This window comes from Gemmatimonas sp., from assembly GCF_036405635.1.
Classification (GTDB): domain Bacteria; phylum Gemmatimonadota; class Gemmatimonadetes; order Gemmatimonadales; family Gemmatimonadaceae; genus Gemmatimonas.
Genome location: NZ_DASWXE010000086.1, coordinates 57672 through 115342 on the forward strand (window position 1 = coordinate 57672; position 57671 = coordinate 115342).

The 57671-nt window shown below is 65.8% G+C and carries 52 protein-coding genes (1 of these 52 only partly in view); 24 read left to right on the forward strand and 28 right to left on the reverse strand.

The genetic code is table 11. The features are described from left to right. The 4 genes in view from VGE27_RS07040 to VGE27_RS07055 are tightly spaced (at most 26 nt apart) and all read left to right on the forward strand, a layout consistent with a single transcriptional unit that may run on beyond the window. Positions 1-1516, forward strand: partial view of an LptF/LptG family permease gene (locus VGE27_RS07040; protein WP_331048933.1) — the 3' portion only. 188 nt of this gene lie to the left of the window's left edge; only the last 1516 of its 1704 coding nucleotides appear in the window; the start codon falls outside the window, past its left edge; the stop codon is at positions 1514-1516. Next, positions 1513-2604: an LptF/LptG family permease gene (locus VGE27_RS07045; RefSeq protein WP_331048934.1), complete on the forward strand. Its 1092-nt coding sequence runs from the start codon at positions 1513-1515 to the stop codon at positions 2602-2604. The genes VGE27_RS07040 and VGE27_RS07045 overlap by 4 nt, the downstream gene beginning before the upstream one ends. A gap of 16 nt (positions 2605-2620) precedes the next feature. Further along, positions 2621-3403, forward strand: coding sequence for an ABC transporter permease (locus VGE27_RS07050; protein ID WP_331048935.1), 783 nt, complete (start codon positions 2621-2623; stop codon positions 3401-3403). A 26-nt stretch (positions 3404-3429) separates the two neighbouring features. Further along, positions 3430-4317 carry an MlaD family protein gene (locus VGE27_RS07055; protein ID WP_331048936.1) on the forward strand — a complete coding sequence of 296 codons (888 nt, stop codon included), beginning with the start codon at positions 3430-3432 and terminating at the stop codon, positions 4315-4317. 113 nt (positions 4318-4430) lie between these two features. Here VGE27_RS07055 and VGE27_RS07060 read toward each other — a convergent pair whose 3' ends face one another. The 3 genes from VGE27_RS07060 to VGE27_RS07070 all read right to left on the reverse strand — a co-directional run bounded on the left by VGE27_RS07060 (position 4431) and on the right by VGE27_RS07070 (position 9857). Continuing rightward, positions 4431-4823 carry a four helix bundle protein gene (locus VGE27_RS07060; protein ID WP_331048937.1) on the reverse strand — a complete coding sequence of 131 codons (393 nt, stop codon included), beginning with the start codon at positions 4821-4823 and terminating at the stop codon, positions 4431-4433. A 142-nt stretch (positions 4824-4965) separates the two neighbouring features. Further along, complete coding sequence (locus tag VGE27_RS07065; RefSeq protein WP_331048938.1) at positions 4966-8289, reverse strand: TonB-dependent receptor; 3324 nt, start codon at positions 8287-8289, stop codon at positions 4966-4968. A 140-nt stretch (positions 8290-8429) separates the two neighbouring features. Next, the gene (locus tag VGE27_RS07070) at positions 8430-9857 is read right to left on the reverse strand and encodes an amino acid permease (protein ID WP_331048939.1); all 1428 of its coding nucleotides are present in this window, start codon (positions 9855-9857) and stop codon (positions 8430-8432) included. Between the two features lie 116 nt (positions 9858-9973). On the opposite strand from VGE27_RS07070, the gene VGE27_RS07075 reads away from it, so the two are divergent. The 4 genes from VGE27_RS07075 (at position 9974) to VGE27_RS07090 (ending at position 13884) form a co-directional block, all read left to right on the forward strand. After that, entirely contained in the window at positions 9974-10216 is a 243-nt protein-coding gene (locus VGE27_RS07075; RefSeq protein WP_331048940.1) for a hypothetical protein, read from the forward strand. 25 nt (positions 10217-10241) lie between these two features. Beyond that, positions 10242-11192, forward strand: coding sequence for a COX15/CtaA family protein (locus tag VGE27_RS07080; RefSeq protein ID WP_331048941.1), 951 nt, complete (start codon positions 10242-10244; stop codon positions 11190-11192). 5 nt (positions 11193-11197) lie between these two features. Next, positions 11198-12124, forward strand: coding sequence for a heme o synthase (locus VGE27_RS07085; RefSeq protein WP_331048985.1), 927 nt, complete (start codon positions 11198-11200; stop codon positions 12122-12124). A 92-nt stretch (positions 12125-12216) separates the two neighbouring features. After that, entirely contained in the window at positions 12217-13884 is a 1668-nt protein-coding gene (locus VGE27_RS07090) for an ABC transporter ATP-binding protein (RefSeq protein WP_331048942.1), read from the forward strand. A 181-nt stretch (positions 13885-14065) separates the two neighbouring features. Here VGE27_RS07090 and VGE27_RS07095 read toward each other — a convergent pair whose 3' ends face one another. The 3 genes from VGE27_RS07095 to VGE27_RS07105 form a co-directional block, all read right to left on the reverse strand. Further along, positions 14066-14860 carry a carboxypeptidase-like regulatory domain-containing protein gene (locus tag VGE27_RS07095; protein WP_331048943.1) on the reverse strand — a complete coding sequence of 265 codons (795 nt, stop codon included), beginning with the start codon at positions 14858-14860 and terminating at the stop codon, positions 14066-14068. Positions 14861-14910: 50 nt separating this feature from the next. Then, on the reverse strand, positions 14911-16077 hold the full coding sequence (locus tag VGE27_RS07100; RefSeq protein WP_331048944.1) for a M24 family metallopeptidase: 1167 nt from the start codon (positions 16075-16077) through the stop codon (positions 14911-14913). 130 nt (positions 16078-16207) lie between these two features. After that, entirely contained in the window at positions 16208-16900 is a 693-nt protein-coding gene (locus VGE27_RS07105) for a hypothetical protein (RefSeq protein ID WP_331048945.1), read from the reverse strand. Positions 16901-16975: 75 nt separating this feature from the next. Here VGE27_RS07105 and VGE27_RS07110 point away from each other — a divergent pair, with 75 nt between their 5' ends. The 6 genes from VGE27_RS07110 to fabF are packed head-to-tail and all read left to right on the forward strand — an operon-like array spanning position 16976 to position 22166. Next, the gene (locus tag VGE27_RS07110) at positions 16976-17812 is read left to right on the forward strand and encodes a DUF92 domain-containing protein (RefSeq protein ID WP_331048946.1); all 837 of its coding nucleotides are present in this window, start codon (positions 16976-16978) and stop codon (positions 17810-17812) included. Between the two features lie 39 nt (positions 17813-17851). Further along, positions 17852-19093, forward strand: a complete 1242-nt coding sequence (locus VGE27_RS07115) for an NAD(P)/FAD-dependent oxidoreductase (RefSeq protein WP_331048947.1) — start codon at positions 17852-17854, stop codon at positions 19091-19093. A gap of 39 nt (positions 19094-19132) precedes the next feature. Then, positions 19133-19603, forward strand: a complete 471-nt coding sequence (locus VGE27_RS07120) for a flavin reductase family protein (protein ID WP_331048948.1) — start codon at positions 19133-19135, stop codon at positions 19601-19603. A 30-nt stretch (positions 19604-19633) separates the two neighbouring features. Continuing rightward, positions 19634-20350: a methyltransferase domain-containing protein gene (locus VGE27_RS07125; RefSeq protein ID WP_331048949.1), complete on the forward strand. Its 717-nt coding sequence runs from the start codon at positions 19634-19636 to the stop codon at positions 20348-20350. Beyond that, complete coding sequence (locus VGE27_RS07130) at positions 20347-20910, forward strand: SRPBCC family protein (RefSeq protein WP_331048950.1); 564 nt, start codon at positions 20347-20349, stop codon at positions 20908-20910. The genes VGE27_RS07125 and VGE27_RS07130 overlap by 4 nt, the downstream gene beginning before the upstream one ends. Beyond that, positions 20910-22166 carry a beta-ketoacyl-ACP synthase II gene (fabF, locus tag VGE27_RS07135; protein ID WP_331048951.1) on the forward strand — a complete coding sequence of 419 codons (1257 nt, stop codon included), beginning with the start codon at positions 20910-20912 and terminating at the stop codon, positions 22164-22166. Before VGE27_RS07130 ends, fabF begins: the two co-directional genes overlap by 1 nt. 18 nt (positions 22167-22184) lie before the next feature. On the opposite strand, the gene VGE27_RS07140 is transcribed toward fabF, so the two are convergent. From VGE27_RS07140 to VGE27_RS07175, 8 genes are all read right to left on the reverse strand, one after another. Further along, positions 22185-22721, reverse strand: a complete 537-nt coding sequence (locus tag VGE27_RS07140; protein WP_331048952.1) for an inorganic diphosphatase — start codon at positions 22719-22721, stop codon at positions 22185-22187. Between the two features lie 17 nt (positions 22722-22738). Then, on the reverse strand, positions 22739-23734 hold the full coding sequence (gene hemB, locus VGE27_RS07145; RefSeq protein ID WP_331048953.1) for a porphobilinogen synthase: 996 nt from the start codon (positions 23732-23734) through the stop codon (positions 22739-22741). Further along, positions 23731-24657: a hydroxymethylbilane synthase gene (gene hemC / locus VGE27_RS07150; RefSeq protein WP_331048954.1), complete on the reverse strand. Its 927-nt coding sequence runs from the start codon at positions 24655-24657 to the stop codon at positions 23731-23733. Before hemC ends, hemB begins: the two co-directional genes overlap by 4 nt. Positions 24658-24720: 63 nt before the next feature. Further along, a complete protein-coding gene (locus VGE27_RS07155; protein ID WP_331048955.1) occupies positions 24721-25539 on the reverse strand; it encodes a uroporphyrinogen-III synthase in 819 nt (272 codons plus the stop codon). Continuing rightward, a complete protein-coding gene (locus VGE27_RS07160) occupies positions 25536-25802 on the reverse strand; it encodes a hypothetical protein (protein ID WP_331048956.1) in 267 nt (88 codons plus the stop codon). The genes VGE27_RS07155 and VGE27_RS07160 overlap by 4 nt, the downstream gene beginning before the upstream one ends. Further along, positions 25802-26530: a cytochrome c biogenesis protein CcsA gene (gene ccsA / locus VGE27_RS07165; protein WP_331048957.1), complete on the reverse strand. Its 729-nt coding sequence runs from the start codon at positions 26528-26530 to the stop codon at positions 25802-25804. Before ccsA ends, VGE27_RS07160 begins: the two co-directional genes overlap by 1 nt. An 11-nt stretch (positions 26531-26541) precedes the next feature. Then, positions 26542-27252, reverse strand: a complete 711-nt coding sequence (locus VGE27_RS07170; RefSeq protein WP_331048958.1) for a heme exporter protein CcmB — start codon at positions 27250-27252, stop codon at positions 26542-26544. Next, positions 27249-27962, reverse strand: a complete 714-nt coding sequence (locus VGE27_RS07175) for an ABC transporter ATP-binding protein (protein ID WP_331048959.1) — start codon at positions 27960-27962, stop codon at positions 27249-27251. Before VGE27_RS07175 ends, VGE27_RS07170 begins: the two co-directional genes overlap by 4 nt. A gap of 220 nt (positions 27963-28182) precedes the next feature. Between VGE27_RS07175 and acs the strand changes: the two genes are divergently transcribed. Further along, entirely contained in the window at positions 28183-30147 is a 1965-nt protein-coding gene (gene acs / locus VGE27_RS07180; RefSeq protein WP_331048960.1) for an acetate--CoA ligase, read from the forward strand. Between the two features lie 140 nt (positions 30148-30287). Then, on the forward strand, positions 30288-30698 hold the full coding sequence (locus VGE27_RS07185) for a hypothetical protein (protein ID WP_331048961.1): 411 nt from the start codon (positions 30288-30290) through the stop codon (positions 30696-30698). Positions 30699-30709: 11 nt separating this feature from the next. Here VGE27_RS07185 and VGE27_RS07190 read toward each other — a convergent pair whose 3' ends face one another. Further along, positions 30710-31438 carry a thioredoxin domain-containing protein gene (locus VGE27_RS07190; RefSeq protein WP_331048962.1) on the reverse strand — a complete coding sequence of 243 codons (729 nt, stop codon included), beginning with the start codon at positions 31436-31438 and terminating at the stop codon, positions 30710-30712. Between the two features lie 104 nt (positions 31439-31542). Between VGE27_RS07190 and VGE27_RS07195 the strand changes: the two genes are divergently transcribed. Both VGE27_RS07195 and VGE27_RS07200 read left to right on the forward strand, forming a co-directional pair. After that, the gene (locus VGE27_RS07195; protein WP_331048963.1) at positions 31543-32478 is read left to right on the forward strand and encodes an alpha/beta fold hydrolase; all 936 of its coding nucleotides are present in this window, start codon (positions 31543-31545) and stop codon (positions 32476-32478) included. Positions 32479-32590: 112 nt separating this feature from the next. After that, entirely contained in the window at positions 32591-32860 is a 270-nt protein-coding gene (locus VGE27_RS07200) for a hypothetical protein (RefSeq protein ID WP_331048964.1), read from the forward strand. Between the two features lie 117 nt (positions 32861-32977). On the opposite strand, the gene VGE27_RS07205 is transcribed toward VGE27_RS07200, so the two are convergent. After that, the gene (locus VGE27_RS07205) at positions 32978-33538 is read right to left on the reverse strand and encodes a CDP-alcohol phosphatidyltransferase family protein (RefSeq protein WP_331048965.1); all 561 of its coding nucleotides are present in this window, start codon (positions 33536-33538) and stop codon (positions 32978-32980) included. Between the two features lie 158 nt (positions 33539-33696). Here VGE27_RS07205 and VGE27_RS07210 point away from each other — a divergent pair, with 158 nt between their 5' ends. Then, the gene (locus tag VGE27_RS07210; RefSeq protein ID WP_331048966.1) at positions 33697-35226 is read left to right on the forward strand and encodes a hypothetical protein; all 1530 of its coding nucleotides are present in this window, start codon (positions 33697-33699) and stop codon (positions 35224-35226) included. 27 nt (positions 35227-35253) lie between these two features. On the opposite strand, the gene VGE27_RS07215 is transcribed toward VGE27_RS07210, so the two are convergent. The 5 genes from VGE27_RS07215 to VGE27_RS07235 all read right to left on the reverse strand — a co-directional run bounded on the left by VGE27_RS07215 (position 35254) and on the right by VGE27_RS07235 (position 41384). Then, positions 35254-37914: a pitrilysin family protein gene (locus VGE27_RS07215; RefSeq protein WP_331048967.1), complete on the reverse strand. Its 2661-nt coding sequence runs from the start codon at positions 37912-37914 to the stop codon at positions 35254-35256. After that, entirely contained in the window at positions 37911-38966 is a 1056-nt protein-coding gene (locus tag VGE27_RS07220; RefSeq protein ID WP_331048968.1) for a tetratricopeptide repeat protein, read from the reverse strand. Before VGE27_RS07220 ends, VGE27_RS07215 begins: the two co-directional genes overlap by 4 nt. A gap of 8 nt (positions 38967-38974) precedes the next feature. Continuing rightward, a complete protein-coding gene (locus VGE27_RS07225) occupies positions 38975-40159 on the reverse strand; it encodes a tetratricopeptide repeat protein (RefSeq protein ID WP_331048969.1) in 1185 nt (394 codons plus the stop codon). Between the two features lie 61 nt (positions 40160-40220). Further along, the gene (locus VGE27_RS07230) at positions 40221-41126 is read right to left on the reverse strand and encodes a pseudouridine-5'-phosphate glycosidase (protein ID WP_345787992.1); all 906 of its coding nucleotides are present in this window, start codon (positions 41124-41126) and stop codon (positions 40221-40223) included. 21 nt (positions 41127-41147) lie between these two features. After that, complete coding sequence (locus VGE27_RS07235) at positions 41148-41384, reverse strand: hypothetical protein (protein ID WP_331048971.1); 237 nt, start codon at positions 41382-41384, stop codon at positions 41148-41150. Between the two features lie 213 nt (positions 41385-41597). Here VGE27_RS07235 and VGE27_RS07240 point away from each other — a divergent pair, with 213 nt between their 5' ends. After that, positions 41598-42086 carry a hypothetical protein gene (locus VGE27_RS07240; protein ID WP_331048972.1) on the forward strand — a complete coding sequence of 163 codons (489 nt, stop codon included), beginning with the start codon at positions 41598-41600 and terminating at the stop codon, positions 42084-42086. An 80-nt stretch (positions 42087-42166) separates the two neighbouring features. On the opposite strand, the gene VGE27_RS07245 is transcribed toward VGE27_RS07240, so the two are convergent. Genes VGE27_RS07245 through VGE27_RS07255 form a run of 3 tightly spaced genes read right to left on the reverse strand, consistent with a single transcriptional unit; the run spans position 42167 to position 47845 of the window. Then, a complete protein-coding gene (locus tag VGE27_RS07245; RefSeq protein ID WP_331048973.1) occupies positions 42167-45280 on the reverse strand; it encodes a CusA/CzcA family heavy metal efflux RND transporter in 3114 nt (1037 codons plus the stop codon). Position 45281: 1 nt separating this feature from the next. Next, complete coding sequence (locus VGE27_RS07250) at positions 45282-46493, reverse strand: efflux RND transporter periplasmic adaptor subunit (protein WP_331048974.1); 1212 nt, start codon at positions 46491-46493, stop codon at positions 45282-45284. After that, a complete protein-coding gene (locus VGE27_RS07255; protein ID WP_331048975.1) occupies positions 46490-47845 on the reverse strand; it encodes a TolC family protein in 1356 nt (451 codons plus the stop codon). Before VGE27_RS07255 ends, VGE27_RS07250 begins: the two co-directional genes overlap by 4 nt. 232 nt (positions 47846-48077) lie before the next feature. Between VGE27_RS07255 and VGE27_RS07260 the strand changes: the two genes are divergently transcribed. After that, the gene (locus tag VGE27_RS07260) at positions 48078-48467 is read left to right on the forward strand and encodes a hypothetical protein (protein ID WP_331048976.1); all 390 of its coding nucleotides are present in this window, start codon (positions 48078-48080) and stop codon (positions 48465-48467) included. 27 nt (positions 48468-48494) lie between these two features. Here the strand turns inward: VGE27_RS07260 and VGE27_RS07265 are convergent, their stop codons facing one another. Together VGE27_RS07265 and VGE27_RS07270 are read right to left on the reverse strand one after the other, a co-directional pair. Further along, positions 48495-49895, reverse strand: a complete 1401-nt coding sequence (locus VGE27_RS07265; protein ID WP_331048977.1) for a HAMP domain-containing sensor histidine kinase — start codon at positions 49893-49895, stop codon at positions 48495-48497. 2 nt (positions 49896-49897) lie between these two features. Beyond that, positions 49898-50578 (reverse strand): response regulator transcription factor, encoded by a 681-nt coding sequence (locus VGE27_RS07270; protein WP_331048978.1) that lies wholly within the window; start codon positions 50576-50578, stop codon positions 49898-49900. Positions 50579-50611: 33 nt separating this feature from the next. Between VGE27_RS07270 and VGE27_RS07275 the strand changes: the two genes are divergently transcribed. Continuing rightward, positions 50612-51751: a patatin-like phospholipase family protein gene (locus tag VGE27_RS07275; RefSeq protein ID WP_331048979.1), complete on the forward strand. Its 1140-nt coding sequence runs from the start codon at positions 50612-50614 to the stop codon at positions 51749-51751. A gap of 177 nt (positions 51752-51928) precedes the next feature. Continuing rightward, positions 51929-54682: an aconitate hydratase AcnA gene (gene acnA, locus VGE27_RS07280; RefSeq protein ID WP_331048980.1), complete on the forward strand. Its 2754-nt coding sequence runs from the start codon at positions 51929-51931 to the stop codon at positions 54680-54682. Positions 54683-54833: 151 nt separating this feature from the next. On the opposite strand, the gene VGE27_RS07285 is transcribed toward acnA, so the two are convergent. Beyond that, the gene (locus VGE27_RS07285; protein WP_331048981.1) at positions 54834-55631 is read right to left on the reverse strand and encodes a hypothetical protein; all 798 of its coding nucleotides are present in this window, start codon (positions 55629-55631) and stop codon (positions 54834-54836) included. 151 nt (positions 55632-55782) lie between these two features. On the opposite strand from VGE27_RS07285, the gene VGE27_RS07290 reads away from it, so the two are divergent. Further along, positions 55783-56766, forward strand: coding sequence for a diacylglycerol kinase family protein (locus VGE27_RS07290; RefSeq protein ID WP_331048986.1), 984 nt, complete (start codon positions 55783-55785; stop codon positions 56764-56766). A gap of 281 nt (positions 56767-57047) precedes the next feature. Here the strand turns inward: VGE27_RS07290 and VGE27_RS07295 are convergent, their stop codons facing one another. Further along, a complete protein-coding gene (locus VGE27_RS07295) occupies positions 57048-57632 on the reverse strand; it encodes a glycine zipper domain-containing protein (protein ID WP_331048982.1) in 585 nt (194 codons plus the stop codon). Between the last annotated feature and the right edge of the window lie 39 nt (positions 57633-57671).

The following is a 57671-nucleotide window of genomic DNA, read 5'->3' on the forward strand; positions in this document are numbered from 1 at the left end:
GACACTGCCGATGGCGGTGCTCGTGGCGACGCTGTATGCCTTCGGCCGCATGGCGGCAGAACACGAGATCACCGCTTTCAAGGCCAGCGGCGTTCGGGTGCGCGCGCTGATGCTGCCGGTGCTCTTCTGTGCCCTGCTGCTGTCGCTGTTCATGGTCTGGTTCAACGACCAGGTGCTGCCGGCCGCGAACCACCGTCTCAGCATGCTGCAGCGCGACATCGCGCGCACCAGGCCCACGCTGGCGTTGCGGGAGCAGGCGCTCAATGCCATCACCGACCAGTTCTTCATGCGGGTGGCGCGCACGAACGCCGAAACCAACCGCATGTACGATGTCGTCATCTATGACTTGAGTGGTGGCCAGGAGCGCAAGACGATCTATGCCGACAGCGGGGTGTTCGCTCCCGCCGGCAACAATCGCGACCTGGAGCTCACGCTGTACGACGGATTCGCACAGGAGTTCGTGCGCGGCGATCCACGGAGCCTGCAGCGCAGCTTCTTCAAGTCGCAGGTCATTCGCAAGGCGGGAGTGGCCCAGGGGTTCGAGGCGTCCAACTCCGATGGGTACAAGGGTGACCGCGAGATGACCGTGTGCGAGTTGCACCGGAAGTACATCGCGGATGCGATCGAGGTGGAGCGTGTGCGCCAGGAGTACGTGAGCAACACGCGGCAGCTCCGGAAGATGGGGGGGCCGTCGATCCGTGACCCCAAGCAGCGTCCCCGCTCGGAGGTGCTGGGCACCTTCTATTGCCAGCGACTCGTGCCGGCGCTCACGGGGCTCTTTCTGCCCAAGAAGGCGAAGGCCCAGCCACCCGCGAAGCCGGACTCACAGACTCCGGTGCGGCCCGACTCGCAGCCGGTAGTCAAGTCCGGGCTGCAGCCAGCGGTGATCGATTCGCCATCTGTCGGGCAGCCGGTCCAACCGGCGGTGGTTCCTGCTGGCACCCCGGCCCCCATCCAGCCAGCGCCGGGTCTCACGGCGCAACAGGATTCCGCCCTTCGCGCCTCCGGCATCGACCCCAACGCGCTGCCCGCCGCTCCGGTGGCCGCGCCCATGGACTCACTGCAGGTCTATCAGGGGGCGGTCAACGCCACGGGCGTGCAGCTCATCGCACAGCGTGAAGGGCTCGACAGCCTCGCCGTCGAGATACACAAGAAGTTCGCTCTGTCCTTCGCCTGTTTTGTGTTCGTACTGTTCGGCCCCCCCATTGCCCTGCGTTTCCCGCGCGGTGGTGTGGGCGTGACGATCGGCGTCTCCATCGTCGTGTTTGGCCTGTACTACGTGTGCCTGATGGGCGGCGAGGCGCTTGCCGACAAGGGGCGTCTGCCAGCCTACGTGGCCATGTGGATCGCCAACGTGATTTTCACACTGGTGGCGCTGGTGATGCTGTGGCGCGTGGAGTCCACCACGGATACCTCGCGTGGTGGTGGCTTCCGCGATTGGATGGCGGACCGCAAGGCGCGGAAGAAGGCCAAGGCGCAAATGCGTAGACCCGTCGCCGCGGGAGCCACCGCGTGAGCCGTCGCCTCATTACACCGCTCGACCGGTACATCGCGACCGAGTTCACCCGCATCTTCGGCGTGACGATCATGGGCTTCCCCGTGCTCGTCTTCGTCATCGACCTTGTCGACAACCTGCGCAAGTACACCGAGCGCAAGTTGCCCGCGCAGGCCGTCGCACTCAGCTACTTTTACTGGATCCCCGACACACTCTTCATGGTGCTGCCGGCGGCGGTGCTGTTCGCCACGGTATTCTCCATCGGCACGTTCACGCGCTACTCGGAGATCACGGCGGCCAAGGCCTCGGGGATCAGTTTCTACCGGTTCATCGCGCCCATTCTGGTGATGGCCACGCTGGCCATGGGACTCGACCTCGCCTTCGGTGAGATCGCCCCGCCGGCCAACGAGAAGCGCCTGGACCTGCTGGCGACCACGTCGTCGATCAACCGCACCAACGATCGCTACAACTTTGCGTTCGCCAGCGACCGCGGTCGCATCTACCGGATCTACACGCTGAACGTACGCGACAAGGCCGTCGACAACATCGAGATCGAAGCCCGAGGCTCCGACAAGAAGCCGGGCATGATCGTCGCCGCTCGACGGGCCAAGTGGAACGATGCGCAACGCCACTGGCGCCTCGATTCGGGTGTCGTGCACATCATTCCCGATCGCACGCGCGATATCGCCTTCTCCTTCGACTCGCTCATCGACCGCGACTTCCACGAGACGCCGGCCGAGCTGCGCACCACGGAGCGCGACCCGAGTGAGATGCGTTTCGCCGAACTGACGCGCTTCATCAAAGTGCTCGAACGATCGGGGGCTGACGTGAACACGCTCAAGGTCGAGCGCATGCTCAAACTGGCGATTCCCGTCACCTGTCTCATCATCGCACTGTTCGGCGCGCCGCTGGCCACCAGCAGCCAGCGCGGTGGCGCCGCCTATGGCATCGCGGTCAGCCTCGCCACCACGGTACTGTTTCTGCTGCTCATCCAGCTGACCAAAGCCATCGGGGGCAAGGGCATTGTGCAGCCCGAGATGGCTGCCTGGATTCCGAATGCAGTGGTCGGCCTGTTCGCGATCGTCATGATGTCCCGCGTCCGTACCTGATCACATGAGCTTCGGCATGGGTCCACTGACCCTCGCATCCACCCGCACCGCGGGACTGCTGCACGCCCTCGGCCGCCGTGCGTATTTCGCGCGCGACATCGCCCGCGGTCTGCGGGATCCCGGTACCTGGATTCCCGAAACGATCCGCCAGATGCAGCGGATCGGCGTCGAATCGGTTCCCCTCACCGTCATCGTCGCGGCCTTCCTGGGAGGCGTGACAGCCTTCCAGACGCGCTATCAGCTCTTCCCCGGCGTCCAGCTCTCCGTGGTCGGTCTCATCGCCCGCCAGAGTATCGTGCTGGAGCTTGGCCCGCTGCTCACCGCGCTGGTGCTCACCGGTCGGGTGGGTGCCCGCATGACGGCCGAGATCGGCACGATGCGGGTGACCGAGCAGATAGACGCCTTGGAGACGTTGGCCTTCGATCCGGTGGCCTATCTCGCCACCCCCCGGTTCATCGCCGGAGTGGTGATGCTGCCCACGCTGGTGATGCTCGCCAATGCCACGGCCATCTTCAGTGCGTGGGCCACGCTGGTGCTCGCCACCGACGTCCGCACGTCCGATTTCATGGGCGGGCTACGACTGGCGTTCACGGCTTTCCAGGTTGTGTATTCCCTGATCAAGGCCACGTGCTTCGGCGCGGCCATCGCCTTCGTTTGCTCGTACGAGGGCTACGTCACCGAAGCGGGCGCTGAAGGCGTCGGCAAGTCGACGGCGCTCGCGGTCGTTATCGCGTCCGTGTCCATTCTCGTGCTGGACGCCATCGTGGCGGCCGTACTGGCGCCATTCATTCAGGCCTGATTTCCGATCTTTCTCTCCGTGCAGTCATGACTTCCAAACGACGTGATGAAGTACTGGTTGGCCTGCTGCTGCTGACAGCCATTGTCATCGGACTCGGCGGCACCATCTGGATTGCCCGCGGCGGCTTGTCGAAGGGCTACCCGATGTACGCCCGCTTCCCGTGGGGCGCCGGCCTCAAACAGGGTCAGCCGGTGCTGCTGGCCGGTGTGCAGGTGGGCTTTGTTGATGAAGTGAAGCTGATTCCCGACGGCACCATCACCGTGCGCCTGCAGGTGCAGAAAGAGCATCAGGTGCCCGCCGGTACCACAGCCTCGGTGAAGGCCAACGGTATCTTCGGCGATCAGCTCATCGCACTGCAGCCGGTGAAGGGCGCGCAGGGTTACCTGCCCGCGGGTGACACCATTCCCGTGGGTCCCGGCTCGCCCACCACCGACCAGCTACTGACCAAGGGCGATTCGATCGCAGCCAATGTGCAGGCGCTGACCGACGAGGCGCGGGCGCAGTTTGTGGTTGATGGCGGCGTGAAGGATATCCGCCGCACGGTGGCCGACCTCACCAAGCTGGTGGCGCAACTCAGCGCGGTCGCGGCCGCGCAGTCGGCGCAGCTGACCAAGACGCAGGAGCAGTTGCGCCGGACGCTGTCGAGCATCGATTCAGTGAAGGTCGATTCGAGCGTGAAGAACGTGCAGGCCATGACGGCGAGCTTCGAGCAGCTGTCGCGGGAGCTGCGCGAGACCAACACCAAGGTTCAGGGTGTCGTGGACAAGGTGTCCAACGGCAACGGGACCGCGGGCAAGCTGATGAACGATCCGGCGGTGTATGCGCGGATGGATTCGCTGCTGGCGCATATCGATGCGTTGGTGCTCGATATCAACAAGAATCCTCGCAAATACATCAATCTGAAGATTTTTTGATGGGATGATCGGATGAAGGCGGGCGCTTACAGCGCCCGCCTTTTTTGTTTCTGGAGGTGAACAGGGGGAAAGTTGGAAAGGGGGCGGGGAGCAGGACTGCTTGCCGCGGCGGGCTACGGAGTGCGATCAGACAATGACTTGCGTTGGTAGTGGGTACGCAGGGCATAGAGCATGCGGCGGAGCTGACGGAGTTCGTCGAGGGATGCGTCGCAGGTACCGAGCTTGGGGCACAGTCGTATCGCCAATAGCAGGTGAGTCTCGGCCTCAAAGTTCGACGCGATGGCGATGGCCAGGTGCTTCGCGACGAGGCCCGGCGATTCCTGGCCGACGCCCTCTGCGATGTTTGCGGGGATGGAAGCAACCGCGCGCCTGAGCTGCGTCGAAAGCCCGGGGGCACTCCGTCCGGGAATGCTCCGGGCGAGGCGGTGCAACTCAACGGCCAGGTCCATCGACCGTCGCCAAACCTCCAGATTCGCTGGATTCTGCATGGCCAGAATCTGGAGCACGCGGTACCACCCACTGTCATCCAATCATCGCCCGTTGGTGCATTTCCCTGCTCCCCGCCTCCTCTCCAACTCCCTCCTGTTCACCTCCAGAAACAAAGACGGGGGCGGCGCCAAAGGCGCCGCCCCGTCTTCCTTACTCTTCTTAGAACGAATACCGCAGCGTCAACTGCAACTGATAGAAATCACGCGTCTGATTCGGATTCTGCTGCATGATCTTGCCGGTGCGCAGGCGCGAGTCGAACTCGTAACCGTTGGCCTTCTCATCGACGACCGCCGCGCCCGTCGGACGCTGACGCAGCGTGAGGATGTTCTGCTGCGGGAAGTTCGGCGACAGGTTCGGCAGCGCGATGCGACCCCAGTTGCGATTCACGAGATTCGCAAAATTGATCACGTCGAGCTGAAGCGTCAGGTTCTGGCCGCGGACACGCGGCAACGACTGGCGCAGCGAGAGATCGAAGCGGTTCTGCCACGGCGACCGGCAGCTGTTGCGCTGCATGATCTGACCGCGCTGGCTGACGAGGCATTCCTGTGCGGCGATGAAGCGCTCGTAGTCGGCGCCGGCCGTGGCGTTCACGGCAAACGCGCTACCCGACCCCGTTCCGATCCGCACTTCGGAGGCGTCGGCCGCGTTGCGCGGCACGTAGATCGGATCGTTGCCGACCACACCGTCGCCGTTCACGTCGCTGTTGACCGTGTAGGTCACCGGCGTGCCCGACATGCCTTCGAAATAGAACGTCACGTCCGTCTGGTTGTTCTTCCAGGGCGCCGTGTACGTGCCGTAGGCCACGATACGATGCGGACGCTCGAAGTACGACGTCTGCACGTCGTTCTTGTCGGAGATCAGGCCAGCATGCTGACGGCCATTGCGATAGTTGGAGATCGCGCGATCCGACGTCAGCGACTGCACGTCCTTGGCCTGCATGTAGGTGTAGGCCGTGGTGACTTCAAAGGCTGAGCTGAAACGCTTCTTGAGCTGACCGGACAGCGAGTAGCTGTAGTCCTTCGACTGGTTCGTGAGGTAGATCGCGCCCTCGCTGAAGGCCACGTTGTTGCTGCCCGTGGTGATCACACGACGACGTGCCGCGTTGTCCACCGTCACCGTGCCGGTGGCGTTGGTGGTGATGGCGGTGGCGTACTGCACGCGACCCAGATCCGTGCGCGTCGGCGCACCATCGAACTCACGGAAGTTGATGTCCTCGATGAACATGCCGTTCACCGCGCGACGATACAGGCCTTCGAACGTGAAGGTCGTTCCCCACGGCAGCTTGCGGTCGAGACCGAACGAGCCCGTGAAGTTCTGCGGCATCTTGAAGTTCGGATCGGTCACATTCACGCCGATCGTGCCAGCCGCGCCCGGAACGGGTTCGGGCGATCCCGCACATGACCGCGGGAGGCTCGCGATATCCGTCACGAACGCCGGCACTCCAGTGCCCGTGCAGGAGACGTTCACACCGCCAAGGCCGGTGTTCGAGTAGGCGTTGCCGACCATGATGAGCGGCACCGGCGCCGTGTAAAGACCCACGTTACCACGCACCTGCGTGTTGGACGTGCCATCCACATTCCAGTTGAAGCCGACGCGCGGCGACCACAGCACCTGTGCCTTGGGCTTCCAGTCCGTGCGAATCGCCCGACCTGCCGCCGTCGACCGCGTGAGCAGATCGTTGTTGAGCACCGGCGTGTCGATGAACGAAGGCAGATCCGCACGGATGCCGTACGTCAGCGTGAAGTTCTGCGTCATCGTCCACTGATCCTGCAGGTATGCGCTGGCCTGCTGCGCATTGAACTCCGCGGCGATGTCACCGCCGTTCGCGTACGAGAACAGGAAGCCCGAGGGGCGACCCGCCGCGAGGTCCGCAATGTTCGCGAAGTTGTAGGCCCCGTTCGCCGCACCCGACAGGAAGTAGTTGTAGGTGTACGAACGCTCGAAGCGTCCGCCGGCCGTCAGCGTGTGCGCCCCGAACGGCATCGTCAGGTTGTCACTGATCTCGAAGATCCGCTGCTTGAGCATGTTGCCCGGCGAGAAGCGCTCGGATCCGAACGTCACCGCGCGATTGGCCGACGTCCCACCGATGGGCGTGACAGCCACCGCGATTTCCGGAGTGTTCACCGGCAGGATACGCTCGTCTTCGACCGTGTTGAAACCGACCGAGAGCTCATTGTTGAAGCCGCGCGACGAGTTCGTATAGAGCTGCAACGCCGACGAGATGTTCGTGTTCTTCCGGCTGAACGCATTGGACGTCAGACGAATGCCCGAGTTCTGTTGCGCGATATTGGTGTTGAACGCATTGGTGTTACGCGAGAACTCATCCTGCTCGGCCGTGTTGTACAGCTGACGGAATGCCAGACGGTTGGCCGGGTTGATCTGGTAGTCGAGACGACCGAACAGATTCATCAGCGGGTTGCCGCGGCGATAGAAGCCCGCGCTGCCCACATCAACGCCGCGGCCCTGCATGATCTGCGCGATACGCGCAATGCTGTCGAGCGAGACGTCGCCAACCTGGTTGCCTGCAGCGGCCGGACCACTCGACGGATCGGAGCGCTCCTGGAACTCAGGTGCCACGAAGAAGTGCAGCTTGTCCTTGATGATCGGACCGCCGAGCGAGAAGCCGTACTGCTTCACGTCGAAGTCGGCGTTGCGGATGAACGGCTGGTCGGCCGCCATGTACGGCGTGCGGAACGTGTACGTCGCACCACCCGTCCACGTGTTCGTGCCCGAGCGCGTGACGGCGTTGACGAGCATGCCGGCAAAGTTGCCGTAACGCACGTCGGTCGGGCTCATGAGCACCTGGAATTCCTTCACCGCTTCGATCGACATGATGCGGCCGCCCGTGGCGCCACCAGGCTGACCACCCGACGAGGCGAGATTGAACCGGTCGTTCTGGTTCACGCCGTCGACGGTGTAGTTGTTGTAGCGGTTGTAGACGCCACCGGCCGACGCGCCACCACCATCAGCGGGGCGCACGACCTGCGGGGTCAGCTTGACCAGGTCCGTATAGTCGCGCTGCAGGGTGGGCAGGCGGCGGAGCAACGTGTCGCCGACCACCGTCGCCACACCCTGTCGCGACGGAGAGAAGTCGGCACCGGACGCATCGGCGGAAATCGTCACGCCCTGCAACTGCGTCGCGGCCTGCTTGAGCTGGAAGTTGATGACAATGTTCCCGCCAAGGCTCACCGAGACGTTTTCACTGGTCTGCGGGGCAAATCCAAGCTGGCGGGCAACCACCGTATACCGGCCGATGGCCAGGCCCTGCGCGTTATAGCGGCCGTTGGCTCGCGTAACGATTCCCAGTCGGTAACCGGTTTCGACGTTCCGAATCTCGATCTGCACCCCTTCGAGGGGTTTCGACGTCTCGTCGGTTACAAGACCGGAGACAGCTCCGGTCGTCAGGCCCTGCGCGTCGATGGTCCGTGTGGCTCCGGAGAGGAGAGCCACGACGGCGGCGGCGACGCTGAGCCAACGCTGCATGCGCATAATTGTTGGTCCGATGTGGAGAGGTACACGCCGCTCCTGAACGTCATCCCGACGGGTTGACCCGACAGGAGCGACTGCGCGGGAAAGCTAGGCCGGCCTGTTCGAACCTTCAAGAAACGCGTGTAACTGAACGGTCACGCCCCCCGAGTGCGCCGCCGTCCCACCGTCAGGAAATAGACAGGAATTCCGAGCAGAATGACGCCGAATACGCCCAAGGTCCCCCATCGTTGCGCGGGATCCATCAAGGCATTCACGAGCAGGAACAGTGTGGCCAGACAGAACAGCGCTGGCACAAACGGATACAGCGGCGTGCGCACCGGTGGGTTCCAATCGGGACGCCGCCGTAGCTTGAAAATCGCACCAATGCTGAGCACGTAGAACACCAACGACGCCGTCACAAAAATGTCCGCCAACTGCTCGAAGGTTCGGAGCAGAACGAATGCAACACCCAGCGATCCGGTCATGATGATCGCGACATACGGCGTCTTGAACTTCGGGTGCACCGCCGCAACCTGACGGAAAAACAATCCGTCGTCGGCCAGCGCGAAAAAGATGCGCGGACCGGTCAGCAGCGACCCGTTCACCGACCCGAATGTCGACAGCAGCACCGTCAGCGACACCAGCGTGACGCCGATCGGGCCCACCAGGCGCAGCGCCACATCGGCGGCGACCAGACGCGCGCTGCGGATTTCCTCCACCGACAACACCGACAGGTACGCGAGATTGGCCAGCAGGTAGATGGCGATGATGCTCAGCGTGCCGAGTATGATGGCGCGCGGCAAGGTGCGCCTGGGGTCGGACACTTCACCGGCGACCTTGGACAAATCGCCCCACCCGTCGAAGGCCCACAGCACCGACACGAGGGCCAGGCCAAATGCCGACACCGAGAAGCTGCCCGGCGGCGCAGCCGGTGTGAAATGTCCGCCGGTCTTCGGCAGCCCCAGCGCGAACGCCAGCAACACGATGATGACGAGGCCTCCGTACTTCGCGATGGTGGTGATGTTCTGGACCAGCGCACCCCAGCGCAGACCGATCACGTTGATGATCGCCATCAGCGACAGCGCACCCGCCGCCAGATAGTGTGCGTAGCTGTCGTACGGTGCGAGCGACGGGTCGTAGCCCAGCGCGCGGATGAAGTACTCGCCAAACGTGAGCGAGATACCGCCAAGAGCGGCCGCGCGGATGAGGGTCAGTTCAGACCACCCATACAGGAAAGCCGGCAACCGTCCCCAGGCTTCGCGGATGTACACGAAGTAGCCGCCGGTGCGCGGCATGGCCCCGGCCAGCTCGGCCAGCGTCAGCGCGCCGCAGAGCGCAAAGAGGCCGCCCGTCGCCCAGACGGCGAGCAGCGGCAGCGGCCCCGGCAACTTGTCGGCGATACCGGCTGGCGACCGGAAAATCCCGGAACCGATGGTCGTGCCGACGAGAACGGCAATGGCGCTCCACAGGCCAAGCTGGCGCGGGAGTTCGGCGGGTGCGGCCGAGGAATCGGAGCTGCCGGAGCCCGAAGCGGAACCCGACCCGGTGCCGGAGGCACGACTGCTGGAGGAAGAGGAGGCCATAGTTCGCTATGGTAGTGCGCGGCGCGCCTCGGCGGAACGGCCAGTCGCAACACACCCGGAACACCGGGCCGGAAAGGGATGCCTCGCACTGGTCGACCGTCTACCTTTCTCGGGATATGTCTTCCGTCGCCTCCTGGTCGCTGGCCCCCGGGGTCAGCACCGCCATGTTCTGGCTGTTCGTCGCGGCCTGTGTGATCGCCCAACTCTTCATCGTCCGGGCGGTCTTCCGGGCCCTGCAGGCGACGCCGGCCTCGAGCGCCGTCCCCGCACCGCGCCGCGCCGCCGAAATCTTCTGGGCGATCATCCCGGTGTTCGGCCTGATTGCCGCTTTCTGGGGCGCCTGGCGCGCCCTGCCCTGATACGGTTCCCGCTACAGTCTCCGTCATGTCTTCCGCTTCCACCCTGGCGCCGGCCTCTGTTCGCCGCGCGGCCTATGCAGCGTTTGTCGTCTCGCTGATCCACGTCGTCTTCGGCGCGATTGTCCGCATCACCGGCTCCGGCATGGGCTGCGGTGACTACTGGCCCAAGTGTTACGGCCACTGGATTCCGCCGTTCGAGCGCATCGATCTCATCATCGAGGTCACGCACCGGTATCTCGCACTGGCCCTGCTGCTCAGCATCGCGGCGCTGGTGATCACGGCCTGGCAGCATCGTTCGCATGTGGCGGTCGCGGGCCGCGGTGGTGTATGGAACTCCGCCCGTCTGTCGGTGCTGCTGTGGATTGCGCCGGCCCTGTTTGGTGCGGTGACGGTGTTTGCCGGCAACCCGGCATGGGCCACCGTGGTGCACAAGCTGCTGGCCGTGTCGCTGCTCGCTGTGCTGGCCACGGCCGTTGTGCGCGCGGGTGGCCTCGGCGGGGACAGCATTCGTTCGGCGACGGGTACAGCCAAGGCCATCGGCGGCACGACGGCTGCTGCCGGCATGGCGCTGGTGGTGGTGCTGTTGGGTGGGCTCACGGCCAAGCTGCCTGGCGCGGCGGTGGCCTGCGCAGGTTTCCCGCTCTGTGGCGAGGGTTCGCTGGGCGGTGGTGGCCAGCATGTGCAACTCACGCACCGCATTCTCGCCTACCTGCTGGTGCTGCATCTCATCTCGCTGCCCATGATCTTCCGCAAGCGTGGTGAGCCTAAGGCGGTGATCACGGCGGCGTGGTTCGGCCTCGTGCTGGGTGTGCTGCAGATCGTATGGGCCGGCTGGATGGTGACCGGCGGATTCCCAGCGGTGGTGCGGTCGCTGCACCAGGCAACGGGCATGTTCATCTGGGCCACGGCCTTCGTGATGGCCTACCTCGCACGCATCGCGGCCGGTCGATCGGTGATCGCGTCGCGAGCCTCGTGAGCAACATGGCCGCCAACGAACTCCAGAACCACGCAGACCCGGTGGTGGAAGCCAAGGCGACACCGCTGTCCCGTGACCTGGTGTCGCTGACCAAGCCGCGCATCATCTCACTGCTGCTGGTGACGACGGTGATGCCCATGTACGCCGCCGGCTCACCATCGTGGCTCACCGTGCTGCTGGTGATGGTGGGCGGATATCTGATGGCCGGCGGTGCAAACGCGGTCAACATGTACATCGACCGCGACATCGACGATGTCATGGCCCGCACGCGCCTTCGCCCGATTCCGAGCGGCCGCATGGCGCCCATTCAGGTGCTGGCGTTCGGTGTGGCCTGTGCGACCCTCGCCACGTGGATGCTGGCGTATTTCGTGAACGTGCTCACGGCCATGCTCGCGCTGGCCGGGTTCTACTTCTACGTGTTCATCTACACACGCTGGCTCAAGCGTTCATCACCGCAGAACATCGTGATCGGTGGTGCGGCCGGCGCGTTCCCACCGCTGGTGGGCTGGGCTGCCGTGACGGGCACGCTCGATGTCACCGCTCTGCTGCTGTTCCTCATCGTGTTCTACTGGACACCGCCGCACTTCTGGGCGCTCGCGTTGCTCAAGCAGGTCGACTACGGCCGTGCGCGCGTCCCGATGGCGCCCCTGGTGTGGGGTGAACGCGAGACGATGCATCAGATGGTGTGGTACACCATCATCCTGCTCGCGCTGACCCTGCTGCCCGTGCTGTACGGCGCGTTCGGCCTGTTCTATGCGCTGTCCGCCATCATCCTGGGCGCGCTGCTCATGGGCGGTGTGTGGCGTGTGCTGCAGGCCGCGCGAAAGGGCGAGCCATGGACCGGCCCGGCGTGGTGGGTCTACAAGTACTCCCTGCTCTACCTCGCACTGCTCTTCCTCGCGATGGCGATCGACCGGGCCATCACCCGGTGAGTTCGGCCACCCCAAGTCGCCGCGGCTTCGTTTCGCCGCGGCCGCTGGCGCGCATGGGGCCTCTGCTGCGCCCCTATGCCGGCCGGTTGGCCGTGGCTTTCGTCTTCTTGCTCATTGCCGCCGCAGCGGGACTCGTCTTCCCCGGCGTGCTGCGGTATCTGCTCGATGCCGCCTTCGAACAAGGTGACCGCGCGGCGCTTGATCGCATCGCGCTGGGATTGCTGGCGGTCTTCGGCGTGCAGGCGCTCGCCAACTACATCCAGGTGCGCCTGCTCTCGTCAAGCACGGAACGCATCATCGCCACGCTGCGTGAGCAGACATTCGCGCATCTCATTCGCCTCTCGGCCGCCTTCTTCACCGAACGCCGCACCGGTGAGCTCACCAGTCGCCTGAGCAGTGACCTGGCCCTGCTGCAGTCCTTGCTCGGCACGTGGTTGTCCGAGTTCTCGCGGCAGACACTGTTCCTGCTGGGTGGTGTGGGCATGATGGTGTTCACCAACCCGCGCCTGGCCCTCACCACGCTCGCCGTGGTGCCGCTGGTGGTGGGCGCCGCACTCACGTTCGGCCGCGCGCTGCGCCGAGCGAGCGCGGGGGTGCAGGATCGCGTGGCCGAAGCGATGGGCATGGCCGACGAAGCCTTCGGTGCCATTCGCACCGTGCAGAGCTTCACGCGGGAAGGCGAGGAGACGCGGCGATTCCAGCGTCTGCTGCAAGACCTGGTCGTAGTGGCGGTGCAGCGGGCACGCACACGCGCACTGTTCTTCAGCGTGGTGGGCTTCGTCGCCTTCGGTTCGGTGGCAGCGGTGCTGTGGCAGGGCGGTGTGCAGGTGCTGCGCGGTCAGCTCACCGCCGGTGCGCTGGTCGCCTTCCTGTTCTATGCGTTGTTCGTGGCCGCCGCTGTGGGCTCCATTGCCACGTTGTTTGGCAACTTCCAGGAGGCCATTGGCGCGGCCAGCCGTGTGTTCGAGTTGCTCGACACGCAGCCATCGGTGGAGGAAGCGCCTAGTACGACGCGCCTGCCATCGCCGGTGCGTGGCGCGGTGGCGCTGGAGTCGGTGTCGTTCCGCTACGCCGAGGGGCAGCCCAATGTGCTGCACGAGGTCTCGCTCACGGTGGCGCCAGGTGAAGTGGTAGCGCTCGTGGGGCGCTCGGGCAGCGGCAAGACGACTATCGCGTCGCTCATCCCGCGCTTCTGGGACGTGGCCGAAGGCCGTATCACGCTCGATGGCATCGATGTGCGGGCATTGCCGTTGCAGGGGCTGCGTGAGGCCATCGGCATGGTGCCGCAAGAACCCGTGTTGTTCAGCGGCACTATTCGCGAGAACATCGCCTATGCCGACCCCAACGCGACCGACGACGATATCCTGCGCGCCGCGCGTGCGGCGCATGCGTGGGAGTTCATCGAGCGACTGCCGGACGGCTGGGACACGCGCGTGGGTGAGCGCGGTGTGAAGCTGTCAGGCGGACAGCGTCAGCGCATCGCGATTGCGCGCGTGTTTCTCAAGAATCCGGCCATCGTGATTCTCGATGAAGCCACGTCGAGCCTCGACACGGAGAGCGAGCGCTACGTGGAACAGGCGCTGGAGGAGTTGCTGCAGGGTCGCTCCACGCTGATCATTGCCCATCGCCTGAGCACCGTGCGCCGCGCGGACCGTGTGGTGGTGATCGATCGCGGGCGGGTGGTGGAGACGGGCAGTCACGATGAGCTGCTCAGCCGCGAGGATGGGGTGTACGCTCGGCTCTATCAGATCGGAGTCTGACGCCTTGTGATTCGGACGGCGGCGGATGCCTTTGGCATCCGCCGCTTTTGTATCAAGAGGAGTCAGGAGGGAGTTGGAGAGGGAGCTGGATGCAGGTCCTGCCCCCTGCTCCCTCTCCAACTCCTCCCTGTTCCCTCTTGAAACAGCAGTGCCGCGCGCCAGCGGCGCGCGGCACCATCCGCTAGTACGCCATCTCTACATTGGTTTGCACGTTGGGCTCCACGCGCACCGCCGTGCGCTGCACACCCAGATGTTCGTGCCAGATCACCAGCTGATACTTGCCGGGTGGCACGTGATCGAAGCGGAAGGTTCCGTCAGCCGCCGTGACGGCCGCGAAGGGATGTGGCGACACGATCAACCACGCGCGTACCCATGGGTGCAGGTCGTCGCTCACGCGCACCAGTGCCGGCGTCGCCGCAGCGGTGCTGGTGGGCACCACCTGCCCCACATCGCTGAACAACAGGGTGGCGCGCGTGGTTTCTCCGGCGCCCACCGCCGTGAATTGCAGGCGCGACATCATCGCATCGCGACCATTCACCAACAGCGTACCGCCCAGCGCCACACGCTGCATGCGCGGGTCCAGGCGACAGCCATTGAGCGTGAGCTTGGCCCGGCGCGGCGCATCATCGCGTGGCCCGCTCGCCACGCCCACCAGCCACACGGCCACGTTGCCCACCCCGCCGTTGGTGCTGGCCACTACTGACTCGCTGAACGGACTGCACACCTCCACGTCCTTCGTGGGGGTGATCATCGTGTCGCGGGCAGTCGCACCGGTCACCCGTCCAACGATGACACCGGGCGTCGCTGCATCCGACACGGTGTACGCTCCGCCGCCGGTGGCGCGAGCCAGCGAGGTCTCGTCGACGGCGCCCTCATTGGCCCGCGCCGCGGCGTCGGCCGTGACATCGGCAATGCGCACGCGCTCCTTGCCACCGTCACCACAGGCCAGTGCCGCGCCAAGCATCGACAGACGCAAAGACCGCCCGAGGATTCTCCCTGCGTCGGACACCCTGATTCCCCACGACATCAAACGACGAACAGTTCGCGCTGCGGCGTGGTCGGGGTGATGAGCAAGGCGTCCTCGCCAACGAACGCGTTCACTTCGCTGCGCACGCCGAGTTCACCCGGGATGTACACCCCGGGCTCGATGGAAAAGCCGACACCCGGGATGAGCAGGCGATCATCGCGCGATTCGAGATTGTCGATCTGCGGGCCCGACCCGTGCAGCTCTCTCGAGTCGATGCTGTGGCCGGTACGGTGCCAGAATTGCGGTCCGTAGCCACGTTCGACGATCACCGCACGCGCCGCGTCGTCGGCTTCGCCGCCGCGCACCGGCTGGCCCGCGGCAATGCGATCGCGCAGCAGCGTGAGCGCCGCATCACGGGCATCACGCACCGCCTCCCACACATGTACGACCTTGTCGGACGGCGCGCCCATGGACGCCATCCACGTCTGATCGGCGTACACGCCGCCGCGCAGCTCGCGCGCCCACAGGTCCACCAGCAGCACATCGCCGCGCACTACAATGCGGGGCGCAGCGGCAGATGGCGCGTAGTGCGGATTGGCGGCGTTCTCGGACGCTGCGACATCGGGGCCGTGATCGGTCTCGAGTTCGGCGCGCGCGAACGCATCCAGGATGCGTTGCTGCAACTCGTGCTCCGCGGCCGGTGTGCCCGCAGCAATCATCGCACCGGCATGATTGATGGCATCACGCGCAATGACTGCGATAGCCTCAGCGGCACGCTCATGCGAGGCGCGCTGCGCAGGCGTCCACGTGGCATAGACTTCCGACACGAGGTTGCCGGAACTCACCACCGTCGCGCCCGTGGCACGCACCATCTCCAGCACGCCAGCGGGAATGCGGTCGAGGTACGGAATCGCATCGCCAGGCGAGTACTCCATCGCCACCCGCTTGCCGGCCACCAGCGAGGCCAGCTCGGCCTCCAGTGCCCGCCAGCCGCTGTACGTGCGCAACGGCCACTCACGCGGCCAGCGCGCCCATGGATTGGGTTCGATCGCGTGCGCAATACCGATCGGGGTGCCGGCGCGTGGGATGAACGCGAAGATCCGGCGCGTGACCATCCCCTCGAAGCCGAGCAGTCCCTGCGCGATCGCATTGGTACCGCGAAAATCGTACAGCAGCCAGCCATCGAGATCCGCATCCGCGAGCAGGCGCTGGAGGCGGGGCAGCATTTCCGGTGTCAGCATGGAACGAGGAGGGGATGAAGAACACCGCCGAAGCGGTCCTGCTCAGAGCGTGCGTGATCGCGTGGGGGTCACATGCCGGAAACGTGCAGAGAGCACCCGTGCATGCAAGCGGTCGTCAGCGACGACGCCAGTCGGCGCGCCACTGACATCGCGAGTCGCCTCGCGAACGGCACATGACATGTTCCACTGCACCGTCGGCATCCGCCAGCAGTTGCAGTGATTCACGGAAGGCGGCCTCGTACAATCCACAGCCCGCCGCACGCGGCGCAGCATCAGCGGAAACGGGCGAGACAACCTCCAGCACGAGGGTACTCCCCTGTCGCACCAGAGTGCCGTCCATGTAGCGACGCGCGATGCGCCGCAGTGCGCGCAAGGCAACCGGACGGGCAATGAGCGCTGGCAAACCACGCGCTGCCGTGCGCCGCACCGTGCTCACGCTATCCACCAGCGAGCGGGCCCAGCGGCGCCCGGCTTCACGGAAGGCAAGGTCGGCATCGGGTCGGCGGCCAATCAACCGGGCCAGCGCAAGCACTTCGTCGTAGCCCACACGATGACCACCACGCACGGCGTCCGCGTAGCGCCGGATCTGCAGCAGCACGGTCTCGCTGAGCCCAAGCCGCTTGTTGCGCAGCTCATGCACGAGTTCGGCATCCAACTCGGCCGCCGGCGTGTCGATCGCCTTCACGGCCTCGAGCAGCGCCAACGGCAGACGTGCATCGAGCGGGCCTCCGGCCAGCGCGAGCGTCACATCGGCAGTCGGTGTGGCGCGGAGGGGCCGGCCATCGGTGAGCGGAGACACATGATGCATGAACGCGCATGGTAACGTGTCGTCGGTCACCCATTCAAGCGGAGAGGGCGACACTGGCCCAGATTCCGCTTCGAGATGCCCAGTCCGCCATCATTTTTCACGGTCCTGCTCGCTTTCGTGGTGTCCGCCGGCATCGCGCTGGCGGCCCGGAGGGCGCACACGCTGTCCACGTCGGGGGCCATCGCAGCCACGATCGGCGGTACCCTGTCCATCGCGGCCGGCTGGACGTGGGGCATTTTTGTCGTCGTGTGGTTCCTGTATGCCTCGGTGCTCTCCCGGGCCGGCCGGCGCCGCAAAGCCATGCAAACCGCCGGCATCGTGGCCAAAGGTGGCCGACGGGACGCCTGGCAGGTGCTGGCCAACGGCGGTGTGTACTTTGCACTCGCCGCCGCGGCGATCATCGCGTTGACGCTGGCCCTCCCCGAACATGCGGCGCTGGCAGCCCAGATCGCCGCCGCCTCGTTGATCGCCGCCGGTGCCGATACCACTGCCACGGAAGTGGGCACCTGGTGGCAGGGTACCCCCGTCTCGCTGCGAACCTGGTCGCGCGTCCCACCGGGCACATCGGGCGCCGTCAGCGTGCCCGGCACAACAGCCCTCGTCGCCGCCGCACTGCTGCTCACGGGCATGGCCGTCGCCATCGGCCTCGTGCCGCCCGAGGCGTTCTGGCCGGTTGCGGTCGCCGGCATCGCTGGCGCCCTCATCGACACACTACTTGGCGCCATCGTGCAATCGCGGCGCTACTGCGCGTTCTGCGGTGAATCCACCGAGCAGCTGGTGCACCGCTGTGACACCGCGACCCGAGCCGACGGTGGCTGGAACTGGATGACCAACGACATGGTGAACCTGCTCTGCACCGTCACTGCGGCGCTCATTGCCGGCGGCTGGCTCACCCTCCTGGCCGACCGGTAGACGCCCCAGGGCTATCTTCCGGTATCCCGAGGAGACCGCATGAGCGATGGTGGGCGCTGGCAGGTGATCGTCGTGGGTGGAGGGCCTGCCGGTACTTCGGCGGCCTGGCACTGCGCACAGGCCGGACTGGCCGTGTGCCTCGTCGATCGTGCGCGATTCCCACGCAACAAGCCCTGCGCCGAGTATGTGAGCCCCGAGGGCAGTCGCATCCTCGATCGCATGGGGGCGCTGTCCGTCCTTGAACGCGGCGCGGCGACGTATCTCACCGGCATGGTCGTGCACGCCCCATCGGGTGGGCGCATTCACGGCGAGTTTGTCGCGCAGCACGGCTACCGCGCCTTCCGCGACCGTGGTCTGGGCATTCGCCGCGAATATCTCGATGCACTGTTGCTTTCGCGTGCCCGCGAAGCCGGCGTGACCGTACTCGAGGACACGCGCGTCACCCAGTTGCTGCACGATGCGCATGGTGCCGTGAATGGCGTGGAAACCCTGTCCCCGCACGGCACCCAATCGCTGCATGCTCCGCTGGTCATCGGCGCGGATGGACTCAATTCCGTTGTCGCCAATCGCGCGGGCCTGGCCCATCGTTCACGCTATCCCCGTCGCGTCGCCTACGTGGCGCACTATCGCGACGTCGCGCGCATGGGCACACTCGGCGAGATGCACGTCACCACCGATGGGTATGTTGGCCTCGCCCAGGTCGGTGATGGTGCGGGAGCCTCGCTCACGAACGTGGCGCTCGTCATTCCCACCAGTTCGGCGCGCACGACGCGACGTTCACCGGAAGACACGCTCACCACGTGGTTGTCCGCGCATCCGCAGTTGGCCGAGCGATTTGCCAGCGCCGAGCGCGTGACGCCCGTGCGCGCAGTGGGGCCGTTTGCTTCGCGTGCGCGACGGGCGTGGGCGCCTGGTGTGATGCTCACTGGTGACGCGGCCGACTTCCTCGACCCGTTCACCGGTGAGGGCATCTATGCGGCGCTCGCTGGGGGTGAGCTGCTGGCTCCGCTCGCTCATGCCGTGGTGCATGCCACGAGCGCCGATGCCAGGCAGCAAACGCTCGCCTCATACGAACGGGCACGACAAAAGACGTTTGGCGGCAAGTGGCGTCTCGAGCGGCTCATCGCGCTGGCTGTGGCGTGGCCGCCCCTGCTCAACCACGCCGCGCGTGTGCTGTCGCGCGACCGTGATCTCGCGGACTTGCTGATTGGGGCCACCGGCGACTTCGTGCCGCCATCAGCCGTGTTGACGCCGCGCACTTTGCTGCGCTTTCTCTCATGAACACCTCGGGCACAACCGCGCCCTTCCAGAACTGACTCCATGATCGACCACGATCTCTTTCGCGCCGTGCTCGGGCGCTTTGCCAGCGGTGTCACGGTGGTCACCGCGCGCGACGCGGCGGGCAATCCCCACGGCATGACGGTGAGTGCGTTTTCCTCACTCAGCCTCGATCCACCGCTTGTGCTGGTGTGCATCGGCAACGACGCCAGCACGGCGCCGGTGATGGCGCAGGCTGAGAGTTTTGCGGTGAACGTGCTGCGCGATGATCAGGAGGCGCTTTCGCGGCGCTTTGCCAGCCCGATGAGTCATCGGTTCGATGGTATCGGCTATGGCGGCGGTGAAAGCGACCCGCGGCTCGAAGGGGTGCTGGCCTGGATGCAATGCCGCGTCGTCGCCCGCCACCCCTCCGGCGATCATGTCATTTACGTGGGCGAAGTGGAGCACGCCGGCATGTCCGACGGGCGTCCACTGCTGTACTACCGCGGAGGCTATGCGACGCTCGAGCGCTGATCGTACCCACGATCGCGAGCGATTGTGGGCATGCTGACCCCGGCCCGCCGACGCGGCGAGGAGCTGCTCGATGACCCCGCCGCGGACGGGCAGCTCGCGTTGCGTTCTTTGCGTGACGTATCGCTCGCCAACTTCTGGTTTGGTGGTCGATTCGCCGTGCTGCAGGCGATGCGCCCGGTCTTCCGGCAAACGGCCGCGGGCGGATCCGACGCGCTCACCATCCTCGATCTGGGCACAGGACTGGGTGACATCCCTGCTGCGGTGCAGCGCGCAGGCCGTCGCCGCGGCATTGCCGTGCGCACGGTCGGTCTCGAACGCACCGCACGCATCGCGCACGCCGCCGCGTCCCGTTGCGACATCAGTCTCGTGGCGGACGCCATGCAGCTCCCACTGGCCGATGCCAGCGTGGACGTGGTGATGTGCTCACAGGTGCTGCACCACTTCGAGGGAGAACCAGCGCACCAACTGCTGCGGGAATGCTCGCGCGTGGCCCGACAGGCCGTCATCATTGCCGACCTGCGACGCAGTTGGTTGGCCGTGGGAGGCCTGTGGGCGGGTTCGTATCTGCTGGGCTTTCACCCCGTCAGTCGGCACGACGGGATGCTTTCCGTGCTGCGCGGGTACACCGCACGGGAACTGCAAACACTGGTGCTCAATGCCACCGGATGCACGTCCATCGTTCGCGCATCACCCGGCTTCCGCCTGACCGCCACCTGGCGCCCGTCCCACTCTCCGAGACCTGCATGACTGACGCGTCCGCACGCCGTGGTGCGATGGAAGCTCCGTTCACACTCGAGGCACCGCCACACGACCGACTCGTGGTCACGGTGGATGAACTCGTGGTGCGCGCCCCGGTGCAGGAGATCTTCACCGTGGCAGCCGCCGTCGAGGAATGGCCAGCCCATCTCGCGCACTACCGTCACGTACGATTCCTCGAGCGGCGCACCGATGGCGGTGGCATCGTGGACATGAGTGCCAATCGACCGTTCGGCGTGGCCAACTGGCCCACGTGGTGGCGTTCGCAGATGGCGGTGAACCACGACATCCCCTGGATCCGATTTCGCCACATCGGCGGTGTCACCACCGGCATGGACGTGGAATGGAGTTTCACCCCCGTGGACGGCGGCACGCTTGCACGTATCGTGCACACGTGGAACGGACCGGACTGGCCGCTCATCGCGTCCTTTGCGGCACGTGAGGTGATCGCCCCGGTGTTCGTGCACGGCATTGCCTCCCGAACGTTGGCCGGACTCGCTGCAGTCGCCGAGCGTCAGGCGCAGAAATCCGCAACGTTGGGAGGCCGCTGATGTCACGTCTCCATGAACGCCGTCGGGTGGTACTCACCGGTATCGGCTGTGTCACGCCGATCGGCACGGGCGTAGAAGCACTCTGGTCGGGACTGCAGGCTGAACGTTCTGCCGTCAGCACTGTCACGCGTTTCGAGTCGTCCATCTTCCGCTCACAGTGCGCGGCGCAGGTGGACGACTTCGATGCCACCCGCTGGATCGATCCCAAGCGCGTCAAGCGCCTCGACCGCTTCAGTCAATTCGCGGTGGTGAGCGCCCAACTTGCCGTCGAGGACGCGCAGCTTGATCTCGCATCTGAAGATCGCGAGCGCGTGGGTGCGATGATGGGCACGGCGCTGGGTGGTGTCGGCTACGCCGAGGAACAGGCGGCGCGCTTCCAGCAGTTCGGACTGCGCGGCGTGGATGCGACGCTCGCCCTGGCCGTGTTCGGTGGCTCGGCGAGTTGCAACCTTGCCATCGAGTTTGGTATCAGTGGCCCCAACAGCACCAATGCAATGAGCTGTGCATCGGGCAGCATGGCCATCGGTGAGGCGTTCCGTCAGGTGCGCGACGGTTATGCCGACGTGATGCTCGCCGGTGGCTCCGAGGCACCACTCGCCACACTGTGTTTTGGCGCGTTCGCGCTCATTCGCGCCATGAGCACACGCAACGACGACCCGGCGCATGCCTCCCGCCCGTTCGACCGCGATCGCGACGGGTTCGTGATGGGCGAGGGCGCTTCAGTCCTGGTACTCGAAGAACGTGAGCGAGCGCTGGCACGTGGGGCGCGCATCTACGCGGAGATCATCGGCTACGGCACCACCAACGATGCGCACCACATGACCGCACCGTTGCCATCAGGGGCGCAGGCTGCCCGCTGCATGCGCATGGCGCTGAACGACGCGAGTGTCTCGCCCGAAGACGTGGACTACATCAATGCCCACGGCAGCAGCACGCCGCTCAACGATCCCACAGAAGTCGTGGCCATCCGTAGCGTGTTCGGCGATCACGCCACACGCATCCCCGTATCCAGCACCAAGGGCTATTACGGCCATGCACTCGGCGCGTCCGGCGCGTTCGAGGCCGCGATAAGTGCGCTGGCCCTCGCCAATCAGTGGGTGCCACCCACCGTGGGACTCGAGACCCCCGATCCGGCGTGCGATCTCGACCATGTGCCCGGAGCCGGGCGATCCATTCCCCTGCGCACGGTGATGTCCAACTCATTTGGCTTTGGCGGCATCAACGCGGCCCTCGTGATGAGGGCCGCGGACACCTGACCATCAGCAACGGTCAGTTCAGACGTTGAACGTGTTGTGGTACCGCTGCATGCTGGCCCGGATCACTTCCATCGCTTCTTCGCTCTTCCGCCAGCCGGTGATCTCCATGCGCTTGCCTTCCAGATCTTTGTAGATCAGGAAGAAGTGCTCGACTTCCTTGAGGTAGTGTGGCGACAGGTCGGCGATGTCGAACACGTCATGGAAGTACGGATCATCGGCCGGCACGGCGAGGATCTTGTCGTCCGGCTCGCCCTTGTCGAGCATGCACAACACGCCGATCGGGCGCGCCGAGATCTGGCATCCCGGAAACGTCGGCTCGTTGATCTTCACGAGGATGTCGAGCGGGTCGTTGTCCTCGTGCAGCGTGCGCGGAATGAACCCGTAGTCGCCCGGATAGTGCACGGCCGAGTACAGCACGCGGTCGAGCTTGAAGTGCCCGGTTTCCTTGTCCAGCTCGTACTTGTTGCGCGAGCCGCCGGGGATCTCGATGATGGCCGTGACCTGCTCCGGCGGGTGTGTACCGGCCGGGATGTCATGCCAGGGATTGTGCAGCATGTCGTGCTCCGAGGTGTTCAGCGCCGAGCGAGGTGCGCGGCTGCGTCGAGGGCAAAATAAGTGATGATCATGTCGGCGCCTGCCCGGGCGATGGCCACCAGCGATTCCATCATCGCCCGATCTCCGTCCACCCAGCCACGTTCCGCGGCAGCCTTGATCATCGAATATTCACCGCTGACCTGATAGGCCGCGAGCGGGAGGCCGGTTTCCCGCTTCACCGCCGCGATCACGTCGAGGTAGGCGCCGGCCGGTTTCACCATGACAATATCGGCGCCTTCCTCGATATCGAGACGCACTTCACGCAGCGCCTCGAGGCCATTGGCCGGGTCCATTTGGTAGCTGCGACGGTCACCAAATGCGGGGGTGCTTTCGGCCGCTTCGCGGAATGGGCCGTAAAATGCCGACGCGTACTTGGCCGCATAACTCATGATCGGCACCTGAGTATGCCCCGCCTTGTCGAGCGCCTGCCGCAGATAGGCGACACGATGATCCATCATGTCGCTGGGAGCGATGATATCGGCCCCGGCCTCCGCGTGCGCGAGCGCCTCACGCGCTAACAAATCGAGCGTGGCATCGTTGTCCACATCGCCATTGGGCGTGAGCAACCCGCAGTGACCATGGTCGGTGTATTCGCACATGCACACGTCCGTGATCACGAGCAGGTCGGGGAACGCCTGCTTCACTGCACGCACGGCCGAGGGCACGGGCCCCTGTGGATCCCACGCCGAGCTGCCGGTGGCATCTTTCGTATCGGGGATGCCAAAGAGCAGGATGCCGCCAATACCCGCGGCCACGGCACGCTCGGCGTCACGCAGCAGTTCGTCCACCGAGGTTTGCGACACACCCGGCATGGAGCCGATCGGCGCGCGCAGACCCGTCCCCGAGCGGACGAACAACGGCCAGATGAACTGCGCCGGATGCAACCGCGTCTCGCGCACGAGGCGACGCAACGCTTCGCTGCTACGGAGCCGGCGCATACGTACCGACGATGCCGTGAATGCACGATCGGTCATCGAATATCTCCGAGAATCTGGTCGCCACCGGCGGCGCGCAGCTGCCGCGCCAGCTCGATGCCAGCCGCAGCCGGGTCGGTGTGATCAACTGGAATGCCACCACGCACCGCCGCCGATCCATCGAGCGCCACGATGACGGCATGCAGGATGGTGCCATACTCCGGCTCTTCCAGCACGGCCGCGCCAATCGGCACCTGACATCCGCCCTCGAGTGCGGCCAGCAACGCACGCTCCGCGGTGACGGCTACGCGCGTCGGTCCATGATCGAGCGCAGAAAGGATGGTGAGCAAGGCCTGGTCCGCGGCGCGTGCCTGCACTGCGATGGCTCCCTGCCCCGGAGCACTCAGCCAATCGGGCGCGTCGAGATAGGCCACGATGCGATCGGCGAGCCCGAGGCGATGCAAACCCGCCGCCGCCAGCAACGCCGCATCCACCTGCCCTTCGTCGAGCTTGCGCAGTCGCGTGCCCACATTGCCCCGCAGTTCACACACCTCGAGGTCACCGCGCCGCGCCTGCAACTGCGCGCGGCGGCGCAGCGACGACGTGCCAACGCGCGCGCCTTCGGGCAGCGTATCGAGACTGTTCGCATCGATGCCCGCACGCACCACCAGTGCATCGCGCGGATCTTCGCGCTCGAGCAATGCCACCACGATGATGCCCTGTGGGTCGGCGGTGGGCAGATCCTTGAGCGAATGCACCGCGCAGTCGATACGGCCAGCCAGCAGGTCGGCTTCGAGCTCGGCGGTGAACAGCCCCTTTTCACCGATAGCGGACAGCGGGCGGTCGAGGATGCGATCGCCCAGCGTGGTGTATTCCACCAATTCACTGGGCACGCCGCGGGCTTCGAGCTGGGCGGCCACCTGCCGCGCCTGACGCAGTGCGAGTTCCGAACTGCGGGTACCGATACGGACGGGAACAGTCATCCCCAAAACTAGGCGACTCCGCAGCCGTCGTGCACGCGGAATCGTACGGAGGTCATCCCGGGTTCAGTGCGGTCTGCCGGCAGCCGGCGTGGTGTACGCCTGCACGATGCTACGCACCCAGCCTTCCACCGTGGGGGCCGTGCTCTCCACTTTCACCGGGAAGCCGGCGATGCGCGCGGCCCGCGCCGTCACGGGGCCGATACAGGCTACCGGCAGGCGACTCGCCCGCTCGGGAGGCAGCGCGTCGAGCAGAGCGTCCATGGCACTGGGCGCGGCGAGCGTTACCAGATCCACGGCCCCCGACTCCACCAGCTCCAGCATGCGTTGCTGCCCCGCGCTGTCTGGCACCGTGTGATAAACGGGCACCACATCGACCAGTGCGCCGAGCGCCCCCAGTCCGTCGGGAAGTACATCGCGCGCTCCGCCGGCCGCGGGATACAGCACCCGCGAACCCTCCACATCCGAGCGCGAGGCCATCTCGTCGAGCACACCTTCCGCCTGCATGCGTTCGGGCTGCACCGTGGGCAGGCGCCATCCCTGCGCTTCACACGCCGCCGCCGTGGTGCTGCCCACCACCGCCAATCGACGCGACGCCATCACGTCGGACAGGCCGAGCTCACGCACCGCTTGCGCCAGTCGGTCCACCGCGTTCACGCTGGTGAGCAACACCCAGTGATAGCGCGCCAGATCGCGCAGTGCGGCGTGCAGCGGCGCGACATCGAGCGACTCGATGCGCGTGAGCGGAATCTCATGCACCGTGGCACCCACGCGGCGTAGTGCATCAGCCAACGGCCCGCCTCGCTGCGCGGTCCGCGTCACGGCAATGCGCACACCCGCCAGCAACGATGCCATCGGGGTGGCATGATCACGCGGTGCGATCACCGGCGGTCGCCACCGCCCGAATTGAGCGCATCGAGCTGCCGCTTGCTGTGCGCGATGCGCCGCACCATGAGCGCGATGTATCCAGCGTAGCACAGCAGTGCAACGACGTATCCGGCGTACATGTACGACGAAGTATCCGGCGGGCCGCTGCGCTGTGTCACGTACGCAACCTTGCCCGCAGTATCCTGCGGCGCACCGTGACCCGAGGCCGTTCCTGCAGCAGCGGCCGAGTCCTGCAGCATGGCAACAGAGTACAGGAACATCAGGCAGTCTCCAGCGCCGTGACGGCATTGCGCAGGCCGGCCCAACGGAACCGGATGCGCAGCAGGGCGAAGAACAGCATCAGAAACGCCAGATTGGCCCACAGGAACGTGGTGAGCATTTCCGGCGGCAACGACGGTGCTTCGGGCTTGAGCACCACCGGACCGGGGTGCATACCGCGGAACAGGCGCACCGTGAGATGCACGAACGGCACCAGCAACACAGCGAGTCCACCCATGACGGCAGACAGGCGCGCCCGGCTTTCCGGTGTCTCCACCGCGCCACGCAACACGAGATAACCCAGCACCATCAACCACAGGAACACCGTGGACGTGATGCGCGCTTCCCAGACCCACCAGGTGCCCCAACTCGTGCGCGCCCAGATCGGTCCCGTCACCAGCACCAGTCCCATGAACAACAGCCCCACTTCCGCACTGGCTTCAGCGAGGCGGTCAAGGCGCTCGTCCTTGATCCACAGGTAGCCCAGGCTGGAGATGGCCAGCAGCGGGCATGCGATATAGAGCCCGCCGATCGCGGCCGGCACATGCACATAGAAGATCTTCTGCGCCGCGCCAAGCATCGCGTCCACCGGCGTGAACCAGATGGCGCGCACGCACACCGCGATCACCGCAATCAGCGCGACCGCGAGGAACGCATCGATCCCCTTCACCGATCGCCAGTCGGGCGTTGGCGCGGAAGTCACCGGACTCGCCGGCGGGTGGGTGGCCATGACTCGAACCTCTACTCCTCGATCGTGAACGGAAAGACCACGATGCACGCCGAGACGAACATCAGGTCGAACGCGAGCAACAGCTTGAACCACTCCATGGCGCTGCTGAGCGGTAGTCCGCGCAGCACCACCGACGACGCCTGCGCCGCCGGAATCACCAGTGGTACGAAGAACGGCAGCGTCATCATCGGCAACAGCAACTCGGCCAGCCGCGTGTTGGCCGCGATGGCCGCAAACAGCGTCCCCACCGCCGACAACCCCAACGCCGCCAGCAGCACGATGCCGATCAACACCCCCCAGGCTCCGCCGATCTCGAGGCCGAAGAACAATGCGACCGCGGGAATGGCCAGGGCCTGAATGGCCGACACGAACACGAAGTTGGCCAGCACCTTCCCCACGAAGATCGATTCGCGCGCCACCTGCGACGCCAGCAATCCGTCGTAGGCGCGCTCGGCGAGCTCCAGGGAAAAGGAGCGGTTGAGCCCCAGCAGGCCGGAGAAGGTGAAGATCACCCAGAGGACCCCGGGCGCGAGGTCCATGGCAGGAATGGCCGTGGGATCCCAGGTGAACCGGAAGATCGCCACGGCCAGTACTGCAAAGACGGTTGCCGCGAGAAAAGCGCTGCGCGTCCGGAACTCGATCAGCAGATCCTTGCGGGCAATGCGCCAGGCGTCCGCCAGAAAGGCCGGCGCGCGGTGAGCGGTCGTCGCCGGATCCGTCACGCGATGGCCTCGTGCACCAGGTTGCGGTACAGCGCCTGAAAGCGCGGCAGGTCGAATCCGCCGTTCTCCGCGCGCTCTTCGTGCACGATGCGCCCGTCTTGCATGATCGCCGCGCGGTCACCCATCATCAGCCCCTCGGTGAGGTTGTGGGTGATCAACACCAGCGTGGCGCCCGACGCCTTGAGTTCCCGCAACGCCTCGGTGAAGACCAGAGCACCCACTTCATCGAGGCCCGTGTACGGCTCGTCGAGCAGCACCAGGCGCGGGCCATGCACCAAGGCGCGCGAAATCGAGACGCGCTGCTGCAGACCACGGCTCAGGTAGCGTACGGCTGTCTCCGCCCGATCGAGCACGCGCAGTTGTTGCAACACGCGCGTGGTCGCCGCATCGGCGTCGATAACGCCCTGGCATTCAGCGGCGAAACGCACGTTCTCGCGCACCGTCAGCGCCGGATAGAGCATGGCGTGGTGACTGATCAGCCCCACCAGGCGCCGCGTGGCCGATGGCCCCGGCAGCAGGGTGCCATGCAGCGTCGTTCGACCACGTGTGGGGCGCAGCAGTCCGCCCAGCAGGCGCAACAGGGTGGTCTTTCCCGCGCCATTCGGGCCGAACAGTGCCAGACACTCGCCGTCCGAGAGACGCAGCGAGACATCGTTCACGGCCTTTCGCGCGCCAAAGGCGCGTACCAGACCCTCTGCCACCAGGGCCACGTCACCTTCCCCGTCTGCCGACCTATTGGCAGATGAGTCCGCGACACCTGTCGCAGCGGTTCCGTGCGGGATTGGCATCGCTCTACATTAGCGGGACACGCGGCTGGCCGCGACACGACTCGCCCTCTGCCGGACGTCCCTTGCACGCGCGCGGGACCGACCGCTCCGGGCATCCTTCCTGGCTTCCTTTCCGCGCCGGCTGCCCCGGCCTTCCGAGCCCATGAGCGACATCGACGTCCTGTTGCAGGAAACACGCACGTTTCCGCCCTCCGAAGAATTCCGCGCCGGTGCCTGGGTGCGCGACCACGCGCTGCATGAGGCGGCCGCCGCCGATCCCGTGGGCTTCTGGTCCAGAGAGTCTGAAGCGCTCGATTGGATGACGCCCTGGGAGACGGCGCTCGAATGGGAGCCACCGCGCGCCAAGTGGTTCCAGGGTGGCACGCTCAACGCCTCGGTGAACTGCGTCGACCGCCATGTGCATGGTCCGCGCCGCAACAAGGCCGCCCTGATCTGGGAAGGGGAGCCGGGAGACCGCCGCACCTTCACCTACTGGGACCTGTACCGCGAAGTGAATCTCGCGGCCAACATGCTCAAGAAACTCGGTGTGGGCCGTGGTGATCGTGTCGCGATCTATCTGCCCATGATCCCCGAAGCCGTGATCGCCATGCTCGCCTGCGCGCGCATCGGCGCCATTCACACGGTGGTATTCGGCGGCTTCTCGCCGGAGTCGCTGCGTGACCGTATCAACGATTGCGGCTGCAAGCTGCTCATCACCGCCGATGGTGGTTCGCGTCGCGGTCAGATGGTACCGCTCAAGCGCAACGCGGACGTCGCACTCAAGGAGTGCCCGACGATTGAGAACGTGCTCGTCGTGATGCGCCGCCGCAGCGGAGTGGGCGACGAGACATTCGCCGAAATGCAGGAAGGCCGCGACCATTGGTGGCACCGTCTCAAGCGTCAGGTGCCGCGGTACTGCGAGCCCGAGGCGATGGACGCCGAGGATGTGCTGTTCGTGCTGTACACGTCAGGCACCACCGGCAAGCCGAAGGGCATCGTGCACACCACCGGTGGCTATCTCACCGGCGTGGCTACCACGACCAAGTACACCTTCGACCTCAAGGAAGAGGATGTGTACTGGTGCACCGCCGACATCGGCTGGATCACTGGACACTCGTACCTCGTGTACGGTCCGCTCGCCAACGGCGCCACGTGTGTCATCTACGAAGGCGCGCCCGACTGGCCGGACAAGGATCGTTTCTGGCAGATCTGCGAGCGCTATGGCGTCACCATTCTGTATACGGCCCCCACGGCCATCCGCGCCTTCATGAAGTGGGGCGTGGACTACGTGAAGAAGCACGACCTTTCGCAACTGCGCGTGCTGGGTTCGGTGGGTGAACCCATTAACCCCGAAGCTTGGATGTGGTATCACGAAAACATCGGCGATGCGCAGTGCCCCATCGTCGACACGTGGTGGCAGACGGAAACGGGTGCCATCATGATCACGCCGTTGCCGGGTGTCACCACCACCAAGCCGGGTTCCGCCACGACGCCGTTCCCTGGCATTCGCACCGCCCTGCTCGACGCGGCCGCGAACGAAGTGAAGGTGGGCGGCGGCCTGCTCGCCATCACGCACCCGTGGCCCAGCATGCTGCGCACCATCTGGGGCGACGACCAGCGTTACGTCGACACGTACTTCTCCAAGTGGCCCGGCCGCCCCGATCTTTACTTCCCGGGCGACGGCGCCAAGCTCGATGAAGACGGCTACCTCTGGATCCTTGGCCGCGTCGACGACGTGCTGAACGTGTCCGGGCACCGCATCGGCACGATGGAAGTGGAGAGCGCCCTGGTGGACCATCCATCGGTGGCGGAAGCTGCCGTCGTGGGGAAGCACCACGATCTCAAGGGTCAGGCCATCGCCGCGTTCGTAACCCTGCGCGCCGGGTTCTCTCCCAGCGGCAGCCTGCGCGACGAACTGCGCGATCACGTCGCCCAGAAGATCGGTGCACTGGCCCGGCCGGACGACATCCTGTTCAGCGCCGACCTCCCCAAGACGCGGTCCGGCAAGATCATGCGGCGCCTGCTGCGCGACATCGCAGAAGGCCGGGCGCTGGGCGATACGACGACGTTGGCCGATCCGTCCGTCGTGGCCTCACTCAAGGACCAGTACGAGGCCCAGGAGTCGTAGTCGCCGGACTGGTACGTTGGCCCCGTGGTACTCGCGGCGCCGTATCGGGTACAAATCACCCGGAACGGCGCCGCGCTTCATTTCCGGTGATTCCCGTCACGGCACGAAACTCGTCCGCGTGGCATTTCGTCAGTACCCATATGTCGATCCTGAACAAGCTCTTTCCGGAAACCCTCTTCCCTCGCAAGCTCTCGGCAGAAGCCGAGCAGCGGCTGCGCCTTGTGCAGGCGCGTGCGGAAGAGTCGCTCATTCGCACACACGTCGAAAACGCGCTGCTCTTCGTGGACACGCTGGCCACTGACGTGGGCTACGAGCGCGCGCTCGACATTTACGTGCGGGAGATGGGTGTCCCGGAACCGCTCGCCTCGGTGGTGGCCACGCGTGCACTGGTGGCGTTGGGCGAGGCGCTGGTCCCCCATGCCGAAGACCCGTCGGCTGGCGGAGCGCCCGGGCACGCGGCGACCGGCACGAATGCAAACGGCACCGCCGAGGCGGTGCCGATGCCGGAACTGCGTCTGGATGAAGCGCAGGCCCGCCGTCGGCGGGCCTGACACGTCGTTCGTTACTTCTTGGTGGTATCGGCAGCCGGCGCCGGTGTCGTGGCCGGCAACGTGGCGCGGATCGAGTCGACGATCTGTTTGAGCTGATCGGCCGTCGGAGCCGGCGAATAGACCTTGTTGCCGATGATGATCGTCGGCGTGCTGTTCACACCACGCTCGCTGCCCGCAGCGGCATTCGCCTGAATCTGGGCGAGGTTGCGCTGCGAGTCGTAGCACTCGCCGAACTTGGTGGCGTCGAGACCCAGCTTGCTGACGTAACCGTCAAACAGCTTCCGCGGATTGCCGGTGGCCTGCGAGTTCCAGTCGTACTGGCCTTCGAACAGCAGGTCGTGGTATTCCCAAAACTTGCCCTGCTCGTTGGCGCAGGACGCGGCGAGGTGCGCGGCCAGCGTGTTGCGGTGAATGGACGTCAGCGGGAAATCGTAGAAGCGGAAGTTGGCGAGCCCCGTTTCCAGCACGCGCTTGCGGAGATCGGGTTCCTGCACGGTGGCGAACTGGCCGCAGCCCGGGCACTCGAAGTCGGCAAACTCGATGATGGTGATGGGCGCATTGGGATCGCCGTACAGGTAGCCCTGCGCCTGCGGCAGCGGGGTTCCCGGTGCGAGCTCGATGGGGGCCGGCTTGCTGTTCTTCATGGCCGTCCAGATGCCGGCACCGCCGGCCACAAGCACCACCAGAATCACCGCCAGAAATGCCGTGTTGGACTTCTTTTTGGGGCTGGGCTTTGCCACTCGTTCTCCTCGTCGTCCGGCCAGGGGCCGGTGGGTCCAGGGGTGCACTGCGAAGCTGGTGAGGAAGCTACCCGCCCGACCGTTCCCTACGCTATCCTGCCATCGTGTACACGGAGCATCTGCACATCCCTGTCGGTGTGGGCACCCTCCACGTCGAGCGCCGTGGTCGTGGCGGTCCGGCGATCGTGCTCCTGCACGGGTTTGCCACCTGCGCCTTCCTGTGGCGTGATGTGGCGCCACGGCTGGCCGCTGCCGGATTCACCACCGTCGCCATCGACCTGCTGGGACACGGCGAATCGGATCGACCGGACGACGCACCGTACAGCCCGAGCGCCCAGGCGGACTATGTCGATCGCGCCCTGACGGCGCTGCGCCTGGGTGACGTGACCGTGGTGGCGCAGGATGCGGGCGCTCTGGCGGCGGCCCTCCTGGCCAGCCACCGCCCGTCGCGCGTGCGTTCGCTGTTCCTGGTGGAACCACCGGACCCCGAAGAACTCCCGGGCCCCATGATCCGCGCCATGCAGCGCAGCTCCGCATTGACTGCGCTCAGCGCGAATGCCCTGTTCGGGGCGCGCCCACTGCTCGAGCCGTGGGTGCTGGAGCGCCTGGGAGACGCGCAGGAGCCCGATCGACTGCTCGCCCGGTATCTGGCCCCGTTTGTGGGCAGCAATGGCGCAGCGGAGCTGTTGCAGCTCGCCAGCCATGTCGTCTTCACCGACACAGAGCGGCGTCAGCTCGTCGACGTCGCGGTGGAGACCACACTGTGGCTCGGACGGGGTGACCCGACGGGCGCATCCGCGGTTGTCACTCCGGAGACCGCGAAGTCGATGTCGATGCCCCATACGACGGGCACGCGCGAGCTTCTCGACCGCTGGTCGGCACTTCTCCCGTCGTCACGCGTGCAGGCACGGGTGACCGCGACGCCGCCCGGGTCCCTGGTCGCCGAGGTCGCCGCCAAAGCACTGGCGGAGGCGATTCACCAGTTCGTCGAACCGGAGCCCGCCACAACGGCGCCAGCGAACGACGGCGGAACTGCGTAGCATGACAGCTGCCCTCGCGGGCAGCCCTAGGAAGTGGTTCTCTCATCGGTTAGATTTTTGTGGCTATCCCGGAGTCGCCGGGCGGCCCAGTTGGACGCATTACCCAGAGGAAATGGCCAAGCCGAAGCTTCGTCCGCGTCGTGACGCCATGGTGCCTTCGCCGTATCAAGAGGCCCGTGACGAGCTGTTCCAGCAGATCATGCAGTGCGGTGTGATCGGGTGTCATCCCGAAGACCAGAAAGAGTGGTTCGACGCCACCATGGTCTACCTGTCGAATCGGTACCCGGAGCTGAAGGCTCCCGAGTTCACCGAACTTCGCACGTTGGGCGAGCGCTTTGCGCAGCCCACCAAGAAGCAGGTGCAGGAAGCCGCTGCCGTCTGAACGGCAACATCGCACGCTCGCTGGACCAGTGTACGATACGCCGCACGATCAGCAGCTCGTATCGCAGCACGTTGTGCAGTGACAAGCGCCTCCCATCATGGGGAGGCGTTTGTCGTTTCAGGGGCGATCACCCTGATGATCACCGCGCACACGCTCGCGCCAGAGCATCAGCGTGTAGTCCACAGTGGCCACCACGCCAAGCACCGCCACCACGATCACGAGCGGATTCACCCAGCGCGGCGCGAGCAGTACGGCGATGAACGTGGCCAGTTGAAAGACCGTCACCAGCTTGCCCACGATGCGGGCCTGGAAGGTGATGGGGCGCAGCCAGCTCACCCGCCGCGCCACGAACCAGCCGATCACCGACATCACATCGCGAAACATGATCGCCACGGCCTGCCAGGCAGCGAGCTGCCCGCCGATGACGTAGCTGATCACGACGCCCAGAACAAACAGGCGATCGGCAATGGGATCGATCAGGGCCCCGATACGGGATGCCGCTTGTGTGCGGCGCGCGATCCATCCGTCGAGGAAGTCCGTGATGGATGCCAGGCCGATCAACGCGAGACGCACCGGCACCGCATCGACTGCGACAAAGCCGATGGCCAGTGCCACGCGGGACGTGGACACGATATTGGGAAGCGTCAGCACTCGGGACGCATCGGACGCACGGGCCATGGTGGAAACTATGCCCGGCACACCGTCCGGCGACAGGCGCCGCGGGTGCGGTGCACCGACGTCAGCCTTCCAGCGCGCGGCATGTCATTCCCAAGTGTGACAGAAGCAGCAACCTGCGGGGTGTCAGCCACGCACGGCGCGCGTTAACGTGCCGGAACATGTGGACTGATCCGCTTCCGTTGGTAGTCATTGGCATCGCTGCCGCCGTGCTCGCATGGGACGTCACGCTGGCCGGCTGGATCACGACGCGGCGTGAAGCCCCGCGTCTCTTCACGCAGCTCACCGCATTCTGCGGGTTGCTCGTGGTGCCGGCGCTCGTGGTCAGCGTGGCAGCTGGTACCGAGGCAGGCGCACGCACCATTTCCGGCATCACCTGGCTGCAGCCGCTCGTCGCGGTGGCGTTCGTGGTCCAGGTGCTGTATGCCGTGGGCATCCGGCTGGTGTCCCCGGTCGTCGGTATTCCCATCCTGTTGTACGACTTGCTGCTCGCCGCGGTCGCCATTGGCGACTATCTCGTGGCACAGCGTGGCAGTGCCCCTGTCGCGCTTCAGGCCGCCGTCTCAGCGCGCGACGTGATCGTCGGCATGGGTGTGGGTCGCGCCGCGTTGCTGTCGTCGCTCACGGCGCTCGTGCCCATGCTGGCCCCGGCCTATCCCGCACGCTGGCGTATCTCGGCAGCCGTGCGTGCAGTGCTCGTGCTGGCGGCAGTCGCACTGACCACGCTGCTCGCGATGGAATGGCCACGCGGTGTGGCCGCCGTGCGCAGCTACGATGCCGCCATCGCCGAGCCGATGCAGGCGCGCCCGCGCGGTGACTTCCTGATCGGCGTGCGCTTCCTGCCGGTGCTCGACGGCGTGCCGCTCGCGCGGACCGTACGCAGCGACACCGCGCTGTTCGGCGCGTTTGCTCCCGATGTGGTGCTACTCGTGCTCGATGACGAAGGCACCCGCCCCGCAGCGCTCGATTCCATTGCCCGCGTACTGGAGCCGTGGCGTGTGGACAGCGCATCAGGCGACACCCTGCGCATTGCGGTGGGGCTGCGGATTGGCCGGCAGGCGCCGGTGGCGGGCGACGTTCAGCGAGTGCGGGCCGTGGGGCGTGTGCTCGAGCGTCTGCGTCCCGATGTGATCTTCCCGGCCCTGCCCGATCCGGTACCGTCGTGGCTTGGCGCCACACCACCGACGCTCGCGTGGTGGCAAGTCACGCTGCGGCAGACGGCGCAGGAAGTGCGCCGCGTGCGTCCGCGCACCCATGTGGGGTGGAGTGCGACACGACTCGATGTCACCGATAGTGCGGTGTATGCATGGGCCGCCGGCAACGGGTCACCAGTCACACTGCTCGGCGCCGTGGCCTTTCCCGGATTCTCCGGACTGCCCGCCGTGGATGCGCGGCTGCGCGCGTTCGAGCGTTGGCACGCGCAGGCGCTTGCCGCCGGTGGCGCGCAGCAACCGCACTGGCTCACCACGGTTGGTGGACTGCCGCACGCCCACGGCGATGCCGCACAGGTGGCGGCCATTCGCCGCGCACTCGCGTGGGGATCTCGGCGGGACTGGATTGGTGCCGCGATCGTGGGCGAACCCGCCGACTACGATGGCTGGGTGGGACTGCGCGCCTCGAACGGGCGCATTCGCAGCGCGATGACATCACTGGGCCTCGCATCACGCCGCATGCGCGAAGTGCGTCGTTAGTGCGCAGTCACGCGCGCGCCTGTCCCGTTACGGCGCGCGCCCTGTGCCCTGCACCAACCCTTCGGCTTCGAGTCCCGGCTGCAGGTAGCGCTGTGCGAGCTGCAACACATCGGCGCCTGTCACCGCCGCAAGGCGCGCGGTCTCTTCGTGGCGCTCGTGCAGCCCCTCGCCGAACAGCCACGCATCCACCAGATCACCCAGCACCGTGCCGCCGGATTGCTGCGCAATGGCCTGCGTACCGATCAGGTAGTTCCGCGCACGCGTGAGTTCCTCTTCCGACGGCTCGGCATCACGGAACTTCGCGAATTCGCGCATCAGCCCTTCACGCGCTTCATCTTCCCGTTCGGGCGACGTGGCGATGTATGCGGCAAACGCACCACCAGCCCGACGCTCCACGGGAAACGCACTCACGGTATAAGCCAACGACTGCACGTCACGCAGCTGTTCGAAGAACCGACCACCGAGGCCGCTCGCAATCGCCGATAGCACCCGTGCGGCGTAACGTGCCGGGTCATTGCGCCCCGGGCCAGGAAACAGCAACGCCAGTGCCGACTGCTGCTTGGCGCGGCTATCGCGCGCGGCAACACGACCAACTGGCCAGGGCAACACCGGCAACGGCGAATCGTCCACCTGATGCAGCGCATGGAAATGTGTGCGGCACAACGCGGCAACCTCTTCGGGATCGACATCACCCACCACGGCAATCACCGTCGGCGCACGCAGCACGTGCCGCGCGTGCCAGGTCACCACGTCATCGCGCCCCAATGCGGCCAGCGATGTCTCGCTGCCAATCACCGATCGGGCGTACGGATGCTCACCGTAGGCAGCCGTGACCGCGAGACGCATCGGCCAGCGATACATGTCATCACGTACGCGGGCCACTTCGGCCAAGGCCAGGGCCCGTTCTGTTTCCACGCCGTCCACTGGGAACGCGGGATGCTGCACCACGTCACCCAGCAACTCGAGCGCCACAGGTACGTGTCGCGTGGGCACCGACATCGACCAACCCACACTCTCCAATCCCGCCGACACGCCGATACTGCTGCCGAGTGATTCGGCGGCTTCAGCGATCTGCGCACCGCTTCGCGTGGCGGTGCCCTTGAGCATCGACTGCGCGGTGAGTCGCGCCAGCCCTTCGCGTTGGGGTGCATCGAGCACCGCACCACCACGCAGGAACACACCGAAGTGCACCAGCGGTGCACCGGGCTTCGGCACGACCAGGATGGGTACACCGGTCGCGGTGCGCGACACCCACACATCGCCCTGCATTTCGCTTGGTGCGGTGGCCGACACCAGGACTTCCTGTGCAGGCGTCACCACGGGGGCAGCCGGCGTCGAGAGCACTTCGCTGCCCATCGCCGCCTGAACGGCGAGCATGCTGCGCAGCGCCTCCACATTCTCAGCCACGGCTTCGCTGCCATCGGGCCGGTACGACACCATGCTCACCTGTTCCGGCGCGAGATGGCGCTGCATGGCCTCCTGCACTGCGCGTGCATCGAGCGACAGCAGGGTGTCGTAGTACTGCGACGCCACGGCCAGTCCGCCATCGGCCTCCCACGACGCGAGGTATTGGGCCTGTCCGTCCATGCTCTCCAATCGGCGCAGCCAGCGCGCCTCGAGGATGCGCTGTGCCCGGGCCACTTCTTCCGCCCGCAGACCGTCTGTGCGCGCGGCCTGCAGCTCACGCCACACCGCGCGTGCCGCATCACGCGCCTGATCAGACGGCGACTCCGCGTGCGCAACGAACACACCCACATCACCGCTGGTGTAGTTCCACGCCGACACGGAGCTCGCGAGCTGTCGCTCGCGCACCGCGCGATACAAACGGGAAGCGCGCCCCGTGCCGAGCACCACGCCGGCCAGATCGAGTGCCGGCGCGTCGTCGTGCGTCAGTGCGGGCACGCGCCAGCCGAATGCGATTTGCTGCTGCGCGATATCGCCCGCCCACTCCCGATGCCGCAAACCCGGCAGTACGGTCTCCTGCGGGCCGGCAGGACGCGGCGGCGCACCGGCCGCCAGCTGTCCGTGACGCGCCATCACTTCCCGCAACACCACGTCCGGATCGACGTCGCCGACCACAGACAGAATGGTGTTCCCGGGCTGATACCAATGCCGGTAGAAGCCCACCAACTGGTCACGCGAGAAGGTACGCAATGCGTCTTCTTCACCCATGCGCCAGCGACGGATGCGATGATGATCGTACAGCAGCGCGTACAGTGATTCGATGGTCACCGCAGAAGCGGTATCCCGCTTGCGCTTGACCTCCTGAATGATGACCTCGAGTTCCCGTGCGAGCTCGCCGGCATCGATGACGGAGCGGGCATACGCATCGAACTGAATCTCGAGTCCAGCCACAAACGACGACGACGGCAGCACCGTGTAGTAGCTGGTGTGGTCGTAGATCGTGTGGGCGTTGAGATAGCCGCCATTGGCCTTCGTCTCGCGCGCGATCTCACCCACACCACGCGTCGGCGTGCCCTTGAAGTACATGTGCTCGAGCACATGTGCGATACCAACCTGATCGTCGGTCTCGTCGAAGTAACCGGCCTTCACGTGCGTGACGATCGACACGACGGGCGCCGAACGGTCCCGACGCACCAACACCGTCAGGCCATTCGGCAGGACGGTGCGGATGGTTTCGGTGTGCAAGGCCAGCGCCTCACTCGGGCGCGGCGGACTGATGGTCATCGGCGCGGAGAAATCGGATATGGTGATGGCATGACCGGAGGCGCCGGCATCGACGCGAGACACTGCTGCCATTCACCCGGCCCGGCACGCTGGATCCAGCGCGGAGCCTCGTCGAATCGGCCCAGCCGCACGAGTGCACAGCCCAGAAAACCCTGCGCCATGCGATCCTCGGGATCGAGCTGAATCGCACGCACATAGAATCGACGCGCAATTTCCGGTTGCCCATCAGCCAGCATGATGCCGGCGAGTTCGCGGGCAGCCACAGCGCTTTCCGGCGCGAGGCGCACGGCATTGGTGAGGAACGTGCGGGCACGTCCGAGGTCGCCATCTTCACGCGTGATACGACCCAGATAGATCAACGGCCGCGCATCGTCAGGACGTTCCATCGCGAGACGCGCAAACGTGGATCGTGCCACTTCACGCGAACCGCGCTGGTACGCCGTCACCGCATCGGCCAGTTCGCGCTCCGGCTTGCCGGTCGTGAACCACCACGCGGCCACGCCACCGAGTGCCACCAGCAGCACACCTGCGCCAACGGCCGGCCACAACCAGCGTCGCCGCGGCCGGTGGTCGTCCGCACCGACAAACGGCGGCGGAGCACTCGATGCCGCCGCTGGCGATCCAAACGTCGCACCCGCTGAAGCATTCGCACCAGGCGCCCAGGACGGCTGTGCGGCCGACGTTGGCGGTGTGCCGGCGGGCGCCGATCCATAAGCTGATGCATAGCTGGAAATCGGGGCTTCGGGGATGGCATGCTCCAGCGCCATCCAAGCCTCACGGACCAGAATGCGTTCTGCCTCGTTCTCTGCCAGACCGGTGGATCGATCGGCCCATGCCGCCAGTGCAACCAACGCATGGGCGTCGGCGAGATTGATCAGGCCGAGCTGACGGACTTCCGACACCAGCGCCTGACCCGTGAGTTCGGGCCGGCCAATGACACTCTGCAACACGCCTTGGGCGGACTGCCAGAGTTGGGGCGCCGTATGTCGATCGGACGCGGCGAAAATGCCGCGCGCCGCATCGAGCGCCGCCCGAGCGGAGTGCGCGGACATCGCGGCGCTCAGTGTTCGATGCGCAGCATGCCCGCGTCCGCACTGCCCCGGATGAATGCTTCCGGTGCATGCGAATCGACACGGGTGCCGGTGGCGCCGTAGAAACGTCGGGCCTCAACGGCCATGTACTCCTCGACTGACCGCCCGGCGTCACGCGCATCGCGCAGCGCCTTCACGATCTCTTCCCACGTGCCTTCAAAGCTGGTGCCGTCGCGCATGATGACGCGGTGCGTGCCGCCATCCGCGCTGAGCAAACCCTGCGCGGCACCGTCGGTCACCATGTCCGCCTGCCCCTCCCCACCGGGCTCGCCGTGCTGATTGGCGAGACCGGTGAGCAGGTTGCCGAGCGCCTCCAGCTGCCCCTGTGACGGGGCAGCTGTGACATCTTCGGACGCTTCCATCGCGGCCTGCTCGATTTCCGTGAGCAGTTCGTCGATGGCATCGGGTTCACCCGCCAGCTCCTGCAGGCGGGCCTCCCAGGGCTTGAACTCGCCGTCGTTGTCCGGCAAACGGTAGACGGACTTCTTGAGTTCGATCAGGCGCCAGATGCCAAGTTCATCCCAGTGGTCTTCTGGCGTGGTCTGTTCGAACTCCCGCAGCGCCGCTTCCAGATCACCGGCGTCGTACAGGATGTTTGCGAGATACACCCGCGCTTCGGCGAAGCGCGGGTCAAGGGTGATGGCGCGCCGCAGCGCAGCCAATGCCTCGGCATCATTGCCCAGCCGATGCTGGGCGTAGCCGATGCAGGCCACGGCCTCGCTCGAATCCTCGGCATGGTGCGCCGCCCGTTCGAAGTACGTCACCGACATGTCGACGTACCCTTCGCGGAACAGCGCCCGGCCGATCTGCAGCATGAGGTCCACATCATCGTCGTATCCGAGCGTGAGCGTACGCTCGAATGCGCGGAATCCTGCGTCGACCTGTCCGAACTTGAGCAGCACTTCGCCGAGTCCGGCCAGTGCATCCTCATGCTCGGCATCGAGCAGCAGGGCTTCCTCGAAACTGCGCCGTGCCCAGGCGTACTCCTCGCGCGCGAGTCGCGCGTAGCCGGCCCCCACATGCAGTTCAACCGCCGCAGGGTACAGCGTGAGTCCCTCGCGCAACAACTCGAGCGCCTCGTCGAACTGCCCTTCGTTGTACAGGGCGTGGGCGCGTTCGTCGTACTCCTCGGAACTCAGGAACGGGTGGGACATTGCGTGTCAGGCCTCCGGATCGTGCGGGTTACCGGATTGTACCGTGCACCACGACGTTGGTTCACGAAGTTCCCTCGACCAGTGCCACCGCGATCTCTCCCGCCAGCCGGGCATTTGCCTCGAGCAGCGCGAGATTGGTGTGCACCGATCGTCCCTCGGTTCGTTGCTGGATCTGGCCCAGCAGAAAAGGAGTCACTGCTGCGCCGCGTACTCCCGCCAAACTGGCGGCGTGGAGCGCTGCGCGGGTGGCCGCATCCACGATCTCCGTCGGAATGGCGGCATCGGCTGGTGGCGGCTGCACCACCAGCATGGCACTTCGTCGTCCCAAGGCCCGATGCGCACGCCAGGCGCGGGCGATCTGTGCGGGACGGTCCAGGCGGCTCGTGAGCCGCAAGCCGGTAGTCGTCGAAAAGAACCCCGGCAATTCGTCCGTTCCACAACCCACCACCGGCACCCCGAGCGTTTCCAGACGCTCGAGTGTGGCCGGCAGGTCGAGGATGGACTTGGCTCCCGCGCACACCACGATCACGGGTGTGCGGGACAGCTCGACCAGATCGGCAGATTCGTCGAACGGTGCATCCCGGTGCACACCGCCGATCCCCCCGGTCGCAAAGACCTCGAGCCCGCCCAGTTCGCAGAGGGCCAGCGTACCTGCCACGGTGGTGGCGCCATCGGCTCCTTCGGCCATGGCCACTCCGAGATCGCGCGCCGAGACCGTTCGGACTCCGGCACGCAGCAGGAACCGCTCGAGATCGTCTCCATCGAGGCCGAGGGTCGGTTCCCCTCGGCAAATGGCGGTGATGGCCGGCACCGCCCAGGCAGCTGTCACAGCTGCGGTCATCCGCAGAGCCGCCTCGCGGTTGTATGGCGGCTCGAGCCCCTGCGCCAGCACCGAACTTTCAAGCGCAACCAGCGCCCTGCCGTGTCCGAGGGCATCGGACACGGGTTGGGTGGCACGCGGCCGCAGGGGGCTTTCACTCACACCAGGTCAGCTTTCAGCGTCCTGGAACGCGTCTGCCTTTCGCGCCTCGACCAGTTCCCAATCACTCGACGTCGGATCGAACACGGCCATGATCTTGACCGTCTCACCAGCCCACGCATCGAACACCTTGCCCGTGTTCTGGTAGATCTTGATCTCGTGGCCGTCCTCGAACTTGAGCACGATGAGAGGATGCGTGTTGTTGGCGTACTGCTTGCGCAGCTTCTGGGGCGTCGGCGCGTTCATCGTTCTGGGGTCAGGGGTCGTTGAAACCTCGCTGTGAAACTTGTGGTGAAGCACAACTGTGCGCCAGACAGTTCCCGCATCCGTTGCGCCGTCGTGGCACCTCCAGAAGCCGGCCGGGTAGGAATTTCCACTCCGTAAGTATTTCCCTCCTGGAGCCCTGCCATGCATACGCGAAACACAGACCTCTTTCCGCGCCGCGAGGCGCAGACTGCGATGACATATACGACTTCCGCTCCCGCCCGTCGCGCGTTCACCGGACTGCGCCTGCTGCCCGTACTCGCTGCCCTGCTGCCGTTCTCGGCACACGCCCAATCGCAGCCGTCGCTCGCCCGCACCGCGACGATGCCGAGCGCACTCGCGGCACCTTCGGTCTCGCCATACGTCGGCACACCAGCGATGCTCGCGACGACCAGCGCGGCCCCGTCAGCAGCACCCGCCTCGGCAGAGCCGCAGACCACCGTCGCGCCGGCGGTGTCGGCGAGTGCCACCACCGCCCAGCCCGTGGCGCTGCAGTCGCGGTCCTTTGCGCCGGCCGAAGCGCCGCGTGCGCCGCATGTTTCCCGGCAGAGCAGCACCGCACTCATGATCGTCGGCTTTGCCGCGATGATTGTGGGCGCTGTGGTTGATGGCGACGCCGGCACACTGATCATGGTCGGCGGCGCGGGCGTGGGCCTCTACGGTCTGTACCACTATCTCAACTGATCGCCCCTGCTCGATGAGCAGAGCCTGATTGATGGCTGATCAGTCTCCAGTTCAGGCAACCGTCATGCGCCCCCGCGCCCTCACACCGAGACGGCGCGGGGGCGCAGTGCTTTGGACAGGTGCACACGCCGGGCGCGCCACTCTTCCAGCCACCCGTACAGCACCGGCAATACGAACAGCGTGAGCACGGTGCTGGTGATCAACCCTCCGATCACCACACTGGCCAACGGGCGTTGCACTTCGCTGCCCGGACTGGTGCTCAGCGCCATCGGCACAAAGCCCAGACTGGCCACGAGCGCCGTCATCAGCACCGGACGCAACCGATCGGCAGCGCCCTGGCGCACACGCCCCTGCACCGAACGGTCGGGCAGGTCTTCATCGTGACGCAGGTGATTGAGATGCTCCACCATCACCACGCCGTTGAGCACCGCAATGCCGAAGAGTGCGATGAACCCAATACTGGCCGACAGGTTGAGGTTGAGTCCGCGCAGCCACAACGCGGCAATACCTCCCACCAACGCAAATGGCACGTTCGACAGCACCAGGATCGCCTGCGGGATGGAGCGGAAGGACAGGTATAGCAGACCGAAAATCAGGAACAGCGCGAGCGGTACCACCAGCTTGAGGCGCGCCATGGCGCGCTGCTGGTTTTCGTACTGACCGCCCCACTCGAGAAAGACGCCCGCGGGCAGGTTCACTTCGTCGGCAATGCGAGCGCGCACTTCTTCCACAAAACTGCCGAGATCACGCCCGCGCACGTTGCTCAGCACCAATGAGCGACGCTGCGCGTCTTCATGCCCGATCAGTTCCGGACCGGTGGTCGACACCATCTCCGTGAGTACCGAGAGCGGCACCAGCTCTCCACCGGGGGCGCGCACCATGATTCGACCAATCGCGGCCGCATCGTCGCGATAACGCTCTGGGAGGCGCACCACCACCGGGATACGCCGGAAGCCATCAATGAGCTCGGCCGCTGTCTGCGAACCCATCGCGTGATCGATGGCATCGCGCACATCGGCCACGCTCACACCGTATTGCGCGAGCACTTCGCGCCGCACCTGCATGCGTACCTGCCCGCTGCCTTCAGCCACCTCCACGGCCACGTCAGCATTGCCGGGCACGGTGGCCACGATGCGTCGCAACCGTTCGGCCACCTGCTGATTCTGTGCGAGATCCGGCCCCACCACCTTGATGCCAAGATCGGTCTTGATGCCGCTCTCGGCTTCGTCGAGACGCATCGCCAGCGGCTGCGTGAACGACACATCCACCCCCGGCAGCACGCGCAAGGCAGAATCCATCGCGGCAACCAGTCCGTCGCGGTCTTTGGCCGTCGTCCATTCGCTGCGTGGCTTGAGGATGACGTACATGTCCCCTTCGAACAGGCCCATGGCCTCCGTGGCCAGGTCCGGACGGCCTTCCTTCGTCACCACCGTCAGCACTTCGGGGAAACGCTTCGTGATGCGCTCGGCCGCGAGCGATAACCGCGTGGCATCGGCCAGATCGACACTGGGCATGCGGCGGGTGTTCACCAGAATCGCGCCTTCATCGAGCTTGGGCATGAACTCGGTACCAATGCGCGACAGCGACCACACGGACACCACCACGAGCACCACCGACGTGACCAACAGCGGCTGCGGACGACGCATCACGGCATCGAGCGCGTTGCGGTACCGAGCCGTCAACCGTTCCAGCCAGGGAGCCGGCGTGCTGCGGCTCTCCCGCAGCGCCCATCCTGAGACCGCCGGCACGTACGTGAGCGCCAGCAGCAGCGAGCCCAGAACCGCACACACGACGGTAAATGCCATGGGCTTGAACATCCGCCCTTCCATGCCGTCGAGTGTGAAGATCGGGATGTACACGGCGACGATGATGGCGATGCCGAACAGAATGGGGCGTCCCACTTCCACGGCTGCCCGTTCGAACAGCCCCAGGCGATGCTCATCCTCTTTGTGGTCCTCCAGTCGTCGGATGAAACTCTCCACCATCACCACGGAGGCGTCCACAATGAGCCCAAAGTCGAGCGCACCGAGGCTCATGAGGTTGGCGGAATATCCGAACAGCGCCATGCCAATGAAGGCCATCAGCATGGAGATGGGGATCACCGATGCCACGATCAGCGCGGCGCGCACGTTGCGCAGAAACAGGAAGAGCACGGCGATCACCAGCAGACCGCCCTCCACCAGGTTCTTCACGATAGTCGCCGTGGTGTGCCCCACCAGATCGGTCTGATCGTAGAACGGCGTGACGTGCACGTGGCGTGGCAATGCGGCCTTGATCTCCTCCATGCGCTCCCGCACCCGCTCGATCACCTCACGCGAGTCGGCGCCCTTGAGCTTGAGCACCATACCGCTCACCACTTCGCCCTTGGCGTCCTTGGTGACCGCACCATTGCGCGGCAACGCCCCGCGTTCGATGGTGGCCACATCGGCAATACGAACCGGCGAGCCGTTGCTGGATCCAACCACGATCCCCGAGATCTGTTCGGCGTTCTCGACGCGCCCGAGACCGCGGAGCGTGAACCGTTCACCACCCTGCTCCAGGTAGCTACCACCAAACGCCATGTCGTTGCGCGCGAGCGCGGCGTGCACGTCGGACAGTGTGAGGCGCCGAGCCGCGAGCCGCACCGGATCGACCTCCACGTCCACACGCTCGGTGTAGCCGCCCCACGAGTTCACTTCGGAGACCCCGGGCACCGTGCGCAGGCGCGGCCGAATCACATAGTCGTGCAAGGTCTTGAGATCAGTCAGCGACATGGAGTCGCTGGTGATCACGTACTGGTACAACTCTCCCATGGGCGTGGACACCGGGCCCAGCGCGGGTTCGACGCCCTGCGGCAGCGCGCCCTTGGCGTCTCCCAACCGTTGCTGCACCAGCTGCCGTGCGAAGTACACATCGGTGCCATCGGCAAACGGCACGGTGATCAACGACAGGCCGAACTTGGATACCGAGCGGACGCGTTCCGCGCCGGGTAGTCCCATCAATGACGACTCGATGGGGTAGGTCACCAGTCGCTCGACCTCTTCTGGAGCCATGCCCGGTGCCGTCGTGATGACTTCCACGCGGGTGCCGGTGAGATCCGGAAACGCGTCGAACGGAATCCGCCGTAACGCATACAAGCCGGCGGCCATCAGGGTGAGCGTCAACGCGACGACGACACCCCGGCGGTGGAGCGCAAAATGAATCAAGCCACGCATGTTATTCGTCCTGCCCGCCGCGGCGCTTCACGAACTCGGCCTTGGCGATTGCGGCGCCACGCGTGAGCACCACGGCACCCACCGGTACGCCGCTCACGATCTCCGTGCGATCCCCGCTGCGCCGTCCCACCTGCACCGACACGGCACGCAGGTGGATCTCGCTTCCGCGAGATTCAGCGACGAACACCAGCGTATCAGTGCCAACTGCCTGGATGGCCGCCGTCGGAACCACGAGTGCCTCCTGCGTGCCCCGACCGAGTACCTGTGCCTGCACAAACGACTCCGCGCGCGCCGACGATGCCGCATCGGGCGTCGCGATCACTTCCACGGTGCGGGTGAGGGTGTCGATGGTGGGAGCCACGCGGCTCACACGGGCCGTGTGTTGCACAGACGGCGCATCAGACAACGCATAGCGTACCTGCCCGCCCACATCGATACCGGCCGCCGTGTTTTCGGCGAGATGGAGTTGCAACTGCAGGCGCCGTGGATCGCCCACGGTGATCAGCGGCATACCAGGCAACACCACACTACCGGGCTGCGCCACGCGCTCGGTCACGACACCACTGATGGGTGTGCGGATGAGGACGTCGTGTTCGTCGGCTCCCGGAGGGAGCGGCCCGGTGCCCGCGAGATGTTCAACGAGCGCCGTGGCGCGATCCCGCTCCGCGACGGCCTCATCGAAACCCGCGCGTGCCACACGCTCCGCAACGGTGGCCCGCTCGAGCTCTGCTCGCGACAGCGCTCTTGCATCGAACAGTCGCTGGGCCCGCGACGCGGCCGTGGTGGCGAGATCACGCTCGGCGGTGGCCGCATCCAGGCGCGCCCGAGCGCGCAGCAGACCGCTCCGCGCGTCCATGATTTCATGGCTGTGAATCATCACCAGCGCCTGCCCCGCGCTCACCCGGTCACCCACGCGCACGGTGACGTGGGTGATGCGCCCCTCGGTGATGGAACCGATGGATTCGAAGGCGCCTGGATCGAGCATCAGGCGACCGGGAGCCGTCACCGAGGCCTGCCACGGCAGCGAGCGCACGGTGTCCACCGCGAATTCGGCGATGCTGGCCGCTTCAGCCGACAGGGTCAGTGTGTCGACCGCCGCGCCGGCGGACCCGGAGCGTTCACTCGCTGGCGACTGCGCTGCGCCTCCACCGCAACCGGCGAGCAGCATCACCCACGACAACACGGTCGGAAACGTTCGTACGTGCATCTTCATCGTCCTGTCGGCAACGTGGAAAGCAGCGGAAGATCGAGCGGACTGTCGGCATCGAGACGCGCGCCAACAGCGCGCTCCAGTTCGAGTCGGGCCAGCCACGCATCGACCATCCACTGGAGGTGCGCCTGCATGGCGTCGGCCGAGGCCCGTTCGGCGTCGAGCAGTTCGGTCAGGGTCACATGGCCTTCGCGGTACGACGCGCGGGCGATTTCGGCGACATCGCGTCCGCGTGTGCCAAAGGTCGCGGCATCGGGTTGTGCGGCCTGCAGGTTTTGGTAGTGCAGCAACGCCACGCGCACCGAGCCGTGCACCACACGGCGTGTGTCCTCGAGCTGCACACGCGCTTCCATCGACTCGCCACGCGCGCGCTGGCGAGCCCCATCGTTGCGGTTGAAGAACGGCAAGGGCATCGCGATACCGATCTGGCCGGTCATCACACCACTGGTTTCCTTCGTGCCGCCCTGCAGTTGCACCTCACCAAACACACCGCGCTGTTCGGCGGTCAGACGGCGATCGGTTTCACGCACAGATGCCTCGCGCGCGCGCAACTCCGGTCGTGCCGTCGCCGCGGCGGACTGCAGAACCAGCGAGTCCGGAGCGCCCGGCATGGCCGGTGCCGTGAGGGTTGCCAACACCGCATCGCCGGGTGAGCGGCCCAGGAGACGTGCGAGTTCGGTGCGCGCCAGCTCGGCATTGCGGCGTGCGCCCATGAGAGCCATGCGCGCACGGTCGGCCTCGAGCGAGGTGCGCAGGGCAACCGCTTCGGCCACGAGCCCCTCGCGCCATCGTGCGGCATCGACATCGGCGATCTGCCGTAGCGCTGCGGCCTGTCGCTCGAGCACATCCAACACGCCCGCCGACATGGCCGCGTGCAACCAACCGCGTGCCACATCGAGATCGGCACTGCGCCAGTCGGCCTGATAGTCGCCATGCGCGCGCGCCGTGCCGGCCGATGTGGCCTGCCGAAGGGCCACACGACGTCCCGAGAAATCGAACGGCACGTAGGCGGTAGCGAAGATATCGGGCTGCAGGGCGCTGCCCAGATTCTCGCGCCGCCATTCGAGCGAGGGATTGGCCCACTGCGTGCTCTCGCGCACCCGACCGATGGCCGTCTGTTCACGCGCGTTGGCGAGTTGGTGCAGCGGCCCATCCGCGCGTGCGCGAGCCAGCGCCTGATGCAAGTCGATGACGGCTCCATCTCCTGCGCCACCGCCCGTGCTCTGTCCATACATGCGCGACACGGGCAGCATCACCAGAGTGGCGGCTGTCGACATCACCATCAATCGCCGTCCGAGGCGACGCAGGCCCATATGACCCGTCACGCCGACGGCCTGGGGTTCACGTTCGTTCATACCGCAGTGTATTTCCGCTGCATGAACGTTTCGTGAACGGCATCGCTGTCACCGGATCGCCGTCATCGCCTTGGGCTACCGAGTACGGGTATCACATCCCGGCACACTCCGTCACAGCTCCGTGATCCAATTCGCAATTCCGATTCAAGTCGGGACGTTGCGCCGCCGATGAACACTTTGCGGCGCAACGAATCGCGCCAGGCTGACCGCTACTGTCCCGCTCCCGCTTCAAATGTCTCCGATCCAACAGCTGACGATCGACGGCGATCGTCCCCTTATCGAGCCACTCGCTCGCCTCGTCCGGGCATACGACCGCGCCATTCGTGCGTGTGAGGCGTTCGATCACGCCGCATCCCGCGAGGCGATCAGCGTCCTGCGTTGCGCCCTCGAACTCGACTCGAGTGCCTCCCGCAGCTTTGACGCGTTGTACGCCTGGTGTGAAGAGTCGGTGGACGGCCGCGATTTCGTCGGTGCGGCCCAGTGCCTGCGCACACTGCGTAACGCCTGGCGCACCGCCACGGCGCCCTCGCCGGAGGTGCCGAGCAGCCTCGACACACCGGCCGATCGTTGGTCGGAAACACGCTCGGTGATCATCCCGCGCAAGGACATCCCGGTCAGCTGACCGATCGATTCCGCCCGTAGGGCGGAGTCACCCCGCAGCCAGCGGCAGGCGGACCACGAACAGCGATCCGCCGCCGCTCCCCTCCGAGACATCGATGCGCCCTCCGTGCCGGCGCACGATCCACATCGCGATGGCCAGCCCCAGACCGCTGCCATCGGCGCGCTTGTGGCGGGCGTCCTCGCCCCGGTAGAAGCGATCGAAGATGCGCGCACGGTCCGGCAGTGGAATGCCGATGCCGCTGTCCTCCACATCGAGCCGCGCGAGCCCGTCCTCCGGCCGCACCGACAGCCGGACATCACCGCCGGCATGGCTGTAACGCAGGGCGTTGTCGACCAGCACCCCGACCAGGCGGCCCAGTAACACGGCATCGCCGAGCACCGGGGTCTCCTCGAGTACCACGAAGTCCAGGCCGATACCCAACTGCATCGCCTGCGGGCGCCACCGCGGCAACGCGTCGGCGACAAGGTCATCGAGGAACAACGGCTTGAGCACCGGCGCCTCATCGCCCGTGGCATCGGCGCGTGCGAGCTGCAACAGTTCATCCACCTGATGTGATACGGCCCGCAACTCCGCATCGAGGGCAGCCAGCACATCGGCACCTGAGGTCTCATCGAGCGCCTTCACACCATCGGCGTCGTGTGCGCTCAATCCCAGCATGGCCAACTCCACCCGTGCGCGCATGCGGGCAATCGGCGTGCGCAGTTCATGGGCCGCGTCCGCCAGAAATTCGCGCTGCTGCGACAGCGCGCCGTCGAGTCGGTCCAGCAGCGCGTTGAAGCGCAGCCCCAACCGACCGATTTCATCACGCGGGTCATCCACGGGGAGGCGAATGCCACTCGCCGGAGCAATCCGCGCCGCCGCGTCAGCCATGGCGCCCACGGGCCGCAGTGTGCGTCCGGTCAGCCACCAGCCGGCCACGCCCGCGCACAGCACCAGCAGGGGAATGCCCACGAGGAACCACTGATCCACCAGGCGCTGCAGCGCGATGGTGTTGGTGAGGCTCGCGCTCACCTCCACCTGATAGCCCGGTGCGAGCTCCGGGTCGAGCGGCACCTGCACGGCGCGCATCGGTCCGGGCGGCAGGTCCTGTGCCCGGCGGGCCAGGCGGGCCGAATCCCCGACCGAAGATCCGTCCGGCCGCCGTACCCGGATCACACGATCCTCGAAGACCAGCTCCTCGGTCACGTGCACGATGGTCCCTTCGATCGTACGCAGTTCGTGGATTTCCGTGCGAAAGAACTGCTGCACGAACCCCGCCGATGCGATCACCGACTCCGAGAACTCCCGCTCGAGTGTGGCACGCAATGCGAAACGAAGGGCCGTCGCGGCCGACAGCAACACCACCAGCAGCGTGGCGGCGTACAGTGCCGTGAAGCGCAGACGGATGCGCGGCAGATGCGCATCAGGGCGGAGTGGTGCGAAGTCCACCGTCAGCCGCGCGAGGGCACGGCCAGTCGATATCCGGCTCCACGCACGGTCGACAGCAGGGGCACCTCCCCCTCTCCATCCACCTTGCGGCGCAGGCGGGCAATGTAGACGTCGATCACATTGCTCATCGGATCGAAGTTGTCATCCCAGGCATGCTCGCCGATGAACTCCCGGGTGAGCACTCGGCCCCGGGCCCGCATGAGCACCTCGAGCACCGCGAACTCCTTGGTCGTCAACGTGATGACCCGGCCATTGCGACGGGCCTCACGGGTGGCCGGATCGAGCTCCAGATCTTCCACCTGCAGCAGCGTCGGCGCGGCATGGTCCGGCCGACGCATCAGGGCGCGCACGCGGGCCACCAGCTCACCCAGCGCGTAGGGTTTGACGAGGTAGTCGTCAGCGCCCAGATCGAGCCCCGCAATACGATCTTCGACGGCGTCCCGCGCCGTGGCCATCAGGATACGTGGCGCCGGCACACGACCGCGCAGTGCGGTGCACAGCACAAATCCGTCGTCGTCGGGTAGTCGAATGTCGAGCACGACGACATCGTACGGGCTGACGGCTGCGAGTGAACGCGCCATCTTCCCTGTGGCCGCCGGATCGACGGCAAATCCGGACGCCCGAAGGAACGCCGTTGCACTTTCGCGCAACGTGTCGTCGTCTTCCACCAGCAACACTCGCATTCGAAGGAATCTATCGGCGAATATGACGGGCGCATGAACGGCAGACGACGGAAGATCGAGACACCCACCGGTGAGTGGGCCGCCGCCACGCCGCGGGTTCGCCCGCGTATTGGAGTGGTGCTGGGAGGTGGAGCGCTGAAGGGCATGGCCCATATCGGTGCCCTCCGCGCTCTCGAAGAAGCAGGCATCGAGCCCACGCTGTACGCGGGCACGAGCATCGGCGCGATGATTGCCGCCGCCGCCGCGTCGGGGCGTTCCGCGTCCGATCTCATGGAGCGCGCCAAGAAGTTCCGTCGCCGGGACCTGTTCCGCATCAACCACATGGGGATGCTGATGGAGCGCATGCTGGCGCGCTCCATCTACCTCGAGGCCCCCCTGCGCACGCTCTGCGAGGTCCTGGTCGACGAGGGCACCTTCGAGTCGTTCAAGGTGCCGTTGCTCGTCACCGCCGTGGATATCGAGCGGGGTGTGCCGGTGGTGTTCGGCCGACCGGGGCTGCGCGACGTGAAGGTGCGCGATGCCGTCTATGCGTCGTGCGCCCTGCCCGGCTTCTTTCCGCCCGGCGTGGTGGGCAACCGCGTCTGCATCGATGGGGGCACCACCGACAATCTGCCGATCGGGATCGCCGCGCTCGATGTCGATGCACTGATCGGCGTCGATGTGGGCATGGCCGACGTGCCACTCGCCACCGGCGTGGCTGAGCAGGGCTTCGCGTCCATCTTCATGCGCGCCGCCGCCATGATGATGCACGAGCAACAACAGAGTGTGCTCGATCGCTGGGCTGCCCCACCGCTGCTGCTCGTGCGCCCGCCCGTCACGCACATCGGCCCATTCTCGTTCTCCCACATCGATGAGCTCATCGAACTCGGATACCAGGCCACGCAACGGGCGCTGATTTCACTCGACGAGATGCTGGCCGCTCCTGGCGGGGTATTTCCGAGAAGAGAAGTCAGGATTCGGGTGGACCGGGGACTGTGCACGGGCTGCGGCATGTGTGTGGCCAATGCCCCCGAGCTCATGGCGCTCGATCGGGAGCACAAGGCGTTTCCGCTGCTCCCCATCCACGAGTTCTCGCCGGCCGATGCCGCCTTCGCCCGCTGCTGTCCCGAGGAAGCCATCCGTATCGAGACCACGAGCGCCTACGAGATGAGCACGATGGGGCCGTTCGTATAACTCGTGCCGTGCAATTGAGGGGAATTACTGGTCACACCGGGTGCGGCGGTCGATATTTCCCGTAGCCTCGTTGGTACCAGGTGTCTCCAGCAATGGTGACATCACGGCGCGACGAGTGGCTCCGTTCCGTACGCGCGTAGTCGCCCGAGGGGTCGGCGCGCGCAGGACAACCCCTTCATGGCGCATCCCAATTCATTCGGCAGCCGCAGCGCGCTGCAGGTGGGCGATCGTTCCTATGCCTACTACCGTCTCGACGCGCTCGACTCCCTCGCGGGAAGTTCGGCCCGGACGCTGCCCTTCTCCTTGCGAGTTCTTCTCGAGAACCTCCTGCGCGGCGAAGACAATGCCTTCGTGAAGAAGGCGGATATCGAAGCGCTCGCGCACTGGGACGTGAAGGCACCCGTCGACAAGGAAATCGCTTTCCGTACGGCGCGCGTGCTGCTACAGGACTTCACCGGCGTTCCCTGTGTCGTCGACCTCGCCGCCATGCGCGATGCGATGGTCGCACTCGGTGGTGACCCGACCCGCATCAATCCGCTTCAGCCTGTCGACCTCGTCATCGATCACTCGGTGCAGGTGGATGAATACGGCACCGAAGCGGCGCTGCTGCTCAACACCGAACTCGAGTTCGAGCGCAACGGCGAACGTTACCAGTTCCTCAAGTGGGGCCAGACGGCCCTTCGCAACTTCCGCGCTGTGCCGCCGGGCACGGGCATCTGTCACCAGGTCAATCTCGAATACCTGGGTCAGGTCGTCTTCACCGCGAAGGACGGTAGCGAGACGCTCGCCTACTGCGATTCGCTCGTGGGCACGGACTCGCACACCACGATGATCAACGGCCTCGGCGTGCTGGGCTGGGGCGTCGGTGGCATCGAAGCCGAAGCCGCCATGCTCGGTCAGCCGGTCAGCATGCTGATCCCCGAAGTCATCGGCTTCAAGCTGCACGGCAAGCTGCCCGCTGGTGCAACGGCCACGGACCTCGTGCTGACCTGCACCGAGATGCTCCGCAAGAAGAAGGTCGTTGGCAAGTTCGTGGAGTTCTACGGCACGGGTCTTTCGAGCCTCGCGCTCGCCGACCGCGCCACCATCGCCAACATGGCTCCGGAATACGGTGCCACGATGGGCTTCTTCCCGGTGGACGCCGAAACGCTCAAGTACCTCCGCCTCTCCGGTCGCAGCGAAGAGCAGGTCGCCCTGGTGGAAGCCTACACCAAGGCGCAGGGTCTCTTCCGCACCGATGAAACGCCCGATCCGATCTTCACCGACACGCTCGAACTCGACCTGAGCACGGTGGTGCCGAGCCTCGCCGGTCCGAAGCGTCCGCAGGACCGTGTGCCGCTCAGCGAGAGCAAGCGCATGTACCGCGAAGCGCTCGCGGCGCAGATGGCAACGCAGACGGCTGCTGCGACGGCGCCGGCCGGTTCCGCCGCGGCCACCATGGTGGCCGAGGGATCGCCGGTCGATTCCGATCACGGCGTGCACTGCGAGTACAAGGGCCAGTCGTTCAAGCTGCAGCACGGCCATGTGGTCATCGCGGCCATCACCAGCTGCACCAACACCAGCAACCCGAGCGTGATGCTCGCGGCCGGCCTGCTTGCCCGCAATGCGGTCGCCAAGGGCCTCAGCACCAAGCCGTGGGTGAAGACCTCGCTGGCTCCGGGCTCCAAGGTGGCCACCGAGTACTTCAACAAGGCGGGTCTCATGGACTCGCTCGACAAGCTCGGATTCAACGTCGTGGGCTACGGCTGCACCACGTGCATCGGCAACTCGGGCCCGCTGCCGACGGAGATCAGTGAAGCGATCGATGCCGGCAAGCTCAACGTGTCGGCGGTGCTTTCAGGCAATCGCAATTTCGAAGGCCGCGTGAATCCGCAGACGCGCTTCAACTACCTCGCGTCGCCGCCGCTCGTTGTGGCGTATGCGCTGGCTGGCCGCATGGATATCGACCTCGCCACCGAGCCGCTCGGCATCGGCAGCGAAGGCCCGGTGTTCCTGCGCGACATCTGGCCGACGGCGCAGGAAGTGGAAGACACCATTCTCACCAGCGTGAAGCGTGAGCAGTTCACCACGCAGTACGCCGATGTCTTCCTGGGCGACAAGTACTGGCAGGCCATTGCTGCCCCCACCGGCGACCAGTACGCCTGGGACAGCAACAGCACGTACGTGAAGAACCCGCCGTACTTCGAAGGCATGACCATGACGCCGCCGGGCATCCGCCCGATCACCGGCGCCAAGGTGCTGGGCATGTTCGGTGACTCCATCACCACCGACCACATCTCGCCCGCCGGCTCCATCGCGGCCGCGAGCCCGGCCGGCAAGTACCTCAACGCCCTCGGCGTCGAGAAGAAGGACTTCAACTCGTACGGAGCCCGTCGCGGCAATCACGAGATCATGATGCGCGGCACCTTCGCCAACATCCGCCTCAAGAATGAACTGACGGGTGGCAAGGAAGGCTGGTGGACGGCCACCGCACCGGGCGCCGAGCCGGAAGCGATCTACGACGTGTCGATGGCCCGCCAGGCCGCCGGTGTGCCGCAGATCGTCATCGCAGGCAAGGAGTACGGCACGGGCTCATCGCGTGACTGGGCGGCCAAGGGCACCATGCTGCTGGGTGTGCGGGCCGTGATCGCGGAAAGCTTCGAACGCATTCACCGCTCGAACCTCGTGGGTATGGGCGTGTTGCCGCTCGAGTTCGTGAACGGTGAAACGCGTCAGAGCCTTGGCCTGACGGGCTTCGAGACCTACGAGATCGTGGGCCTCGACGAATCGCTCACGCCGCGCGCGACGCTCGTCGTGAAGGCCACGGCTGGCGACGGAACGAGCAAGCAGTTCTCGGCCCGTTGCCGCATCGACACGCCGGAAGAAATGCAGTACTACAAGAACGGCGGCATCCTGCCGTACGTGCTGCGCAGCCTAGTGGCCGGCAAGTAAGGCCACCAATGCAGAACGGCGTGGAAATGCCCGCCCCCGAGCATTCCACGCCGTTTCCTGCACCTGCTGTATGATCAACACCCCTGCAGGTGCATACCCTACGCCGGGCCCCCGCGTCACACGATGCGGGGGCCCGGTGTGCTTGTGCCCATCAATCCGGCACACCATCCCGGTTCTGGTCCCGGAAAGCCTTGAAGCTCGTGCGGACGTTGGCGTTCACCGCGTCGGCGATTGCACCCGGCTCATCGGCCGCGATGGGCGAATACAGGCCACTGTCGGCCGCCCAGAACCACTTGGCGATATCCACCAGCACCGTCACCTGCTGAGTCTCCGAGCCGCCCGCGACAGCAGACGGCAGCGGAACGGTCAACACTTCACTGACATCCGTGGTGTACGTGAACGACTCGCCATTGTAGGTGCCTTCGAGGCGAACGCTGACGTCGGCAAAGTTCGGGTTGGCGAGACGGAACGCCGCGTCGATGGAATCACCCGCGATGGGGCGATGCAGATTGAGGCGTACGGACGAGAACGTGCCTCGCGGCGTCGTCACGGTCACACGCCCTCCGTCTGTTCCATTCACAGGAAGGTCGAGAATGGTAGGGCGCAGCAGGATGGTCGCGCATCCCGAGGTGAGCGTGCTGTCGTTGGCCACACAGGTCGAACCTTCGCCATGCAAGCGCACGTCACGCAGCACCATTTCGGCACTGGTGATGATGAGCGTATCTGTGCCACGGATAACCGTCGTTCCACCCGCGCCCACGGTCACCGCAGAGTCGGCAGCGGACTGCGTCCCACGCGCTACCTGAAAGCCGAGCGCCATCTGCGCGTCGGTCTCCGGCCCTACGCCATTGTCGTCGTCATCATCGCTGCCACACGCGGCAAGCAACAGAGCACTGGAAAGAGAAACGGCCACGGCGCCGAGTCGAACCGAATGAATGAGTCGATGCATATTTGTGCACTCCTGTCTGGAATAGAGATCGTGCGAGCCGCTGATGAGCAACCGCACGCGCATTCGTATGTTCACCTGATGACCACGCAGAGTCGGTGATGTATTTCACCGCATCGACACATTCGTTACGGCATCCCGTGCCTGTGATCACATCGAGACGACATTTGTGCATGCACGTCGTACGGCATTCATTCGTCGTGCAATGATCGCAATCGTCGTCAATCCCGCTGCAGGAAACGGTCGCGCTCGCAAAATCGCAAACGATGTACTGCACGCACTGCGACATCGGAATGAGGTGTTCGAGTTCGCCACGACATCACGTGGCGATGAAACGCATCAGGTTGCACGCGCACTCGAAGGTCACGCGCGATGCATTGTCGTGGTCGGTGGCGATGGTTCCGTACATCACGTCGCGCGAGCGCTCGTGTCCGCTCCGCGACGTGTACCACTCGCCATCGTGGCAGCCGGCACAGGCAACGACTTCGTGAAGTCGCTCGGTACTCCAGCACACGACGTCCGCGCGATGACGCAGTGCATCGAGCGCGCACAGGTGCGCAGCATCGATGTCGGGCTCATCGATGGCACACCATTCGTGAACGCCGCTGGCCTGGGCTTCGATGTGGCCGTCCTCGAGCTCATGCAGCGCGCTCCGTTGCCCTGGCTTGGCGGCACCGCTTCGTATGTCGTCACCGCGCTGCGGGCTCTGCTGGGATATCGAGGCTTCGACGCCTCGCTGCGCACACGCATCGTCAGCGAATCCGCAGGCTCCGCACCAACTGCTGATGCGGCATGGCAGGAACGCATCGGGCATTTCACGCATCTGATGACCGTGTTTGCCAATGGCCGCCACTTCGGCGGGGCATTTCGTATTGCGCCGAATGCGCAGCTCGATGACGGCATGTTGGATGTCATCGATATCGGGGCGCTGGCTCCATGGCGGCGCCCCGCCGTGTTCCTGCGCGCGGTACAGGGAAACCACGAGCGCAGTCATGCCGTGCGTTCACACTTCGGCACGGAGTTCACGCTGCATTGCGAGACGCCGCCGATGTACGAAGCCGATGGCGAGCTCTATCGCGCGCAATCGAACACGATCACCGTCACGCTGCGCCCGTCAGCGCTCGACATCATCGTCTGATTCACGGCGCGCCAGCGCGCGCGACGTAGGAACCAAACGCAAAACCACCCGGACCGACGATGTCGGCCCGGGTGGTCCGCCCCTGTTCGCCCCCTCCACGAAGCGTTCAGAAACCCTCGGCAGCTGTGTCCCCTCACATTCACTGCCTTTTTCCAGAACACCGCACCCCTTGGAAGGTTCCGGCGTTGTATGGCAGTGTGTCCGTCTGCTTCGTCCCGCCTGATCGACCACACGCTCCGCATGCGTGTCATCGATCAGTGTTGCCAATGAGCTACCGCTTATTACGGTCGCTGCACCTGATGACCGATCATGCCACCGAGCACCGCACCACCGAGTGCGCCAACGGCCGCACCCTTGCCCTTGTCACGCGACGACAGCACACCGATCGCTGCGCCTGCCGCCGCACCATAGATGGCGCCCTTCTCCGTCTGACGACGGCCCGCCTGTGTACCGGCGCCAGAACCCGACCCGTTGCCCGACGATCCCGTGCCCGCCCCCGCGCTGCTGCGCGACGTGGACTGCGGCGCTGGCACGTACACCACGCGCGTCTGCGGCTGCGGCGCCGGATACCCGGCCTGCGGATACGACGCCTGCTGATAGCCATACGGCGTCTGATACTGGCCCGGATACGGAGCATATCCCTGCGGGTAGCCCAGTTCTGCCGGTCCGACATACATCTGCCGATTGGCTGGCGCCTGCGCTGCCGCCATCAGATCCGCGCGCAACTGCTGATCGAAGTCCTTGTCGCGACCACCACACGCGGTCAGCACACCGAAGGCGACCGGAGCGAGGAGTGGCAGCGCCGCCTGGCGCATCCTGCTCGGCAGCGACGGCATACGATCCGACTGGTTCTGATGGGTAGTCATCTGTCAGTTCTCCTGAATGGGTGGGCGCGATCCGGAAGT

Excerpts from the sequence above, each read along its gene's own strand:
- VGE27_RS07050 (WP_331048935.1), top strand. The coding sequence starts at position 2,621 with ATGGGTCCACTGACCCTCGCATCCACCCGCACCGCGGGACTGCTGCAC.
- VGE27_RS07055 (WP_331048936.1), top strand. The coding sequence starts at position 3,430 with ATGACTTCCAAACGACGTGATGAAGTACTGGTTGGCCTGCTGCTGCTG.
- VGE27_RS07065 (WP_331048938.1), bottom strand. The coding sequence starts at position 8,289 with ATGCAGCGTTGGCTCAGCGTCGCCGCCGCCGTCGTGGCTCTCCTCTCC.
- VGE27_RS07070 (WP_331048939.1), bottom strand. The coding sequence starts at position 9,857 with ATGGCCTCCTCTTCCTCCAGCAGTCGTGCCTCCGGCACCGGGTCGGGT.
- VGE27_RS07075 (WP_331048940.1), top strand. The coding sequence starts at position 9,974 with ATGTCTTCCGTCGCCTCCTGGTCGCTGGCCCCCGGGGTCAGCACCGCC.
- VGE27_RS07080 (WP_331048941.1), top strand. The coding sequence starts at position 10,242 with ATGTCTTCCGCTTCCACCCTGGCGCCGGCCTCTGTTCGCCGCGCGGCC.
- VGE27_RS07085 (WP_331048985.1), top strand. The coding sequence starts at position 11,198 with ATGGCCGCCAACGAACTCCAGAACCACGCAGACCCGGTGGTGGAAGCC.
- VGE27_RS07100 (WP_331048944.1), bottom strand. The coding sequence starts at position 16,077 with ATGCTGCCCCGCCTCCAGCGCCTGCTCGCGGATGCGGATCTCGATGGC.
- VGE27_RS07105 (WP_331048945.1), bottom strand. The coding sequence starts at position 16,900 with ATGCATCATGTGTCTCCGCTCACCGATGGCCGGCCCCTCCGCGCCACA.
- VGE27_RS07110 (WP_331048946.1), top strand. The coding sequence starts at position 16,976 with ATGCCCAGTCCGCCATCATTTTTCACGGTCCTGCTCGCTTTCGTGGTG.
- VGE27_RS07115 (WP_331048947.1), top strand. The coding sequence starts at position 17,852 with ATGAGCGATGGTGGGCGCTGGCAGGTGATCGTCGTGGGTGGAGGGCCT.
- VGE27_RS07120 (WP_331048948.1), top strand. The coding sequence starts at position 19,133 with ATGATCGACCACGATCTCTTTCGCGCCGTGCTCGGGCGCTTTGCCAGC.
- VGE27_RS07125 (WP_331048949.1), top strand. The coding sequence starts at position 19,634 with ATGCTGACCCCGGCCCGCCGACGCGGCGAGGAGCTGCTCGATGACCCC.
- VGE27_RS07130 (WP_331048950.1), top strand. The coding sequence starts at position 20,347 with ATGACTGACGCGTCCGCACGCCGTGGTGCGATGGAAGCTCCGTTCACA.
- fabF (WP_331048951.1), top strand. The coding sequence starts at position 20,910 with ATGTCACGTCTCCATGAACGCCGTCGGGTGGTACTCACCGGTATCGGC.
- VGE27_RS07140 (WP_331048952.1), bottom strand. The coding sequence starts at position 22,721 with ATGCTGCACAATCCCTGGCATGACATCCCGGCCGGTACACACCCGCCG.
- hemB (WP_331048953.1), bottom strand. The coding sequence starts at position 23,734 with ATGACCGATCGTGCATTCACGGCATCGTCGGTACGTATGCGCCGGCTC.
- hemC (WP_331048954.1), bottom strand. The coding sequence starts at position 24,657 with ATGACTGTTCCCGTCCGTATCGGTACCCGCAGTTCGGAACTCGCACTG.
- VGE27_RS07160 (WP_331048956.1), bottom strand. The coding sequence starts at position 25,802 with ATGTTCCTGTACTCTGTTGCCATGCTGCAGGACTCGGCCGCTGCTGCA.
- ccsA (WP_331048957.1), bottom strand. The coding sequence starts at position 26,530 with ATGGCCACCCACCCGCCGGCGAGTCCGGTGACTTCCGCGCCAACGCCC.
- acs (WP_331048960.1), top strand. The coding sequence starts at position 28,183 with ATGAGCGACATCGACGTCCTGTTGCAGGAAACACGCACGTTTCCGCCC.
- VGE27_RS07185 (WP_331048961.1), top strand. The coding sequence starts at position 30,288 with ATGTCGATCCTGAACAAGCTCTTTCCGGAAACCCTCTTCCCTCGCAAG.
- VGE27_RS07200 (WP_331048964.1), top strand. The coding sequence starts at position 32,591 with ATGGCCAAGCCGAAGCTTCGTCCGCGTCGTGACGCCATGGTGCCTTCG.
- VGE27_RS07205 (WP_331048965.1), bottom strand. The coding sequence starts at position 33,538 with ATGGCCCGTGCGTCCGATGCGTCCCGAGTGCTGACGCTTCCCAATATC.
- VGE27_RS07210 (WP_331048966.1), top strand. The coding sequence starts at position 33,697 with ATGTGGACTGATCCGCTTCCGTTGGTAGTCATTGGCATCGCTGCCGCC.
- VGE27_RS07215 (WP_331048967.1), bottom strand. The coding sequence starts at position 37,914 with ATGACCATCAGTCCGCCGCGCCCGAGTGAGGCGCTGGCCTTGCACACC.
- VGE27_RS07220 (WP_331048968.1), bottom strand. The coding sequence starts at position 38,966 with ATGTCCGCGCACTCCGCTCGGGCGGCGCTCGATGCGGCGCGCGGCATT.
- VGE27_RS07225 (WP_331048969.1), bottom strand. The coding sequence starts at position 40,159 with ATGTCCCACCCGTTCCTGAGTTCCGAGGAGTACGACGAACGCGCCCAC.
- VGE27_RS07235 (WP_331048971.1), bottom strand. The coding sequence starts at position 41,384 with ATGAACGCGCCGACGCCCCAGAAGCTGCGCAAGCAGTACGCCAACAAC.
- VGE27_RS07240 (WP_331048972.1), top strand. The coding sequence starts at position 41,598 with ATGACATATACGACTTCCGCTCCCGCCCGTCGCGCGTTCACCGGACTG.
- VGE27_RS07245 (WP_331048973.1), bottom strand. The coding sequence starts at position 45,280 with ATGCGTGGCTTGATTCATTTTGCGCTCCACCGCCGGGGTGTCGTCGTC.
- VGE27_RS07250 (WP_331048974.1), bottom strand. The coding sequence starts at position 46,493 with ATGAAGATGCACGTACGAACGTTTCCGACCGTGTTGTCGTGGGTGATG.
- VGE27_RS07255 (WP_331048975.1), bottom strand. The coding sequence starts at position 47,845 with ATGAACGAACGTGAACCCCAGGCCGTCGGCGTGACGGGTCATATGGGC.
- VGE27_RS07260 (WP_331048976.1), top strand. The coding sequence starts at position 48,078 with ATGTCTCCGATCCAACAGCTGACGATCGACGGCGATCGTCCCCTTATC.
- VGE27_RS07270 (WP_331048978.1), bottom strand. The coding sequence starts at position 50,578 with ATGCGAGTGTTGCTGGTGGAAGACGACGACACGTTGCGCGAAAGTGCA.
- VGE27_RS07275 (WP_331048979.1), top strand. The coding sequence starts at position 50,612 with ATGAACGGCAGACGACGGAAGATCGAGACACCCACCGGTGAGTGGGCC.
- acnA (WP_331048980.1), top strand. The coding sequence starts at position 51,929 with ATGGCGCATCCCAATTCATTCGGCAGCCGCAGCGCGCTGCAGGTGGGC.
- VGE27_RS07285 (WP_331048981.1), bottom strand. The coding sequence starts at position 55,631 with ATGCATCGACTCATTCATTCGGTTCGACTCGGCGCCGTGGCCGTTTCT.
- VGE27_RS07295 (WP_331048982.1), bottom strand. The coding sequence starts at position 57,632 with ATGACTACCCATCAGAACCAGTCGGATCGTATGCCGTCGCTGCCGAGC.